Source organism: Dehalococcoidia bacterium, from assembly GCA_025054935.1.
Classification (GTDB): domain Bacteria; phylum Chloroflexota; class Dehalococcoidia; order SpSt-223; family SpSt-223; genus JANWZD01.
In genome coordinates this window covers 114,871-157,512 of sequence record JANWZD010000007.1, presented here as the reverse complement: position 1 = coordinate 157,512, position 42,642 = coordinate 114,871, and the positions used below count along the sequence as shown (strand labels likewise).

Below are 42,642 nucleotides of genomic sequence, written 5' to 3'. Positions count from 1 at the left end.
TCCACATCCCCCATCCCGAGCGTCTCGAAATATTCCACCGACGCCTTCTGGCACTATGAGACAGACCTTGCGCGGGCGAAGCAGCTGCTGGCGGCGAGCGCGTATCCGGCGGGATTTGAGACGCCGCTGTACATCCAGCCGAGCGGGGAGTCGCTGCGGTTTGGGGAGATTGTGCGGGAGGCGCTGAAGGAGCTGGGGATCGTGGTGGAGGTGCGGCTGCAGACGAGCCTGCCGTTTGGGCGGAAGGTGCCGATGTGGTTCAAGGAGGAGTGCGGGCACGCGCTGTATGAGCCGATGTACGACCTTGCTCACGACTATGACCCGCCGCCCGGGATGTGGGGCGGGAAGAATATTGTCCACCCGATGTGGACGGAGCGCTTGGCGGAGATCCGCAACGCTCCATCCGACCAGCAGCCGGGGCTGTACTTGGCGATCCAGCGGGACATTCTGGAGTTTGCGCCGTGTGCGCACATTGCGGAGATAGAGACGGGGTGGGTGGTGCGGGAACCGGTGGAGGAGTGGGCGCTGGGGCCGCACTTTTTGGGGGCGCAGACGACCGTCTGGTCGGCACACCGCCAGATCTTTGGATGGTGGTGATGCAGGCCTGCCGGGTTGCGGCGCGCTTTCTTCTGGGGAGAGAGAGATGACCGCTCCGCGCGATCCTGCCGCCGAGCGGGCATCTCGGCTTGCTGGGATGCTGCTTGTGCTCGGCCTCGCCGCAATCGTCAGCTGCGCCTTGCTCGCCTTTGGGCTCGCGCTCGCGCGCCCAGACGCGCTGGCGTGGCTTCGCCCTCGGCATGAGGAGCGCGTGCTCGAATTGCCGGTGGGACCGGGGCTTTCCCCGGGTGCGACCCCCGTTCCTCCCCAGTCGCCGACAGCAGTTCCGGCAGCGCCAACGGCCTCTCCTCCGGCGCTGCCGACCGCAACGCCGACGCCGTCGCAGTATTACATCACCTGTCAGGATGGCCGGCTCATCATCGGAACGGCGATCGAAGGCGCCTGCGCCGGGAACGGCGGCATTCTCTCCATCTCGCTCACGCCGCCGAACGCGCCGCCGCGCCCAGCCTCGAATGCTCCGCTCTCTTTCCTCGTTGTTCAAAGCGCTGCGCCGGGAGGGCAAGCCGCCGTGACCGTTCAAACCGTGCCCGGCGCCTCCTGTGCCATCACCGTCATCTTGCCGAACGGCGAGGAGAGCCCAGCCGCGGGCCTGAACAACCAAGCGGCCGATCGGCTCGGACGGGCAAGTTGGCGCTGGACAATCCCGCCGTCGTCGCCAACGGGGGTGGGGAAAGTGCGGGTGACCTGCGGCGCCTCGAGTGCCGAGGCCGACCTCCCAGTCGGCCGCTGAGCATCCTCAGCCGACCGACGCACGCGTTCCCGCTCGTCGGTGCCCAAAAGAGGAGAGGAAAGGGCCGCGCATCGCGATCCCGCCGTTGGGGTGCCGCTCGAGGTCGGCGGCATCGGCGCGGTTAAGAGCAGACCCACTCTCCCGACGCCTGCTGGCGACCGCCTCGAGCCGTCTGCCGCGAGGCGGTGCCCTGACCGTGCGGCGCAGGCACGCTCCGACGCGCAGGAGGGCGAGGGGGCAGCACACTCGTCGCATGACGCCGACGCCCCTGCTCCGCGTCCGCGCAGTTCTGCAGCGGGCGAGTGGATGACGAGGGAAGGTCTCCTCTGCCTCGGCAGGCGCGCGCTGGTGATCGCGACGATGTATGCTGACCGCGAGCGAGACACCAGCATGTGGGGGGGCAATGGCCACACTCCTGAAGCACTATGCCCACGCAGGCGAGCGGCGGGTTCACTATCGGCGCGCGGGCGACGGCCCGCCCTTGGTGATGATCCATGCCTCGCCGGGGAGCTCTTGGTCGCTGGAGCCGTTAATTGCTCGTTTGAGCGAGCGCTACACCGTCATCGCTCCCGACACCCCCGGCTACGGAGAGTCGTCGCCGCTCGAAGCAGAGGAGCCGACGATCGGCGATTTCGCCGAAGCGCTCGCCGAAACGCTCGACGCCCTCGGCGTGAGCCGCTGTAACCTGTTTGGCTCGCATACGGGAACGAAGATCGCCTTAGAGTTCGCGATCCGCTATCCCCATCGCGTGCGCCGGCTCGTCCTCGACGGCGTCGGCGCCTACCCGCCCGAGACGGTCCAATGGCTGCTCGACAATTACACGCCATTCTTCATTCCTGTTTCGGATGGCAGCCACCTCGTGCAGCAGTGGACGATGCGGCGGGATATGACGCTCTTCTGGCCGTGGTTTAACCGAACGCCGGAGGGGCGGCTGCTGCGCGGCGTGCCCTCGGATGAGGTGCTGCACGACCACTTCGTCGATATGCTGCGGGCGGGAAATCACTACCGGAAAGGGTATCGCGCAGCGTTCCGATACGATGCGGTCGCTGCTCTTCAGAAAGTGACGGTTCCGACGGCGCTGTTTACGCGCGCTCACGACCCGTTGCGGAGGTATCTCGATCGCGTTGGCAGGCTGCCGGACACCGTGTTGAACGAGATTGTCGACGACGGCGAGGACGGCGCGTTCGCGGCCAAGATCGTCGAGTTCCTTGGCGGGGAGGAGACGCTGCCGCCGCCCCCGCCGCCGCCGCCCGTGCCGTTCCTCGTGAGCGAGGTGCGCCGCGACTATGCGCTGACCTCGGTCGGCCAAGTGCTGATGCGCAAAAGCGGCGAGGGCCCGGAACGCCCCCTTGTCATCCTCCATGCTTCGCCCGGCTCAAGCCTAAGCATGGAGCCGCTGCTGCTCCGCTTTGGCCTGGACCGCCCGGTGGTCACGTTTGACAACCCCTGCAATGGCGACTCGGCGCCGCTCCCCGGCACGCCGGAGATCGGCGACCTTGCCGACGTGCTTCTAGAAGCCATCGATCAGCTTGGCTGGCCGGAGTATGACCTCCTTGGTTCCCATACAGGCGCCATGATCGCCATCGACATCGCCATCAAGCGGCCTGCTCAGGTCAAGCATCTGATCTTGGACGGCATCACGCTCTACGACCCAGAGAAAACGAAGTGGCTGATCGAGAACTATCCGATCCCGCTCCGGCTCAGTTCCTACGGCGATCATCTCATCTGGGCATGGAACCAGCTGCGCGACATGCAGCTCTTCTACCCTTACTTTGACCGGACAGCGGCGAGCGCGCGGCGGGCCGGGCTGGCAGACCCCGAGGCGATGCACCGGAGCTTCGTCGAGTTCATCAAGGGCGGGAAAACGTACCATAAATCCTACCGGGCGGCATTCGCCTACCCTACCCGGGAGCGGTTGCCGCTGATCCAGGCGCCGACTATGCATTGCGCAAGCCCGACCGACCCGCTGCGGGTTTTCCTCGAAGAGGGGAAACGCCTGACGCCGAACGCCGTCGCGTATGTAACCCATCCTCGCTCGACGCCGGAGGGCTTTTCCCATGCGGTCTCTCTCTGGCGCACCTTCCTTGCGGACTTGCCGCTCCCGGAGGAAGGACGCGTAGCATGAGCGCGGTGCGTCGGCTGTATATCGACGGTCGCTATGGGCAGCTTCATCTGCGGATCGCCCGGCCGCCCGCGGGCGTCACTCCCAAGCGCCCTCTTGTCTGTTTTCATCTCTCGCCCGGGTCAGGACGGATGTACACCGCCTTTCTCGAAGAGATGGGAAACGACCGGATTGCGGTCGCTCCCGATACGCCCGGCTTCGGCGAGTCGGACCCCCCTCCTGCGCCGCCAACAATTCATGACTATGCGCTCGCCATGATCGAGGTGATAGACGCGCTCGGCCTCGAGCAGGTTGACCTGATGGGCTATCACACCGGCTCGAAGATCGCGGTCGAAACAGCGTTGACGGCGCCGGAACGCGTTGCCCATCTGGTGCTCGTTTCAGCGCCGATCTATACCGACGAGGAGCTCGCCCGCCAGCGGCAGACGATGGGCAAGCCGGAGCCGCTGGCGGAGGATGGGTCGCATCTCGTCCGGCGCTGGAAGGCGATTTACGAGTGGCGCGGGCCGGGGATGACCCTGGAGATGGTGCAGCGCGAGGTCGCGGAGAGCTTGCGCGGCGGCGAACGGAGCTGGTGGGGGCATCGCGCCGCCTTCGACTATCACCACGCCGACAACCTGCCGAAGGTCGAGCAGCCGGTGCTCGTGCTCTGTCCGAATGATGACCTCGTCGAGCCGACCCGCCGTGCCGCAGCCTACATTCGGAACGGCCGGCTGCTCGAACTGCCGGAGATGGGGCATGGGATGCTCACCCTGCACGCTCCGGCGATCGCGGCGATCGTCCGCGACTTCCTCGACCAGGAGCGGTGAGGCGGCGCGTGAGCGCCCTGCTCGCCAGAGCGCGGGGACGGGACCCGGCGGTATTCCCCTCTCTTTGCAGCGTTGGCCACATGATGGCGCGCTCAGACGAGATGATAGGCGCAATCGAGCGGCTGGCTGCTTGAAATGCAGAAAGCCGCCCGCTTGGCTCAATTAATGACGCATTAGTGCCCAGCTGCCCGCATGTGCCTCTATTTCCGCACTCGGCATAGTGTGGATGGCTTGCAGCCCTCCTCTCCTCGCAGGGAATGCCCTCGTCTGTTTTCTTTGCAGGAAATCCGTTTGTGCGATCGCTGTGTCCTATAGTGCATCTTCGAGAGATCTCTAATGGAACGCTAATCTTGACCTCTTGACAGTCTGTTCGATCTGATATAGATAGGAATTGGCTGTCTGAAACGTACGGCCAATTCTACGAAAGGAGGTGGCGATGACGCTGGCATACTCGATCTTTAATGATCCCGCGTTTGTGACGCTGGATTATCTTGCCAAGCGCATGCTGTCGTCCTTTGGTGAGGGGGCGCGTGCGGAGATTCAGTCAGTTCCGGTAAATGTGTGGGAAGACCACGATAACTTCTATGTTCAGGCGCTGGTGCCGGGTCTGGCGCCGGAGCAGCTGAACTTGACCTGCCATAACTCGACGATCCGGATCAGCGGCGAGCTTGCCCCGTTCGAACGGGAGAATGCTCGTCCGGTCTGGTGCGAGTATGGGCCGAGCCGGTTCCAACGCGAGATCACGCTGAGCGCTGAGATCGATCCGAATGGGATCGAGGCGAGGCTGGAGAACGGCGTCCTCTGGATCACTGCGCCGAAGACAGCGGCGGCGCGGACGCGAGTGATCCCCCTGACGGTGGGGCAGCCGCAGAAGCAATTGGTCGCCGCATAGGGCGTCTCCCTCCCGCATCTGCCGGCCCCTCGGGGCCGGCTTTGCACATCCTGAAGATGGCAGTCGAGGAGGTGCTGCAGGGAGAGGGGGACGGTCTCTCGCCGATGAGAGGAGCTTAAGCGCGGCTTCCCTGCGCTCGAGCCGCGTCTTGCGGCAGGTCCAGAAGAGGAGGCGCGCTCGATTTTGCACGGCATTACGAACTGTGGCGTGATGGGGCGAGATGGGCGGCAGCGAGGGGAGTGTCGGCTGACGATCGACGACATCGCGATATCGAGCACGATCCGGCTGCTGCGGTGCGCCTCCGCCGGCTGACCGGCGGCGTCCTCAGCCATCCCGCCGTGGTGGGGGGCACGTCTTGGTCGAGCCGACCCTCGGTGCACTGCGCTGGGCACTTCAGCAGGCCGGCGGGAGATGAAGGTCGGCTACCGATGTGCTGAGACGCCGATTTGGCGGCAGAATGCGCGCACTGGGCAGGTTGTGCAGCGCGGTCGGGTGCCGGTGCAGAGATATTTCCCAAACGGAACAAGGAGGCGGTTGATGTCGGTCCAATACTCGGACGGCAGCACCGCCTCTAACTGTTTCAGCGTCCCTTCCGGTGTTTTCGCGGCGACGTAGCCCCACCGATTGGTGATCCGATGGACGTGGATATCCACCGCGATCCCAGGGATACCGCAGGCGATGCTTAGGGCAAGATTGGCGCACTTGGGACCGACCCCGTGCAGAGAGCTGATAATCGCCTTGTCGCAGGGAAGCGCTCCGCCGAACTGCTCGACGGTCAGACGAGCAATCGCTTGGATCTGCGCTGCCTTTTGCGCTGGAAACGCTGCCGGCTCGAGGAGAGCGGTAAGCGTCGCGAGCGGGAGGGCACTCATTGCGGCAGGGGTCGGCGCCGCCCTGAAAAGCCGCCGCACGACAAAGCCGGTTACCTCTTCTTTGGTCCGGGTCGAGATGATGCAGGCGACCACTTGCTCGAAAAGGCTGCGATACCCCTCGTCGGCGAGTTCGAAAAGCACCGCCTTCGGCAACGCCGAGACCGCCTCTTGCACTCGGCGCATCACGTCGTGAATGTCGAAGGGGAGGTGGTTCTCCGGCATGGTTGCGTTTTCAGCGGAGGAGCGCGAGCAGCTTCGGGAGAAAGAGCAGCACTCCAATCGCTACTGCCGTGATCGCCGCAGCGATAACTGCCGCCGCACCGACATCTTTCGCCGTCTTGGCGAGAGGATTGTAGTCAGTCGTGATCATGTCGACGATGGTCTCAAAGACGGTGTTGATCATCTCGGTCACGAGCACGAAGGCGATGACGAGGAAGAGGATTGCCCATTCCACGAGCGACAATCCCAACCAGAGCCCGAAAGCGATCGCGCCGAGGCCGATGAGGCTTTGAATGCGGATGTTCCGCTGCGACCCGAAAGCGTAGCGAAGCCCGGCGAAGGCGTAGCGGAAGCTTTCGGCAAGGCTGCCCGCGCGCTTCACGAGCGCAAGGACTCGACGATAGCGTCCTGACGCGCTTTCATCTTCGCCCAGGCCTCTTCTTCGTCGTCGTCATATCCCAGAAGATGAAGCATACCGTGAACGGTGAGGAGAAGCAGTTCCTCGGCTGGGGAGTGGCCGTGCCGGGCAGCGGACCGCTCGGTGTACGGATAGGCGATAACAATATCTCCGAGATGGCACAGCCCCTCGGGCGGGACGACAAAGTCGTGGTCGCTGTAACGGAAAGAGAGGACGTCTGTCGGCGCATCGATCCCGCGATAGGTGCGGTTCAGCGCTTGGACAGTCGCGTCGTCGGTGATGCGCAGGCTGACCTCGACCGGCGGTCGTACCGACTCGGCGGCGAGGGTCGCTTTTGCCGCTCCGAGAAGAGCACGCGCGTCGACCCGCTCACGGAACGGCGCGTCAATCTCAATCGCGATGGAATAGTGGTCGTCAGCCATTCCCTTCGAGGCGAGCCTACCACGTGCGCGAAGGCGGGCGCAACAGGGGGTGCGAACGGAACAAGCGAGCCCCGAAGGAGAAAAGCTGTGCTATAGTACCAGCGGCTGGTTGAGCGCCTGCTTGACTGCCTATCCCGACGTCTTTCGCAGCGATGCGAATTCGTCGTCGCGGCATCGGCCGCAGGGCTGGATGAGGTATATCGACGATGAATGTGCTGCTGATTAACCCGAACATCAACATGCCGATTGCGGTTCGGACGTCGCCGCCGCTTGGGATCGCGTATATCGCCGCGATCTCGGAGCAGCTTGGGCACCGGGTGCGGGTGTTCGATATGCAGGTCGAAGACACGCCCCTCGAACGCTTGGTGGAGGAATTTCCGCCGGATGTCGTTGGCCTGACGGCAAACACGCCCCAAGTGAAGGCAGCATGGGCAGTTGCCGAAAAGCTGAAGCGGCTGCATCCCTGCCCGATCATGATTGGCGGCCCGCATCCGACAGTGCTCCCTGAGGAGACGCTCCGGCGCTCGCCGATCGACGCGGTAGCGCGGGGCGAAGGCGAAGCGACGTGGGAAGAGTTCCTGAAGGTGGTCGCGCGGACGCCGCGGCATGACACGGCGGCGCTCGCTGAGAACCTCGTCGGCGTGAAGGGCGTCTCCTTCCGCGGGCCGAGCGGCGATTTTATCCACAATCCGGAGCGGCCGCCGATCCGCGACCTCGACTCGCTCCCGTTCCCGGCGTACCACCTCTTTCGGAAGGAAGGGTATACCTCGCTCCAGCCGACAATGGACGGCGGGAAGGCGCGGTCGTTTGCGGTGTGCACCTCCCGCGGCTGTCCCTATCGCTGCACCTACTGTTCGCAGTCGACCTTCCCCGAAAAGTGGCGCGCTCGCTCGGTAGAGAGCGTCATCGCGGAGTTTCGCCACCTGATCTACGACCTCGGCGCGACCGAGATCGGCATCGTCGATGACTCGTTCAATATCGACCGCAAGCGCGTGGCGGCAATCTGCGACGCGCTGATTGAGGAAGGGCTCAACACCGTTCCGTGGCTGCTCATCAACGGCATTCGCTCGAACTTGGCCGATCGCGAACTGCTCGCCAAGATGAAAGCCGCTGGCTGCAAGCGCGTCGCCTTTGCGCCGGAGACGGGCAACGAGTTCATTCTCCAGCGCATCAATAAGAAGCACACGATGAAGCAGGTGCGAGAGGCATTTGCGAACGCCAAAGCCGTTGGCCTAGAAACGATCGGGTTCTTCATGATCGGGCTTCCGGGGGATACGGAAGAGACGATTGAAGAGACGATCCGCTTTGCGATCGAACTGGACCCGGATGTCGCCAATTTCTCGATGACCACTCCCTTCCCTGGCACGATCCTGTACAACGAGGTGCTGGAGAAGGGGCGGCTGCTGATGGACGACTGGGACGATTACATCTTCTTGGAAGGCAAAGCCCGCTACGAGCTCGATCTGCCGGCAGAAGTGATGGAGCGGAAATGGCACGAGGCGCACCGGCGCTTCTATCTTCGGCCGCGGCGCATCCTAAAGACGCTAGCGCGCCGCTCAACATGGCAGCAACTGCCGCGGCTGGCGAGCATGGCGATCAAGATGGCGATGCCGTACCACTCGCCGCGCAAGGAGCCAGCTCCTGAGGCCGTCTGCTAGCGGCAGGATGGACGCGAGCGATGACGAGCGAACGGCTTCGGGTCTCGATCGGAGTGACGGCCTACAACGAGGAGGCGAACATCGGGCGTCTCCTTGAGGCGCTTCTCGCGCAGGAACTGGCGACAGTCGAGATCAGCGAGATCATCGTGGTCGCCAGCGGCTGCACCGATCGTACGCATGAGATCGTCGAGTCCTATGCGGCGAAGGATCCGCGTGTCCGCTTGCTCGTCCAGCCGCGGCGAGAAGGCAAGACGGCGGCGATTAACCTCTTTCTCTCCCAGGCGAAGGAGGACATCGTCGTCGTGCAGAGCGGCGATACGCTTGTCCGCCACGACACGATCGAGCACCTGATCAAGCCCTTCTTCGACCCGACAATCGGGATGACGGGCGCACAGAAGGTGCCGGTCAATGCGTCAGACCAGTTTATCGGCTACATGAGTCATCTTCGCCTCCAACTGGAGCACCAGCTCTGCCTTGAGGTGCCTCGCCTCGGCGAACTGATCGCGTTTCGCAAGCTGATCGACGCGATCCCGACCGATGTCGCGATGGACGAGGCGTTCATGGAGGCGTTCATCATTCAGCGCGGGCTGCGCGTTGTCTATGCGCCGAACGCAGTCGTCTATAACATGGGGCCTGAGTCGATTGCGGAATTCATTCGGCAGCGGCGGCGCAACCATGCGGGTCATCTGCACCTGAAGCACAAGTACGGCTACAAAGTGGCCAGCCTCAACTCCGCCGTGGTCGCCCGCCTTGCGGCGCAGGAGATCTATCGGCTCCTGCGGATGGTGGTGTTTATCTTCACGGCCGGCGCGCTCGAGCTGTTTGCGCGCATGCTCGGCGCGTACGACTACTACATTCGCGGCCGGAAGCATGTCATCTGGGAGATGGCATGGTCGACGAAGCGGGTCGACCTGGAGAAGGCGTCGCTTCCGCCAGCAGTCGCTCCGCGCCCACCCGGTCTTCGTGAGGCGAAGTGAGGCCGCTGCTCTCCTTCCTCCTCCGCCTGACGATCAGTCTGGCGCTGGTCGCGTGGCTTATCGCCCAGGATAACCCGGCACGGATTGCAGCGGAAGCGCGCGGAGCGGATGTGCGCATCATCCTGCTCGCTTTCGCGCTCTACCTCCTTGCGATTGCGATGAATGCCTACAAGTGGGGGGTCCTCCTACGGGCACAGCGGGTGGAGGTTCCCCTCCGCCAGCTGCTCCGCTCGACGTTCGTCGGCCTCTTCTTCGGGAATTTTCTCCCGAGCAATGTCGGGGGCGACGCTGTCCGGGCGTTCGATCTCTCCCGCTCGGCCGTGAACGGGACCGCGGCGGCGACGTCGGTAATCGTCGACCGCCTCGTCGGACTGCTGGTCTTCATCGCCTCGGCAGCGCTCTTCGGAACGGTCGCAGCGATGTGGACCGGCGCGACAGCGCTCTGGCATGTTGCTGTCCTCTCGCTTGCGCTTTTCGCTGCGACCCTGCTGCTGTTCCTCGGGCTGATCACGCGGTCGGTGACGCGCCAAGCAAGGTATCTTTTCGTGCTTCTGCCGCCGCTCAACCGGCTGCGCATGACAGGCCGAACGGTCGCCGACGCCTTTGCCGCCTACCGGCGCGCTCCCGGGGCGATTGCGTCCGCCGCGGCAATTTCTTTCGGCATCCAGACGGTTACGTCGGTCGTCAACTGGCTGTGCGGCGTGGCGATCGGCGCGGAGGCGCCGTTCGTCTACTTCTTCGTCTTTAACCCGATCATTGCCTTTGTCTTGCTCGTGCCGATCTCGATCAACGGGCTTGGCGTCCAGCAAGCGGTCTATGTCTTCTTCTACGCGTCGCTTGCAGGGGTGATGAGCGAGGCGCAAGCCTTGACGATGTCCTTACTGATGCAGGGAGTTATTGTCGGCGCGGGGCTCCTCGGCGGCGTCGCTTGGCTCTCCGCACTCCGGCGCCCGACTCCTGCGGCGCGCGATGCCTCGGGCGACGACGCCGCGAGCGACCCGCAGCGGTCGCCGTCGCCGATCCGGCTGTGACACGAGGGTGAACGCATGCGCGTGCTCTTGGTAAACCCGAAGTCGAAAATCTGGACCTCGCCTGAGCTGATCCATCTCGGCTTGGCCTACATTGGTGGCGCGCTTGAAGAGCTGGGCCACACCGTGCGGATTTACGACGGCGCGGCGGAAAGTCAGCCGTATGAGGAAGTCCTCGCCGAGGGGTGGGACGTTGTCGGCGTCACGGCCACGACGCCGCAAATTGTCGATGCCTGGCACGCTGTAGATGCCGCCAAAGCGGCCGGCGCCTTGACAATCATGGGCGGGCCCCATCCAACCATTCAGCCGCTGGAGCAGATCGAACGGCCGAGTGTCGATATGGTGGTGCGCGGCGAGGGCGAGCAGCCAGTGCGCGAGCTGTTCCCGATCCTCGCGGAACTGAATGGCCGCCCGCTCAGCGAAGCGGCGGAGCGGTTCCGGCAGATCCGGGGGCTGACGATCAAGCTCGAGACAGGCGAGGTGATCCACAACCCTGACCGTCCCTTTCAGAAGGATCTCTCGACCCTCCCGCGGCCGGCCTTCCACCTCTTCAACGTCGAGAAGTACAGCAACCTCCAGCCGATGACCGATGGCTGGCGGAAAGAACGGTCGTTCACCATTATGACCTCGCGAGGGTGCCCCCACGCCTGCACGTTCTGCTCGCGCAGCGTCGAAGGACGGACATGGCGCCCGCGCAAGATCAGTGAGGTGATCGCCGAGTGGCGCTGGCTGATCGAAGAGTGCAAAGCGACCGAGATCGGCGTTGCTGATGATGTCTGGAATCTCCACCTCGCTCGAGCCAAAGAACTGTGCCGGGCGCTCATCGACAACAACCTGACCCATGTCCCGTGGGTCACAATCCACGGGATGCGCGCTGATGCCACCGATGAAGAGCTGTTCTTTCTGATGAAGCGGGCGGGATGCCGCCGGGTCGGGTTCGGCGTTGAGAGCGGCAATCAGGCCGTCCTCGATCGGATGAAGAAGAAGCAAACGCTCGACCAAGTGCGAACGGCGATGCGGAACGCGAAGAAGGCCGGGCTGCAGACGATGGGCTTCTTCATTTTTGGGATGCCCGGCGATACTGAAGAGACAATGGAAGAGACGATCCGCTTCGCTATCGAGCTCGACCCGGATCTTGCCAACTTCATGATCGCGACACCTTATCCCGGCACAGAACTGTATGACATCATTGTCCGTGAAGGACAGTTTCATGTGAAGAGTTGGGAAGAGCTCGCTATTCACAGCGACCGTGCTCATTTCTCGATCGGAGAGACGACGCCCGAGATTGTGGAGAAGAAATGGCATGAAGCCTACCGCCGCTTCTACTTGCGACCGAGCCGCATTTGGCGGCGGATGACAATGCTTGACACCTGGCGAAATCTACCGCGCTATGCTGCTGCTGCTCGGCGGTTTTTCCTCAATACGGGACGGCCTGAGTATGTACAGAGCGCGTAACTGGGAGATCAGATGGCGAAGGTCGTCCTGATTTATCCAAAGCGCGATGGTCGCGTTTTCGGCAGGGTTCCGGGGTCGCCGTATACCCTCATGCGCCTTGCTTCTCTCGTTCCGGACTCGATCCCGGTCGAGATTTGGGACGAGAATCGCGAGCCGATCCCATATTCGAATATCCGTCCGGGCGATCTTGTCGGCATCACGAGTATGACCCATTCGATCGACCGGGCGCGGGATATTGCGCTGAAGGTGAAGGAACGGGGGGGAACGGTGGCGGTTGGCGGCGTTCACGCCACCCTCTCTCCCGAGGACGTCGCCAAGTGGGCGGATATTGTCAATGTCGGCGAGGCCTATCGCACCTGGCCGCAAATCGTCCAGGATCACTTTTCGGGCGGCGCAAAGCCGTACTACTGCGACGAGGAATGGAACAGCCTTGAAGGCGTTGCTCCGCTCACCGATCGCGTCATCAAAATGGTGGCGGAGAACCGGGAGTACTGGACGCCGTATCTCGAGATCACGCGTGGCTGCCCGCGGAACTGCTCGTTCTGCACGGCGATTCGCGTTTCTGGTCAGAAGATGCGGCTTCGGCCAATTCCTGAAGTGATCGAAGAGATCGAGCGGCGGAAAATCCGCCGGTTCTTTCTTACTGATGATAATTTCGGCTTGAATTTTCGCCTCAATCCCGAATATACGGAGCAGCTGCTGCGAGCCCTAGCGAAGCTGCCGTTGACTGGCTGGACCGCCCAAGCGGAGCAGATGGTCGGGAAATATCCCGAATTGCTTGACCTCGCGCGCGAAGCGCATCTCGACAAGCTGTTTATCGGCTTCGAGTCGATCAATCCGAAGAACAAGCGCAATCTTGGCGGCAAGTCGCGCGGAATCCAGGATGAATATCGTCAGGTGATCAAGACATGCCATGATCACGGAATAGGCGTGGTTGGCCTATTCGTCTTCGGCTTTGACGATGATACCCTCGAAACGTTCGAAGAGACGTGGAAGTTCATTCGCGAGAGCGAATTGGACTCGGTCTCGGTGACGGTGCTCACGCCGTATCCGGGAACGCCGCAACGCGCCCAGCTTGAGCGCGAAGGGCGGCTGCTTGATGTCCCTTGGAGCTATTATGACACTTCGCACGTCACATTTATTCCGAAGCAGATGACTGTCGACGAGCTGAGGGAAGCCTACGACTGGTTGTGCAAGAAAGTGTACAGCCCCTATCGTATTGCCCAGCGAGGCTTGCGGTCCCTCCGCCGCTACCCCATGGCGCGCCGTGCCAAGAAGCTGATGGCCTCATTCGGCACCGATGTCGGCTACTGGCGCACCTACCGCTTCCGCTACGTCTCCTGACGGGAGGGACGTGGCGCCGCGGGCCCGCCCTCCGTTGGTGTCCTCCTCGCTTGGCTGGAAGCTGGCTGCTCTTCTCTGGAGGCACGAGCGCTGCTCGTAACCCGCTTCGGCGTCGCTGCAGTGCTCGTAGGGCTGTCGGTCTTGCTCTCCTCCTGCCTCTTTTCTCCGCCGACGCGCATCATGCTCGGCGTCTGGCAGCCGGGCTCCCTTCGTGAACTGGCTGCGCTCGAGGCGGCGGTCGGGAAGGAATTTGCCATCGTCCACTGGTTTGTCGGCTGGGGCGCGCCCGATGCCGGCTTCGACGCGGAGCGGATACGCGCTGTCCTTGAGCTGGGCCGGACGCCGATGATCACGTGGGAGCCGTGGGATTATCGTCGCGGCTATGACCAGCCGCGCTATCGCCTCGCCGCCATCCTCCGCGGCGACTACGACCTCTACATTCGGAGCTGGGCGCGGGGGCTGCGCGATATCGGCGAACGTGTCCTCCTGCGGTGGGGACATGAGATGAACCTTGGAAGCTACCCCTGGGCGGTGGGGGTTGCGGGCAATACCGCCGCGGAGTATGTCGCGACGTGGCGGCGGCTCCATGCCATCTTTCAGCAGGAGGGCGCCGTCAATGTTGAGTGGGTCTGGTCGCCCGGGGTGATCTGGCGGCCGGAAGCTGCCTTTGAGCCGATGTTTCCGGGCGACGATACGGTGGACTGGGTTGCGCTCGACGTCTACAACGCGGAGCCGTGGGGAGGGTGGCGCCCATTTCCGGAGATCGCCGAAGAGTCGTACCGCCGGCTTCTAGCACTCAGTCGCCGCCCAGTGATGATCGCGGAGATCGGGGTTCACGACGACCCGCGGAAATCAGCGTGGATCGAGGCGACCCTGCGCGACCTCCCGCGGCGCTTCCCGCGCGTTCGCGCCCTCGTCTGGTTCAACGAAGCGACGCACGGCTTTGACTGGCGGATTGATGCGTCGCCGGAGGTGCTCGCCGCCTTCGCGCGTGCCGTCGCGCCCGACTGGTACCTCTCGCGCTGGGAAGACCCTTAGCCCACGCGCTTCCAGAGAACGTACTGCCCTTCGCCGAAGCGAGTGCGATAGGGAAGGCGAACGATCTCGGTATAGCGGCCGCTTCCCTGAATGACAGGCTCCAGCTCCCTAGCAAGGGCGTTACTTGGTCCGTAGCGAAACAGGATGAGGTCGAACCAGCCGTCTTCAATCGCTTCACGCATCGCCGTTCGCCCCGTCGCTCCGTCACGGCTTGCTGGGTAGGGCCACGCGTAGGAGGGACCGACCCACTCAGTACTCACCCAGTTTTTGTCTGGCAGCAGCCCATAGGCGGTGAGGCGCACGATCTCGACCTCCTCAGCCAAGACCTTACTTGAGGGGGTCAGTTCGCGTCGCATTATTTCGGCGGCGCTCTGCCCATCTGGCCACTCGCTGTAGAGAAGCCGTGCCCCGCTGACGCCGCTGAAGGCGAGCAGGCAGATCACGAGACCGCTGCTCACCCGTCGGATCCCCAGCCCGAGGTCGCCGCTGCTCCCCCACCAGCGGGCGAGAGCAGATCCGGCAAGGGGCGCTGCGAAGATCGCGCCGTACGCTACGTGCTTCTGCAGCGAGACCATCTCGCCGCGGACGGCGTGATAGAGGGGCGCAAGGAGGAAGCCGCCGGCCAGCACCGCCGCGAGTAGCGGCCGCTGGCGTGCGGTCAGGAGGGCGCCGGCGGCGCTCAGGAGGCAGAGGCCGGCGGTCAGTTCCACGAACCGCTCGCGGAGCAGACGTTCGACGTCGCTGGGGCTGATGCGGGTCACCGAAACGCTGAAGGTGACGCCGTTCCGAACATCTTGCGCGAGCGAGCCGGCGAGAAAGACGAAGCTGAGCGCGGCCACTCCTGCCCACACGGCGAGCATCGTCGCAACGAGGACCATCGCGCGCCGCGCCCCTGCTCTCCGCCACGCTTCGGCGCCGAGCAGCGCGACGATGACCGGCACAAACATGAGCGCCGAATACTTGACAAGAAAGGCGCCGGCGACGAGCAGGGCGGCACCTGCTGCAAGGTCGAGCCCACGGCCGCCGCGAGAGTGCGCGGCACCGACAGCCATCACCGCAGCGAACGTCAGGAGGAGCAAACAGCCCGAATCGTAGGTCGCAAGCCGGCTGATGAAGAGCACCGGCGCTTGGAAGGCAAAGACCGCCGCAGCGAACAGGGCGCTTCGCTCGTCGAAGAGAAGGCGCGTGAGGAGAAACACGCCGAGCGTAACCGCAAGGAGCATAGCAGTGGAGAGCGCGCGCGCCGCCTCGAGCCCGCCGACCATGGCGAGAGCGCCGAGCGCCAAAGGCTGGAGATAGGGGAGGCCCGCGAAGTAGCGTGCATACTCCTCGGTGACTGGGGGGCCCCCGGTGAGCGCCTCAACGTACTGCCGCCCCGCATAGATGAATGTGGCCTCATCCTGAAAAGGCCCGTTCCGAAGAGCCGCTCCCAAGAGGACCTGGGCGAAGAGAAGTGCTGCGAGGAGCAGCGGAGCGACGAGCGTTGAGGGGGTCACCCCTCCCCAAGGCACCGGGATTGCTTTGCTCTGCACCCGTTCACCCTCCCATCCCTTTCCCCGTCATTGAGACGAGAGCACTATCGGGTATCTTAACGGCAGGTTTTGAGACCGAGGAGAGGGGAGAGTGACGGAGCAGCCGCCGAGCGAGCTGCGGGCGAAGGCCCTGCGCGAGTGGGAGGCGCACGTCGCGCGGCTTCGGGAGACCGTTTCGCGGCTGAGCGAGGAGGAGCTGTCGGTCGGGGTAGCGGGCGAAGCGTGGACTGTCGCCCAGATCCTGTATCACGCCGCGGCCGGGTTGACCTATCCTCGCGACCTCCACCAGATCGCCCTAACCACGCGCGAAGCGACATCGGCCGACATGCGGATCTATGACCCGCCTGTCGACGAGCTTCCATCCCGGGAGGAACTGCTCGCGCTCATCGATCAGCGCGTGGCAGCAACGCGCGCCTACGTTGCGGCGCTCGCCGAAGACGCATTCTTTGCTGTCACGCCGGTGACCATGCCGAGCGGCCGGCAGGTCGACGTCTCTCTGCCCGCCGTGCTCCAAAGCTCTATCGACCACCTGCGCGAGCATCTGGAGCAAGTGCAGGAGTGGCTGGCGCGTGGCCGGCCGGTCGAACGCCGTCTCCTCACCTGAGAGGGCTCAGGCGGTCGGCGCTGACCCGCGGGCAAGCCAGTCGCGGATCTGGGCGACATGCTCCTGCAGATGCGTCACCTGCCGCCAGACGCCGAAGCGCGAACTCCAAGTCGTCTCGCGGCCGAACGGGTCGCGCATCGTGTAGACCCGCCCGTATTCCTCCTCGTCGAGCGAGGCGAGGTGCTGCCGGAAGGCGGCCACCCCTTCATCGAAGGCGGCGAGCAGGTCCTCTTTCGACGCGCCGGCGGCCGCTTCGACCTTCGCTCGGTTCTCGGCGAACACCTCCGGGCCCAGCGGAGGACCGCCCCGCATCACTGCTTCGACGGCGAGCGAGAAATGGAGCGCAGCCCCCATGTGGCTGACGATCGAGGCGACGTTCCACGGCTCGCCGTCGGGAACGACCCGCAGCGACTCGGGCGAGAGGGCGACGATCACCGCACGAGCCGCCGCGGCATTCTCTTCAAACCACGCCACTGCCTCGTCGAGCCGCGCCGGGCCGAGTTGTTCGGTCACCGTCTCCTCCCTCGCTGTTTTTGGGGAGTGTAGCGCGAGAATGTGTAGACACAAGAGCCAATATCGAGTTGGACCTTGCAGGAGGATGAGGGGCTGATATGCTTCCCGCATTGGGAGGAGGAGGACGCGATGGCACTCGAGCTTGCCCCTCATGAGCCGCAGCCGACCCCGATCACGCGCGAGACGATCTATCAGGAGATGACCCCGTTTGAGCGCTGGATGTTCGGGCTTGCCCACACCGACCCGAAGCGGGCAGTCGAGGTCCTTCGCGAATGGGTGGAGATGTGTCCCGCTTATGACGGTCCGGCCGACCTGAGCGACGTTCTGCCGCCCGGCGCACCGATCCCTGACTTCCCGGCCTATTGGTTCACGCCGGTGCATTTCCAGCCGGGAGCGCATACCAATCCGCGCATTCCGCGGCTTGTCTACTTGGCGCGGACGCGCTTCACGTTTACGCGCGAGGAGCAGATCCGCGAACACCTTGCCCGCATCCACGCAGGACGAGCGCTCCGGCGCGTCCTCGACATCGGCACGGGCACTGGCACGACCGCCTTCGCCTTCGCCGAGCTGTGGCCGGAGGCTGAAGTGATCGGCATCGACCTCTCAGCGCCGTATATTCGGTTCGCCCGCCAGTGGGCAGCCGACCGCGGCGTCCGCAACGTGCAGTTCTACCTTCAGAACGCCCAACGGACCGTCTTTCCCGACGCCAGCTTCGACGTCGTCCATTTCACGTACGTCCTCCACGAAATGCCGGCAGCGGATGCGCGCGCGATCCTCGCCGAGATGTTTCGGCTTATTCGCCCCGGCGGGGCGCTGAGCGCGATGGAAGTGCTGTACGACGACACCGAAGAAGCGCGCGCTGCCCGGGCGGCGCGCGGCGCAGCCGGCCCCGAGCCGTTCCTCCCCGAGTACATGGCGCTCGACCTCGAACGCGCCATCGCCGCAGCGGGGTTCCGCAACGTCACTCGTCACGCTGCCTATGAGGATGGGATGGTCATCACGGCCGAGCGGCCAGAGTGAGGGGTGGCGCGCCTCGTCCTTTCCCGCGCTGTCGCGCGCGACTCGCGCGAGTGGCAGCAGTGGTGCGCTCGCGCCGATGCTGCTGGGCGCGGGGGCGTCGCCGTCGCCGATACCGCGGGCGCTGACTGCTTTGTCGACGCGGCGCTTGCCGCCGCCGTCACCGAGCGGATTCCGGTGCGCGTCCTCATTGCTCTCCCTGTCCGCTCCCCGCTGCAGACGGCGACTGCAGCGGCCTCGCTGCTTACCGTAACCGGCCGCGGTCGATTTACGCTTGGCCTCGGCCCGGGCAGCGAGCCGGTGATCGAGGAAGGGCACGGCGGCGTGTTCGCGCCTCCCCTTGCGCGGCTGCGCGACTACGCTGCTGCAGTCGCGGCGCTGCTGCGCAGCCCGGCCGGCGAGCCCGTTCGCTACGTGGGCCGGTTCTTCCGGGCTGCCGGCGTCGGCTACGGCCTCTCCCCTCGCGACTTGCCGATCGTGCTCGCTGCCAGCGGCCCGCAGATGGTTCGCCTCGCCTGCGCCCATGGCGACGGGCTCGCCCTTCATCTCCTCACTGCCCGTTCGGTGCTGCAGCAGCGCGCTGCGCTCGCGCGCTCCCTCCGCCCGGAGGAGTTTCCGATCTCGGCGGGCATGCTGACCTCCGTCCATGACGACTTGGATGAAGCGATGCGGCGCGCGCGCCTCGAACTGACGGCAGGGCTGGCGATCCCCCGCTTCCTGCCCCGCCTCGCCGAACTGAGCGGGCAGCAGCTCGCCGCCGAGTTCTCTCGCGCCGTTCGCGAGGGACGGTATCGCGATGCCGCGCAGCTCCTCGATGACTCCATCGTTCGGCAGTTTGTCATCGTCTGTCGTCCGCGCGACCTTGCCGCGGCTGTCGAGTCGTTCGACTTCGTCGACACGCTTTCGCCCGTGCCGGTGGGGCAGTTTGCTCTCGCCGTCCCGGCGCTCGGGTTTGCGCCAGAAGAGTGGCGCGAAAGCCAAGCCCGGGTCGCTGCGGCGGTGGTCGGCAGCTAACGCCGGCCGCCGGGGGCGCGTGGGCGGGGAGCACCAGTAGGAACGCGTGCCCCGTGCGGGCAGAAAGGGCGCGCTGCAGATGGCCCGCTTGCGCGAACGTTCGGCCCGCCTCTGCTCGCCTCGGAGTGGCGGGTGACCTAACAGGGAACTGCCCGCAGTCCCCGCGCCGAAAGGATCACAGCCGCGGGAGCGCTTCTCTGCTCCTGCCCTCCAGCGCGGCTCGGGCGGCGTTCCCTCGGGAGGAGGGAGGACGCCAAGCCGTCTCGCCGTGAGCGCGTGACCGGCGCTCGGAGTACACTAGCGCCACGCGCCCTCGCAATCGAAGCACTGAGGAGGACATATGGTTTCTCCCCTAGCACAGAGCGGCAACCTTCTCGATCGGGTGGGGCGGGTGCTGCGGCTCGACCGGGCGGTATTCAACGAGGTTGAGGCTGATTCGACGGCCACCGGGCAGGCGTGGACTATCGTCCTTGTTGCGGCGGTCTCGATGGCGCTCGCCGGCTTTATTCAGGAGGTGCTGGGCGGCCTGCGCTTCGGCAATGCTGTCATCGCGCTGGTCAACGGCTTTCTCGCCGCTGTCATCGGCTTTGTGGTGTGGGCGGTCGTCGTCCAGTTCATCGGCACGCGGCTTTTTGGCGGAACGGCATCCCTCGGCGAAATGATCCGAACGCTCGGATTCGCCTACTCTCCGAACATCTTCTCCATTCTCTCCGGGATCCCGCTCCTCGGCATCGCGGTCAGCCTCGTCCTGTTCGTCTGGGTTGTGCTCACCGGCTTCTTCGCTGTCCGCGAGGGGCTGGACCTCGATACAACGAAGGCGATCCTAACCATCGTCATCAGCCTCATCATCGTGCTGGTGGTGACATTCCTGATCGCGTCTGTTTTCACGCTTTTCGCTCTCGTGCTGGGAGTTGGAGGAATGGGCTTCCGCTGGGGGATGGTGTGAACCATCAAGAAGAGCCAGTCACGGTGGAAGTTGCGCTCGAGCCGGGCGCCGCGCTGTCCCAGCGCGTCCTAACAGTCCGCGTAACGATCGCGCCCGGCTATCACCTCTATGCCGAACCAGTGCCCGAGGGCTTTGTTCCGCTCTCGGTGCACCTCGACCCGGCCAGCGCGGTCGTCGTCGGCCGCCCCGAGTGGCCGGTGGCAGAGCGGCTCGCGGTCGAGGATGTGCCCGACCAGTTTTGGGTCTACCACGGGCAGGTGGTCGGCCGGCTACCGATCGAGCCGAAAGCGGCGGTCGTTGAAGGCGAGGTCGCCTACCAGGTGTGCACGGAGACGACCTGTTTTCTGCCGGCGCGCGTTGCTTTTCGCCTTCCGTTGGAGCGCAGTTGAGCCACACTGTTGCGGAGGCTCGGATGCCAGTCATCGACGCGGATGCTCATATTGAAGAAGGGGTTGCCTGCTGGCAATTTTTGCCGGAGCGGCTCCGTCCTCGCCGCCCGATGCCCGTCACTTTTCCGTCCGACACCGTCTATGGCGGGGGCATGACGGTCTGGGTGATCGACAGGAAGGTCCGGCAGCATACGGTCCCATCCGCAGCGCGGGGGGCAGGCGGGTCGCCCAGCGCTCGGGCGCTGACAGATGTGCCGGCGCGGCTCGCCGAGCTGGACCGGATGGGCGTGACGGTGCAGGTGGTCTACCCCTCGCTGTTCCTCGGCAATGTCGCGGAGGATCTCGAGCTGGAGACGGCGCTCTGCGTCAGCTACAACAGTTTCCTCGCCGAAGCGTGCAGCCGCGCTGGTGGCCGCCTCTCCTATGCTGCGGTTGTCCCGTGGCGGGATCCTGCCGCTGCGGCGGGCGAGATCGACCGGGTCGCCCGTCTTGGCAATTGCGTTGCGGTGATGGCGCGCGGAGTGGAGTGGGATTATCCCCTCGATCATCCGCGCTTCGAGCCGATCTACGCCGCACTGGACCAGCATCGCCTCACCCTCGCGGTTCATGTCGGGTCCGGCAGCTCGGCGGCCGAGGCGCTCGACGGTGCGCCGTCCGATCAGCTCGGACTGCAGCGCGCCCACAGCACGCGCCAACTGGGCGAGTTGTTCTCAATGTACGCCTTCGACCGCCTGCTCTCCTCGACAATCCCCGACCGCTTCGAGCGAGTGCGTTTCCTCTGGCTGGAGCTCGGCTGCGACTGGCTGCCGAATGCGCTGCGGGCGCTGACGCCGGCCGGTCGCGAGCGTGCCGAGCGGCTGCTCGGGGGGCGGCTCTTCTTCTCCTGTGAACCGGCTGAAGACCTTGAGTACGTCATCGGCTGGGTCGGCGACCGGTGCCTTGTCGCCGGCAGCTCCTCGCGGCGCGATGGGTCCGGACAGCGCGGCGATTTCGCGACTGCCTTCCGCGAGCAGAGCGGCCTTGCCGAACAGAGTGCCGAGCGGATCCTCTGGGAGAACCCATCCCGCTGCTACAACGTTTGAGGACGCTACCGGATCCCGAACTCGTAGCCGATATGGTCGCGGTCTTTGACATAAAAGAAGAACGCTGACATCCGTTCGACATCTCCGTAAAGATGAGCAAGGTGGCGCGTTGGGGAGAGCGCGCCGGCAACGATGTCGTTCCAGATCCGCTGCGCCGGCTCCCAGAGAATGGGGCGGCCGTCAGGGCTGCCCCCAAGTTCCGCGGCCTGCACGACCCGGCCATCGAACGCGCGAAATGTAAGCACGCGCTGAATGAGCAGGCCGTCGACAGCGGGGGCATCCTCCGCCGCGGGCGCCGGCAGCGGGCGCGCGATGTCGGCCTTCAGCTGCTCCCACTCCGCCAGTCCGTAGCGGTGCGCGTTCGGCAGGTCGAGCAGAGGGTCGACCCGAAAGTAGAGGAGCGGGCCGTTGTAGAAGCGGAGCGGCGATTTGGAGAGAAGCAGGGCGGCGGAAAAGCGTTCAAGCGGGAGCTGCCCCGTCGCGACTTGGTGAAACGGATTGATCCGCTCGGCGAGCAAGTCGTTCCACACTCGTTCGGGGTCGGCAAAGACGACACTCGGCTCCCCAAAATCGCCGAGCTCGCGCGCGTCCACCGGCACTCCGCGCTCAAGCTGGACGACGATCAGTTTGGTCATCATCCAGCCGCGCGACGTTGGCGACCCGTGCTCGATTGCCGGCACGTCAAGCCGGACGGTCTCGGCGAGAAACTGCTCCCAGTATTCCATGGTAGCGCGGCCGGACAGCATCATCGCACCCCCAACCGTTGGAGCGGGCGAAGAAAGATGCCGAGATGCCCGACAGGCCCATGCTTGAGAACGCGGAACGTCGCCACAAGGTTCGGCCCGAAGCGGCCCCGCTCCACGTCGCGGAGCGGATTGAACTGGCCGCTGCCGAGATCGCGCCACACCTGCGCCGCCTCGCCGTACACCCGGTCGGGAAGCGCGCCGAAACCCATCTCCCGCACCTCGCGCAGTTCGCCGTCGACGAAGCGGAAGGCGAAATAGGTCTGGAGATAGCGGGCGCGTTGAAACTGCCCTTCCATCCCGTCGAAGCGCACGCTTCCCTCCCGCAGCAGATGAGCAACCCGTTCCCAGCGGCTCGGTTCTGCAGGGAGGACCGGTTTACCGGCGAACAGTTCCTCGGCGTCGTTCGCAAGATAGTTCACTTCGTAGGCGACGACGTCCGGCATCAGCCAGAACTGAAATTGGAAGGTCAGTTTGGGCGCGGTGATCCGTCCCGCGTCGACCGCCCGCGCGAGGTCTCCCGCCCCCGCTGCAATCCGCTCCCACGCTGGCGCGGGGTCGGCGAAGGGGCGAGGGGGAGCGCCCGTCGTGGTCGCGAACGTCTCGGTTGCGCTGACCAGCCGCCCATCTTGGAAGAGAAAGGCGAACGATCGGTCGATCAGTTCTCCTTCGTACCAGAAGCGGTCGCGCCGCTGAACGTTGAGCGGCTGCTCAACCCGATCGAGGAACGTCTCCCATTCGGCAAGGGTGAGGGCGGCGGTGCCGGTCATCTCAGCCATCGAGCGACGCCGCGACGCTCATCTCAACGTTGCCCTTCAGCGCACGCGAGATGGGGCAGCTGTCCTTCGCGGTTTCGGCGGCCTGCCGGAATGCCTCGAGAGTTGCGCCGGGCACGCTCCCGCGCACCGTGAGCTCGCTCTTGGTGACTGTCCACGCCTCGTTGACTCGGTCGAAGGTGACGGTTGCGCTCACCTCGAGCCGCGTCGGGGGCGTTCCGGCGCGGCCGAGCCCCGCTGAGAGCGCCATCGCGAAGCAGCTGGCGTGGGCGGCGGCCAGCAGCTCTTCGGGGCTGGTTCGTCCGCCCGGCTGCTCGATGCGCGCCGGCCAGCTGACGGGCAGATTGACGAATCGCTCGCTGCTCACCGCCGTGACCTCGCCGGAGCCGGAGGCCAAGTCGCCGTTCCAGACGGCGCGTGCCGTGCGTGTCGTTGCCAAAGGAGCACCTCAGATGGAAAATTTTGCGTGCCGACTCTACCACGCCGGCTGCCGAGCCGCTGAGAGGGGTGCGCATGGGGGATCGCGGTCGGATTGGGACACTGCTCGCAGCGACTGACCATGACGATGAAGCCTATCTTGACTTCGCCGAGGGGCTGCGCTCATTCACGCTGGGCGCGGTGGAGCCGGCCCTCCGCGCTCGCGCCCGTTCCGCCTTCGAGGCGTTCGCTGCCGCTGCGGGACACTGGCCTGCATCGTTGGAAGATGCCCATCGCGCCCTCGACTCGCTGCCGATCGTTGCCGCCCGCAACCGCCTCCACCGGTCAGCGCAGGAAATGATGTGGGACGGGGTGGTCGCGACCTATGAGAAACGGCGGGCGGAACTGGAAGCCGCCCTCGACGCCGCCGACCAGTGCGGGCCGGGCACGGTCGAGTACGACCCCGCATTCTCCTACCCTGCCTATTTCGAGCGGGTTGCCTTTCATCTCCAGCCCGGGAGCTATCATCGCGACCCGCTCGCCGGCTATTTCTACCACTACGGAACGAAGTATCTCTTCACCGGCGACAATGACGACGATGAGCTGCAGCAGGCGCTGGTCGACCGCGTGCGGCTGCCGGCAGATGGGGTGGTGCGCCGCGTCGTTGACCTCGGCTGCGCGATCGGGCAAAGCACGACGGCGCTCAAGAAGCGCTTTCCCGCCGCGGAAGTTTGGGGGATCGACCTTGCCGCGCCTATGGTCCGCTACGCCCACAAGCGCGCCGTTGAGCTCGGCATTCCAGTCCATTTCGCGCAGCGGCCCGCCGAGGAGACGCGCTTTCCGGGCGAGGCTTTCGACCTCGCCTTTGCGTACATCCTGTTTCACGAAATTCCGATCGAAGTCGCGCAGCGGGTCGTCCGCGAGGTGCATCGCATCCTCCGGCCGGGCGGCATCTTTGCGGTTGTCGACATGATGAGCGCGGCGCGCCACACGTCCATTCTGCAGGACTACAACCGCGAATACTTTGCCGCGCATAATGCCGAGCCCTATTCGCTCGCCTGGGTCCGGGCGGACTTCACCGGAATGCTCAAAGCCGCCGGCTTCCGCGCTGTCGAGGAGCGGCCGAGCGGTGTGACGATCTCGTGGCTGTGGGAAGCGACCCGCTGAGATCGATCACCCCCTCGCGCAGACTTGCCCCCACTCTGGAGGGACTGACTGCAGAAGGCGCATCCCAGATGGAGCGGGAGCGACAGAGGCCGCCGGTGCGGCTACACTTTGAGCGGTTCAGTCATCCATACCTGCAGGCACACTTATGCCATCGGTTCGTCTCTCTTCAGCGCCTGTCCTCCTGATAGTTCAGGATGGAGCCGAGAGCGACGCTGCCGCCTCGGCTCTGGCCGCTGCCTTCGCGGCGCAGACGTCGGAGAAGGCGTGGCTGACAAGCGCGGCAAAGGCGGCGGCGACTGTCCGCCAGATCGCTGGGGGAGGGAAGTATCGCCTCCGCGCCGTCTCGCTCTGCTTGACGGGGCCAGATGAGATGCCGGCGGCCCTCAAATCGCTCCGCGCGACAATGCCGACCGTGAGCATCCATTGGCTGGGACGGGCGCCGCTTGGCGAGGCGATTGTGGGGTCGCTGGCGGAGCAGCTTGCTCGCTCGCCGGCGGGAGCGGTGCTCCTTGCTGCAGAAGCCGGCGCGAGCAGCGAATGGCGGGCGGAAGTGGCTCGGCTTGCTCGGCTTCTTGCCGAGCGCGCTGACATTCGAGCGCTGAATTATGCCTTCATCGATGGGAGCTGGCCGCGCCTCGCCGACGCCGCCGAGCAACTGACTGCGCGGGGAGAGAAACGGCTGCTCGTCGCTCCTCTGCTGGTGGTGGGCGGGCCGCTGCTGGCGCGCCTCGATGAGCAGCTGGGGCAGCTGCAGGCGGCCGACCCGGCGCTAACGATCGAGCGACTGGCGCCAGCCGGCGGCCACCCTCAGATTGTTCAGGCGATCGTGCGGCATATCGCTGCGCAAGCCGAGGCGGCGGCGCGACAGCAAATGGCGGAAACGCACACGCACGGCGGTCTCAGCCATGCGCACCCGCTCGCTGCACTCGATGCCATCCTGCCGCCTCGCTACCGCGGCGGGGTATCCGTGAGCGCCGCGCCGATGAGCGCGGCAGACCTAGTCTACGATGAGCAGGGCCAAGTGGCGTGGGACCGCGTGTGGTCAGGGTTCTGTGAGCTTGCGCTGGCCGGCGGTCCGCCTCACCGGGGAACACTCCTCGAACCCGTGCCGCCGAGCGAAGTCGAGTCCGATCCGGAGGGGTACGCGCGCGTTATCGCGGAACTGACACGCGGGATCACGATGACCACCGGACTGCCGGTGGTGCTCAGTCAGTCGCCGGGCTGGATCGGCATCCGGTGTGACGATGAGGAGATGGCGATTTGGCTGCTGCGGGCGATCATCGTAGAGAATGTCTTCGCCCGCCGGGAAGGCACGGTCATCTATCTGCCGGCTGGTCCGCGCTTTCGGCTCGAACACGAGATCAAGAACGTGGTCACGGCGGTGGCAAAGACAACCCACTACTGGACAGAACACCGGGCGTCGCTTGGCGCAAAAAATGAAGCTTGACTGACGGTTCAGAGTTCTCTAGAGTCTCATTGCGAACGTTCGCAGCCCCACATCTTGGCGTATCGTGAGGAGACTCGCTCATGGCTGACATCGTTGAAACGGCGGTTGCTGCCGGATCCTTCTCCACCCTCGTTAAGGCAGTGCAGGCGGCTGGGCTCGTCGACACGCTCAAGGGAGCCGGCCCCTTCACCGTCTTTGCGCCGAACGACGACGCCTTCGCCAAGCTTCCTGCCGGCACGATCGAAGGGCTGCTGGCCGACAAGGATAAGCTTGTCAGCGTGCTGACCTACCATGTCGTCCCGGGCAAGGTGATGGCTGCTGACGTCGCCACCATGTCGAGCGCGAAGACCGTCCAAGGACAAGAGGTCCGCTTCGACACGTCGGACGGCGTAAAAGTGAATGATGCCCGCGTGGTTCAGGCTGATATTGTCGCCGACAACGGCGTCATCCACGTGATCGACAGCGTCATCCTGCCGAGCTAACGGCGCTCCGCCACTCCGCGCCGTCCTCTCCCGAGCGATGGGGCGGCGCGGGGCTCCTCTCCCTCCGCGCTGCTGACGGTTCCCCGGCTCAGCGGCAGCCGTCGCCCTCCTCCGGCGCAGTTGACGGCCTTGCGGCAGACATGCTACCAAGCGCCGACACTGTCGCAAGGAGCGCCGATGGCGAACTTTCCGATCCGCTTTGGCATTCAGGTTGGCCCCCAGCATATTACGTGGCAAGAGCTGCTTGATGTCTTCCAGCTGGTTGATGACCTTGGCTTTGATACGGGGTGGACTTTTGACCATTTCATCCCGATCAGCCCCGGGGGCACCAAGGAGCCGTGGATCGAGGATGACTGCCTCGAAGGCTGGACTACCCTCACCGCGCTAGGCGCGCTCACCCGCCGCCTCCGGGTCGGCTGTCTTGTGACCGGCAATACCTATCGTCATCCGGCCGTCCTTGCCAATATGGCGGCGACGGTCGACCACATCACGGGCGGCCGGCTGTATGTGGGGATGGGGGCGGCGTGGTACGAACTCGAGCACACGATGTATGGCATCCCCTTTTACGACGTGCCGGAGCGGCTGCGGCGGCTGAACGAGGCGGTGCAGGTTCTGCGGCTGCTCTGGACGGAGCACCGGGCGAACTTTCACGGTCGGTACTACCAGCTGAAGGACGCCCTCTGCTATCCCAAACCGCTTCAGCCGCGCCTGCCCATTCTGATTGGCGGCGCCGGCGAGCGGGTGACCGCGCGGATTGTGGCGCGGCACGCCGACGCCTGGCAGACGTGGGGGGAGCCGGCGGTGTGGCGGCACAAAAAGCAGGTGCTCCAGCGCCACTGCGACGAAGTTGGCCGTGCGATCGACGAGATCGAGCTCGTGATGGGCGCCCCGTTGGTGCTCGCCGAGCGCGACGAGGAGGCTGACCGCCGCCTCGAAGCGCTCGCAGCGCGCCGCGGCTTTCCGGTCGAGCGCGCAAGGTCGCTCTATCTTGCAGGCGGTCCCGACCGCGTCGCGGCACGCATTCAAGAGTACCTTGAGATCGGCGTGACGCATTTTCTGTTCAACATGGTTGAGCGGGAGCACGAGATGCTGCGGCTGTTTGCCCGCGAGGTGATGCCCCGTTTCCGCTAGGGGGAGACGATGCCGAAAGGGATCGTGATCAACTTCTTGCCGCCCGCCGAGCAGGCCGAATGGGTCCGGCGTGCCGAGGCCGCCGGCTTCGATGAGGTATGGCACGAGGGCGGCCTGATCCATGCCGCGGCGGTCGTGCTCGCGAGTCAGCGCGCTGCGGTCGGCACGGGCGTCCTGACGGTCTACAACTACGAGCCAGCGATCGTGGCGAGCGCGGCGCGGCTGCTGCAGGGGCTCGCCGGCGGGCGATTCCGGCTCGGGATCGGGGCGACAACGCTCCCGGATGCTGCCCTGCAGTTCCCGCGCGAGCGTTCTCACGGCGCGGAACGGATGGCGGAGTGGATCGCGCTGATGCGCCGCTATTTTGCCGGTCCCCCGGGACCGTTCCGCGGTCGTTTCTTCTCGCTCGACATCCTTGGGAGCCAGCCGGCGATCGCGATCCCGATCTATGTCGGAGCGCTCACGCCGCGGATGATGCGGATGGCGGGGCGGGTCGCTGACGGGGTGGCGGGGCATCCCTTCTGGCCGGCGCACTGGGCCCGGGAGGTGATCCTCCCGGCAGTCGAGGCAGGGGCGCGCGAAGCGGGACGGCCGCGCCCGCCGGTCAGCGGCTGGATCTTCACCGCCATCGGGCCGGACCGGCAGACCTGCCGCGACGATGTCCGGCGGTACTACGCCCGCGCGATCCAAGGAGAGCCAGCCAAGCTCGATGCAATCGCCCGCCGGATGGGGTGGGAGCAGGCATTTGCTGCCGTCCGCGCCGCGCTCGCTGCGGGCACCACCGACGCCGCGCTTGCGGCGCTTCCCGACACGCTCCTCGATGCGCTCGCGATCACTGGACCTCCGGACGAGGCGCGCCGCCAGTTCGCCGAGCGGTGGGACGGGCTGTATGACGTCCCTGTCTTCTATACGCCGGGCGGCCCGCGAGTGAACGACTACCTTGCCGCGGTCATCGAAACCTTCGGCCGCTGAGCTCCCTACCAGCCCGCCGTGCCCGGCCCGCCCTTGAAGGGGCCGACGATGGCGCTGGTGATCCAGCCGCCGTAGAAATCGCCCGGCTGGGCTTGGACGCGCTCGTCGTCGACGTAGCACGCATCCATCCGCGAGGGATAGAAGGCAACGTAGTTGGCGATCGCGCGGTATGCCGGTGTCGGGTCCCGGTATGTCCAAGCAGCAGCGGCAGCGGTCCGCTCTCCGACGCACACGTCGTAGTAGCTTGCCGTTCCTTTGAATTCACAGAATGTTTGCCGCGGGTTCGGCGTCAGCACGCCCGGCAGGATGTCATCCGGGGGGAAGTAGTAGACCGGCGGGTGGCTGGTCTCCAGCACCCGATAGCCGCGGGTCGTCTCGGCGATGGTCGTGCCGTTGAAGACAACGCGGAGCCGCTTGCTGACCGGCTCGACCCGGGGCGGCCGCGGGTAATCCCACACCGATTCTTGGCCCGGACCGGGAGGGATCCGTTGCGGACGCTGCATAGGCTGCTCCTCCGAAGAAGGGGGCTGGCGGCCCCCGCCTTGTCGAATTGTCGCCCGTTCGATCAAGATGAGCGCCGCGCGTGAGCAGAAGCGCCGCCCGCCACACCTCGGTTAGGTGCCGGCGCTGTTGGCGTTTCGGCTCTGCCTCATGCGCTGACCTTCTCCCAGCGCGTCAGGTCGCGGCCATCGCAGCGAGCGAGGCCGATGCTTCCGCCGACGCCGCGGGCGGTTGGCCGCGGGCCAAAGCCGACGTAGTACATCAGCAGCCCCGCGCCGTCGGGCACAAGATACGGTGTGCCGATGGCGAGGGAATCCCAGGTGCCGGCCGGCCCGACATCAAGAACGCAGCCGAGGGTGAGCGGACCGCGCAGCCGCTCCCAGCGCAGGCCGTCCGGTGAGGTCGCGATGCCGATGCGGTAGGAGCCGCGAGACTCGGCGGGCAGCGCCTCGTAGGCCATCAGATACCCGCCTTGCCAAGGGATGACGTGGCGCGTCGAAATAGCGCGGCAGTCGAAATCGTCGGAGTTGCCCGTGGGAGCGAGGACGACGCCCCGTTTCTCCCAGTGGACGCCGTCCGCCGACTCGGCGATCCCCGCGGCGCGCGGATGGGTCGGGCCAGCGCCGTGGTAATACATGCGCCAGCCGCCTCCGGGCAGGGCGAGGATCCGCGGCCAGCCGACAAACCACTCGTCCCACTCGCCGGGCGCGCCGTTCGTCAGCACCGCGCCGGCGTAGGGGCCGTCCACGCGCTCAAAGTGGAGGCCGTCGGTGGAGCGGGCGAGCCCAATCCGGAGCGGGAAGCCCTTCCGCAGGTGCCCCTCGACCATCGTCGCGCCGTCCCACGCGCCCATGAAATAGAGGGAGTAGAGGTCCCCGACGCGGGTCACATCGGTGCCGCCGACCTGCCAGCTATCGAAACGTCCCGGAACACCGCTCGGGTCGAGCACGGCGCCGCGATGGCCGGGGCCGGCCACCCGCACGAAATGGATCCCGTCCGATGACTCGGCGAGCCCGGTCCGTCCCATCGGGATGCCGTCCCCTCCCCCTTCGATCGCGCCGCCAGGGAAATTCCGCTCGCGGCCGTAATACCACATCCGGAAGCGGCCGCCCTCGCGCAGCACAACCGGGCAGGAGACCACCTCCTCGTCCCAGCTCCCGCTTGGCCCTGGCTCGAAGATCCGGCCGGGCTCAGCCATGAGAAGCCTCTGTCGGCCGCAGCCGCGATCGGATATCTTCGCCCGCGAAGATCCCATACTGGCTCACCGGCCCCCAAACGCTCATCTTCTGATCGCGGGTCTGCACCTCGTAGATCTTGTCGTGGGCGGCCATCACCTCGGGCTTGGAGGAGACCGCGATCGCTTCTTCCTTGCTGCGCCAGCACGTCTGCACGAGATAGCGGAGCGGTTCCTTGCGGCTCTTTGAGCGAAGCAGCTGCGCGCCGAGGCAGGCCTCGTGCGCCATGAATGCTTCGAACACAGGACGATGCGCCTCTCGCACCTTCTCCTCGTCCTCAGTGTTGGCGATGAATTCAACCGTGATGATGTGCATAGGCCTCTCCTCTTCGCTGCTGCTGCTCGGCATAGCGTGCTGGAGATTGTACTTGCCGTCGTGTTCTCGGGTCGCTCGACGGTCGCCGCGGCTACGGGGCAGGCGGGAAAAGTGCAGGGAGAGAACTCTCTTCCCTCTTCCGCGAGCGTGTCGCGCTGAGCGGCCGTCGTCGCCGTCTGCTCTTTATTATCCCCACGCAGTCCACGCTCCAGTGAGCCCGACCCATGGGCAAGGAAGGAACGACGATGAGCGAGCCGTTTCGCGCTCTTGTTGTTGACCAGGCGGACGGAAACTACCGCGCGGAGTTTCGGAAGTTGTCTCTCGATGCGCTCCCCGAGGGGGATGTGCTCATCCGCGTCGTATATTCCAGCTTGAATTACAAAGACGGCCTCGCGATTACCAACCGAGGCCCCATTCTCCGCGCCTTTCCCTTTGTCCCGGGGATCGATGTCGCGGGCGTGGTGGTCGCCTCGGACTCTCCTCGCTTCCAGCCGGGTGACGAGGTGATTGCTACCGGCTGGGGGATCGGCGAGCGCCACTGGGGCGGGTTCGCGCAATACGCGCGGCTGAAGAGCGACTGGCTGATGCGTCTGCCGGCAGGGATGTCTCTCGAGACGGCGATGGCGTTCGGCACCGCCGGGCTGACGGCGGCACTCTGCGTGCTGGCGCTCGAGGCGCACGATGCGCCCGTCGAGGGACGGGAGACCGTCGTCACTGGCGCCGCAGGCGGGGTCGGTTCGATCGCGGTTGCGCTGTTGGCGCAACGGGGCGTTCGCGTGATGGCAGTGACAGGACGGACGCACGAAGCAGCGTACTTGCGCGCTCTCGGCGCGAGTGACATTCTCGACCGCGCCTCGCTCTCCACCCCCTCAAGCCGGCCGCTCGAGAGCGCTCGCTGGGGAGGAGCGGTTGACACGGTCGGCGGCGTCATCTTGGGCAATCTGCTCCGGCAGATGGCGTATGGCGCGAGTGTGGCCGCCTGCGGCAATGCGGCCGGCGCAGAGGTGCCGACAACGGTCTACCCGTTCATCCTGCGTGCGGTCAATTTGCTCGGCATCGACTCCGTGAACTGCCCGATGCCGCGCCGTGAGCGAGCCTTTGCCCTACTGGCGGCGGTGCCGGCCGACCTTGTGCGCTCGATAACTCGGGTCGCGCCGCTCTCAGAGCTGCCTCAGCTCGCGCACGAGATTGTCGAGGGGCGCGTGCGCGGGCGGATTGTTATCGATGTCAATGCCTGAGCGGGGCCGCGCTGCGATCGCGGAAAATGCGGTGCCGCAGCCAGCGGCCGTGGAGGAGTGATGAGCGCAGTTGCCCGGGAGGCGGCGATCGCCGCGATCCGCGCCTTCATCGGCGCGGAGCCCCAGCAAGGACGCAATGCCTTTTTCATCTCGCTCGACCGGCGGGGAAATCCTTCGATCCGCCAGGTCAGCACGTTCATTGAGGGGTGGACGGTCTGGACCGTTTCGCAGGCGCAGTCGCTCAAGCTGAAGCATCTTCGGCGCGACCCTCGTGGCCAGTATCTCTGGGTCGAGGATCAGCCGGCGCGGCGGCGCAAAAACGTCTGGATGCGCGGCACCGTCACCCTGATTGAGGATGAAGGCGCAGTTGCGGAGTTCATGGAGCGGCGCTCGCGCGCGCTTGGCTTTTCGGTCCCCCAGCGGGACTGGCAGCGCGTCGTGATGCGCTTCGAACCCGACTATCTGCGCGCGGAAGGGTTTCTCGGTGAGGAAGCGGGCAACACGCCTGTCATTATGCGGCGCGGGGAATTTGCCGCAATCCGCACCGGAGCGGAGGGCAGGAATGCGTGAGGAGGAGCGCGCCCTTGGCGGCCCTTGGACTGCGCTCGGTGCAGTGCCGGTCACGGGAGGAGTGATCGCCTACGCAGCGTGCGGCAACGGACCGCCGGTGGTGCTCCTCCACAAGCTGGGTGGGTGGCTGCAAGATTGGCGTGCCCTTGCCGCTGAGCTGGCCGACCGCTATCGGGTGGTCGCTTTGGATCTCCCGGGTCATGGGTCGTCGCTGTTCGAGGAGCCGGCGGGGTGGGAATTTCCGATCGAGAGCGGCGCGAGCGCTGTGGAGGAAGCGCTCGACTCTCTCGGCATCGCTCGCGCTGCCATTGTCGGCAATTCGCTCGGAGGCTGCGTCGCGGTTCAGGTGGCAGTTGACCGGCCGGACCTTGTCCGCAAGCTCGTCCTGATCAGCTGCGCGCTCGGGCCGGCAGCGAGCCGGGAAGCGATCGAAGCGGCAAGCCGCCAGAGCGGCTTCTACGATGCGGACGGCTTGCCCCTGCCGCGCGATGCTGCGCGCATCGCCCAGATCTCCGGCACGCACGATATCCGGATCGCGGAGGAGATGAACGCGAGCCGGGCTGTTGCCGGCCGCTGGGTGGCGAAGAGCGAGCGAGGAGTAGGTTTGGCCGATTTCCCGGCGCTGCTGCCGAGGGTCGGCGTCCCGACCTTGCTCGTATACGGCGAACGTGACACCCTCATCGACCGGTTTGAAGCGCCGTCTCTCGCTGCGCTGCGGCATGGGAGCAGTGTCCGCATTCCCGGGGCGGGCCGCTTCCCGCAGCAGGAGCAGCCGCGCCGCACGGCCGAGGCGATCGTGGCGTTTGTCGGCTGAGCGCCGCCGGCCTGCGCTCTGCGCGGTCGTGGCTGGCCGGGCGCGACCTCCGGTCAGGGGCAGCGCTGTCCACTGCGCTCTGCGCGGTCGTGGCTGGCCGCTTGGGGCATGGCGCGACGCGGGTCAGGCAGGAAAGCTGGGGTCGAGCGCAGAGCGCAGGGCGGGCGCAGCACTCTCGGGCAGGATATCGGTCACGAAGAGGCCGGCGCCGCTTTCTGAGCCGGCGAGGTATTTCAGCTTTTCCGGCGAACGCGCGAGGGGGTAGAGCTCCGTATGGAAGTGCGCCTCGGGCCACGCTCCGCCGTCGGTCGGCGCTTGGTGCATGACAAGCATGTAGGGCATCGGTCGGTTCCAAAGGCGGTCGTACGCGCGGAGCAGCGCGCCGAGCGCGGCAGCGAACTGGCGGCAGTCTTCCTCGTCGAAGGCAAGGAGGCTCGGCAGGTGCTGGAGCGGCGTCACGTGCGCCTCGTACGGGAACCGGGAGCCGAAGGGGCAGTAGACGACGAACCGCGCGTTCGCGAGGACAAGCCGCCGCCCGAAGCGCTGCTCAGCTGCGGCGAGGTCGCAGAGAAGGCAGCGGCCGGTGCGCGCGCGGTACTGGCGACCCGACTCCAGTTCGCGCGCGGGAATAGGCGGCACGAACGGCATCGCGTAGATCTGGCCGTGCGGATGGTGGAGGGTGACGCCGACGGCCTCTCCGCGGTTTTCGAAGATGTAGACATATGCGATCTCCGGCCGCTCGCCGAGCACGCGATAGCGGTCGCGCCAGACCCGCACCAGCCGTTCGAGGTGCTCTACGGGCAGCAGCGACAAGGCGGAGTCGTGAACCGGCGTATAGAGGACGACTTCGCAGACCCCCAAGCCGGGGCGAACGGGCCAGAGGTCGGTTCCTTCGACGCGTGGCGGGGGCGGCTCGGGCTGGAGCGCGGGGAAGCGATTTTGCAGAACTGCAATCTCATAGGGAGCGGGCGCTTCGGTCAGCGGCCCGCCCGCTGTTGTTGGGCAGAAGGGGCAGTGCTCGCGCGGCGGCAGGAAGGTCCGTTCTTGGCGCTCGGCCGCTGCTGCGATCCATTCGCCGCGAAGGGGGTCCCAGCGGAGCTCAGTCATGGTCAAACCGGTAGTCGACGAAGAAGCGGCCATCGGGAAGGCGGTAGGTGCGGGTCCGAACGCGGTCGCCTCTTTCCTCGAGAACGAGGGGACCTGCTCCCGCGGCTGGACGCACGACGAACACCGTCGCCGCGCGCCCAGTGGCGTGGCGGTAGGCGGATGTCACGTGCGCGCAGAACTGGTCGATAGGGACACCGCGCACGAGGGCGACGGCGGCGCCTCCAAAGCCGCCCCCGGTGATCCGGGCGCCGAGCGCGCCAGCAGCGCGCGCCGCTTCGACGAGCAGGTCGATTTCGGGGGTCGACACCTCGAAGTCGTCGCGGAGGCTCTGGTGCGACTGGTTCATCAGTTCGCCGAAGCGGATCAGGTCGCCGGCTTCGAGGGCGTCTGCGGCGGCGAAAACGCGGGCGTTCTCGCTGACGACGTGGCGAGCCCGCTTCTGGATGACCGGCGGCAGCGCGGCGGCTGCCGCAGTCAGCATCGGTTGGGTGACATCGCGCAGCGCGCGGACTTCAGGATGGCGCTGACGGAGCAGCGTGACCGCCTGCTCAGTCTCTGCTCGGCGCTGATGGTACGCTGAGGCGGCGAGGTGGTGCCGGACCCCCGACTCGAGGACAACAATGGCAGCATCCGCTGGGATCGGAACAGGGCGATGGGTCAGGTGGCGGCAGTCGATGAGCAGCGCATGCCCGGCGACCCCGAGCGCGCCGACGTATTGATCCATGATCCCGCACGGCACCCCGACAAACTCATTCTCGGCACGCCGGCAGAGCAGCGCATTGTTCTTTGGCGCAACGGTGAAGCCGCTTCCAAACTCCAGCGCCAGCGCGCTTGCCAGCTCCAGCGCCGCGGATGAACTGAGCCCGGCGCCGATCGGCAGCGTACTCTGGAAAAGAAGGTCGGCTCCGCTCAGAGCGTGGCCCTCGTGCTGGAGCGCCCAAGCGACGCCGGCGGGATAGCGGGCCCAGTGAGGAAGCGCCTCGGGCCGCAGATCGTCGAGCGGGACGCGCGCGCTCTCGCCGAGGTCGAGGCTGACGAACTGGAGAAGACGATCGCCCCGTCGCGTCGCCGCACACCAGATATCGCGGTCAATGGCGATAGGCAGGACGACACCATCTTGGTAATCGGTGTGGTCGCCGATCAGGTTGACCCGGCCCGGCGCCCGGTAGAGCCCGCCGGCCGCTCCAAAGCGCGCGACCGTCTCGGCGAGAAGCCAATCGAGCCGCTTTCTCTCCATCATTCTCTTCTCCCGTCCGATTCCATCGTACGCTGAAGTCGGGCGCCGCTGCGCGGTGGCGGCTTTGAGCAGTGCCAGAGCGGCGTGCGCGGCGCTCCTCCTCGCAGTTCAGCGTACTAAGCGCCCATCGCGCAGTTCGTGGATGCACGTGGCCACGTCGAGCAGCGTGCGGTCATGGGTCGCGACGATAACCGCGACCTCGCCCCGGTCGACGATCGAGCGCAGGAGCGTGAAGATAGCGCGCGCATTGGCGGAGTCGAGTTCGGCGGTCGGCTCGTCGGCGAGGATGACCGCAGGGCGGGCGGCAAGCGCTCTCGCAATGGCAACGCGCTGCTGCTCGCCGCCGGACAGTTCGTCTGGGCGGTGACGGGCGCGCGCCGACAGCCCCACCTCTGCGAGCGCGGCGGCGGTCCGCTGCGCGCGTTCGGCGGCGGGCACGCCGGCGATCCGCAAGGGGAGGCTGACGTTCTCTTCGGCGGAGAGGGTCGGCAGCAGGCCGAACGACTGGAACACGTAGCCGATGGTGCCGCGCCGCAGCCGGGTCAGCCCGGCATCATCGAGCGTATCGATCCGCTGGCCGTTAATCCAGACGGCGCCGGAATCGGGATGGTCGAGCCCGCCGAGCAGATTAAGCAGGGTCGTTTTGCCCGAGCCGGAACGGCCGGTGATTGCAACCAACTCTCCGCTCTGAACGGTAAGGCTGACGCCGTCAATCGCCCGCACTATCCGTCCGCCGGAGCGATAGGTTCGCTGCAGTTCTTCGGCGCGGATGACCGTCATGCCGGGTGCACCGGCCAGATGCCCACGTGATCTCCCGCAGCGGCGACGCGTGCCCGGCCGACAAGGCGATACTGGTCGCGCAGCGCGGCGGGCAGCTGGAGCCGCCCGGCGGAGTCGATCACGACGAATTCGTCAGCCGCACCCGCCACCGCCTCGCTGCTGACGCGGCCGTCGCGGATTCGGACAACTCGGTCGACGAGCGCTGCCACGTCGGGATCGTGGGTGACGAGCACAATGGTGACCCCCCGCTCGCGGCAGAGCGAGCGAAAGAGACGGAGCACGTCGGCCGCGGTCTCGCTATCCAGTTCGCCGGTCGGCTCGTCGGCAAGGAGGAGGGGCGGGTCGAGCGCGAGAGCGACGGCTGTCGCGACGCGCTGCTGCTCGCCGCCCGAAAGCTGGTCGGGCTTGTGGGAGGCTTTCTCTGCGAGGCCGACCGCGGCGAGGAGGGCGTCGCGCTGGCGGCGGCGCTCTGGAGCGCTCACCCCCGCGAGCCGCAGGGGGACTTCGACATTCTGGGCGGCGGTCAGGTACGGCAGCAAGTTGCGGCTCGGCTGTTGCCAGAGAAATCCCACTTCTTCGCGGCGGTAGCGCACGAGATCGCGCTCGGGCAGCTTGGTCAGATCTTTGCCGCCGACGAGGACACGGCCCGCGGAGGGGAGGTCGAGCCCGCCGAGGATATTCAGCAGCGTCGACTTTCCGCTCCCGCTCGCGCCCACGATCGCGACCAGTTCCCCGCGCTCGATCGTCAGGTCGAGCCCTTGGAGCGCGACGACCTCCAAGTCGGCCACTTGGTAAATCTTGAACAGCCCCTCGGCGACGATATATGGCGCCACGGAAGGAGTGTAGGCGGAGGCGAGGCAACCGGACAACGAACCCGAGAGCTCAATTTTGAAGCGGCGGCCAAACCTGCAATAATCGCTTGTCGCCGCGAAGAGAAGCGCAAGTGGAGCAGGCGCAAGGAGAGCGATGCGATTCAGCTTCTATCTCAATCCTCAGGTTCCCGGCCCAGAGCACGACACGCGCGTTCTGAACGAGGTGCTGGGGCAAGTGGATTTGGCCCAGCGGCTCGGTTTTAGCGATGTCTGGCTGACGGACCATCAATTTACCGGCTATAACGTTTTCTCCGACCCCCTCACCCTTGCCGCTGCACTCAGCCAGCGGAATCGAGGAATGCGGATCGGGTTCGCTGTCGCTGTAGTGCCGCTCCGCCATCCTATTTCCTTCGTCACCCAGTGCAACCTGATCGACCAGCTGACCGGGGGGAACTTTGTCGTTGGCGTCGGCGCCGGCAACTCCCCGGATGAGTACGCCGGCTACGGCCTAACAACGGATGTCCGCCACGAGCGGATGCGGGAATTTCTCGCGGTCTGTGAGAAGGCGTGGGCGCAGGACCCCGAAGGGTTTGAATACGAAGGGAAGTACTATTCCGGCCGTGTCCGGGGGCGGATCATTCCGCGGCCGGTCCAGCAGCCGCGACCGCACATTGCCTATGGAACCTCGACGCCCGAGACCCTCGAACGTGTCGGCCGGCAGGGATGGTCGCTCCTCCTCGGTCCGCAAGATGTCTCGATCCTCGCCTCGCGCCTCCACTATTTTGTCAAAGGGCAGCGGGAGGCCGGGCTGACAGAGCAGGAGCGCCGGAAGGCGTGGCACGACACCGGATTTCTCCGCCAGATCTATGTGGCCGCTCCTGGCGAAGATTGGCGCGACACAATCGGCGCCTCGATCGAAAACTATCTCCGCGCGAGCGCCAAAGCGAACACCGGCATTGATGACCTCTCGCGGGATGACCTCGAGAAGCGGAAAGAAGGCTATCTCAAGAACTGGCTGTTCGCCGGCACGGCCGAAGAGCTGATCGAGCGCATTCGGCCGTTTGTGGAGCTGGGCGTCGGCCACATGATGTGCTGGTTCACCTTCGGCTACACCCCTGACCATATCGTTCGTCAGTCGATGCTGCGTTTCGCTGCCGATGTCATGCCGGCGCTGCGGGAGATCACCCCGAATCCCGACCTGCTGGAGCGGATAGCGGCGTCGCCTGTTGGGGCAACGCGCCCCGACGAGCCGATCGCAAGTTGACGCCGCTTCTCTAGGGGCGCGCTCCTGCGGGCTGATGCGCCGTCCCGCCGGCGACGGCATTGGCTTCTCCCGCCAAAAGGCGATACCCTTTGCTCGCTCGGCTCATAGCGAGCGAGCAGCGGAGTTCTGATGAACGACTATTGGTCTCGGGCATGGGGCGACTACAACGGCCATCTTCGTGCCAGCGGACTGCGGCTGATCGAATGGGCTGACCGGGTTGGCTGGAGCTTGTATCCTGAGGAGCGTGACGCCCTCGAGCGCGGCGCCGACATCGAAATCTACCTCGACGCTCCGCTGGACGAGCTGGATGTGGTCGCCTTCGGCGCGGCCGTCCAACGGCTGTCGGAACTTGTGGAGGCGAAGCGCCGGCGCGCCGAGCGCCAACTGTGGGAGCGCGACCGCCTGCCCAGCGCAGAGAAAGGCAAAGCCGGCGGCAGGGAGCCGCGCCGCGACCGTTGGAGAGACGACCCGCGCGGCCGCCGTTGGCGCTGAGGCTCTCCCGCTCGCTGCGTGGGAGGCAGCTCCCCCGCCGGCCAGTTCGCGGCAGTGCCGCCGCAGCGCGAGGCGGACGTCCAGTGCGCCGACAGCTGCCCCCCGCAACGGCGCAGCAGGAGCGGCTCCTCTCCCCGCTGGTGGCTTGCTCGACTGCTTCCCTTGACAGAAGGAGGAGCGGCCGGTAGACTGAGCATGGCCGTGCTAGACGGGGAGCTAGCGGTGCCCTGAACCCGCAATCCGCTAAGCGGGGTCGAATTCCCGTTCGAGGTGCGCTCCCTGTGGGACTGGCGTCGTCAAGTGGCGTTGAAGGCCGGGACCCGCGCGGCGGAAGACCGCGAACCCCCCCAGGATCGGAAGATAGCAAGGGTAAGTGGCCCCTTCCGAGCGCCGCGGACGACCTAGCCGGAGCCGGCTGGCGGCGAGAAGCCGGAGGGACGTATCGACAGCGGGTGCACGGCCGCTTCTCCTCCGAATGCCGAGCGGGCGTGCCGCCGTCCGGTCACTCCTCGCGGCGGAGAGAACCTGCTCCCGCTTGGGCCGAGCCGGCCGGTCACGTCCGAACCGTCCTTCAGCACCATGGGATCGGCCTCTTGCCGATGCCTCCTGCCGCCGCTGTCGGGGTCGGCGTCCTTGGCGCGCTCGCGGTCATTGCCGGGGCGCTCCTGCACCAGACGGTCACGCTGGAGGCTGACGGCCAGACCCGGCGAATCACCACCCTCCATCGCCACCCGGTCGCGCTGCTGCGCGATGCAGGCGTTGCCCTTCGCCCAGGCGATCGCCTTGAGGAGGGGCCAGTGCTGCTCGTCCGGCGAGGCCAGCCGATCATTGTCGACGGCGATGGTCGCCGGGTCGCGCTTTGGGCGGCGGTTGACGATCCGCTCGAGGCGGCGCGAGCGGCCGGCTTTCACCTCGACCCGCACGACCGCGTCGTCCGGGTCGCGCCGCGGCCGACGCCGACATCGGCGCCGGGCCATGCCGATGACGAGGCGCCGCTCCGCGCGACCCCGCTCGGCGGTGCGCCGCTGGACAGCGTGCTTGCTGCCGGCGAGCGCTTTCAGGTGCAGCGCGCGGTGCCGATCACTGTTCACGATGGGGGGATGACCCAGGTGGTCTGGACAACGAGCGCAACAGTCGGCGAAGCGGTGGTGCAGGGCGGGATCGAACTGTGGGCGGGAGATCTCCTGCGCCCGGCGGCGGCGACCCCAGTGCAGGCCGGCCTCCATGTCTGGGTGCTGCGCGCGTTGCCCGTCCGTCTCGAAGTTGATGGCCGGCTCCTGCAGACGCGCAGCCGCGCTGCCACCGTCGGCGAACTGCTGCGGCAGGAGGGGATCGCGCTCGAGCCTAGCGACCGGGTTGAACCGGCCCTCGACTCGCCGCTTCCTGCCGGTCCGATCAGGGTGATCCGGGTCCGCAGTGAAACGCTCACCTTTCAGGAACCGATCGCTTTCGGCGTTGTCTATCGCGATGACCCTGACCTCCCCCTCGGACAGAGCCGCGTGATCGAGGAGGGCGCTCCGGGCATTCGACGGTGGACGAGCCGGATTGTCTATGAAAATGGCCGCGAGGTTGCACGAGAAGTTATCCGGAGCTGGATCGAAACGCCGCCGCAGCCGCGCGTGGTCGCTCGAGGCACGAAGCTGGTTTTCGCAGAGATCACCACCGACAGCGGCGAGGTGGCGACCGCTTGGGCCAAGATCCGGGTCTACGTGACGGCGTACAACGCGACGAGCGCCGGGAAGCCGAAAGGGTCGCCCGGCTTCGGCATCACGTCGACTGGGAAAAGAGCGGGACGGGGTATCATCGCGGTTGACCCTGCCTATATCCCGTACGGCACCCGCATCTATGTTCCTGGCTACGGCATCGGGGTGGCGGACGATACGGGAGGGGGGCTCCGCGGGCCGCATATCGACCTCTGCTTCGATGATGACGAGCCGATCACTTGGCGTTCTCGCTTTGTCGAGGTCTATCTGCTCACGCCAGCGCCGCCACTCGAACGGGTTCGTCACCTGCTGGCGCAGTAAGCGATGCCCCACCCTCGCGAGGTCGCGCGTCAACTCCTGCGCCGCTACGGGATCAGGGCGAAGAAAAGCCTCGGCCAGCACTTTCTGGTCGATCCGAATGTGCTCGATCGCATCCTCGAGGCGGCGGAGGTGACGCCGCGCGATACGGTGATCGAAGTCGGGCCCGGGCTCGGATTGCTGACGCAGGCCTTGGCTGCCCACGCCGGCCGCGTGATTGCCGTCGAACTCGATCGGCGGATGGTCGCTGTGCTCGGGGAGACCCTCGCGGGGCGGAGCAATGTCGAGATTGTCCCAGCGGATATTCTGCAGGTCGACCCGGCTCAGCTCGCCGGCGGGCCGTACCTCGTCGTTGCCAATCTGCCCTACTACATTACCTCGCCGATCCTCCGCCACTTTCTTGAGGCAGCGCGCCCCCCAACTCGGCTCGTCATCATGGTGCAGAAGGAGGTCGCAGACCGCATCGTTGCCAAGCCTGGCGCGCTCAGCCTTCTCGCGGTCTCGGTCCAGGTCTACGGCACTCCGCGAATTGTCGCCGTCGTTCCGCCGTCGGCATTTCTGCCGGCGCCGGATGTCGCGTCGGCGGTCCTCCGGATTGATGTCCATGCCGAGCCGTTGATTGCGCCGCAGGAACGGGAATGGTTTTTCAAAGTGGTGAGCGCCGGCTTCAGCCAGCCGCGCAAGCAGCTTCACAACGCGCTCGCGCAGGCGCTCTGGTTTCCGCCTGGCGGCGCGGCGGCAGCGCTCGAAGCGGCCGGGATCGACCCGACGCGGCGGGCACAGACCCTCAGCATTGCCGAATGGCAGCGGCTTGCCCGGGCGATCCCTCCGCGATGATCCGGCAGCACGCTCCCGCGAAGCTGAACCTGACGCTGAACGTTCTCGGCCGTCGCGCCGACGGCTACCACGAAGTGCGCACCGTGCTGCAGACGGTCTCGCTCTTCGATGAACTGACCTTCGCGCCGGCCGCAGACCTGCGCTTCACCTGCAGCGACCCGCGCCTAGCGGGACCGGACAACTTGGTTCTGCGCGCGGCGCGCCTGCTGCAGCAGCAGGCGGGGGTCGCTGCAGGTGCCGCAATCCATCTTCTGAAGCGCATCCCCGTTGCCTCGGGGCTCGGAGGGGGGTCGTCGGATGCGGCGGCGGCGCTCCTCGGCTTGAGCCGGCTGTGGGGACTGGAGTACTCGCGCGAGCAGCTGCAGCCGCTTGCGGCTCAGCTCGGGTCGGATGTGCCGTTCTTTCTCTGGGGTGGCACGGCGCTCGCCGAAGGGCGGGGCGAGCGGATTACGCCGCTCCGCCCGCTGCGCGAACTGTGGTTCGTTCTGCTGCCGGCCTCTGCGGCGGCGCCTGAGAAGACGAAACAGCTCTTTGCGGCGCTGACGCCGGAGGACTACTCCGCCGGCGACGCAACCGAGCGGCTGC

The 42,642-nt window shown here is 66.0% G+C and carries 45 protein-coding genes and 1 other RNA gene (1 of these 46 only partly in view); 31 read left to right on the top strand and 15 right to left on the bottom strand.

Annotated features, from left to right (window positions below; translation table 11 throughout):
- The 5 genes from NZ773_09690 to NZ773_09670 all read left to right on the top strand — a co-directional run.
- On the top strand, positions 1–597 hold a 597-nt coding region (locus tag NZ773_09690), incomplete at its 5' end, for a hypothetical protein (GenBank protein ID MCS6802194.1).
- A gap of 46 nt (positions 598–643) precedes the next feature.
- Positions 644–1,348: a hypothetical protein gene (locus tag NZ773_09685; protein MCS6802193.1), complete on the top strand. Its 705-nt coding sequence runs from the start codon at positions 644–646 to the stop codon at positions 1,346–1,348.
- Positions 1,349–1,751: 403 nt separating this feature from the next.
- Positions 1,752–3,473 (top strand): alpha/beta hydrolase, encoded by a 1,722-nt coding sequence (locus tag NZ773_09680; protein MCS6802192.1) that lies wholly within the window; start codon positions 1,752–1,754, stop codon positions 3,471–3,473.
- Complete coding sequence (locus tag NZ773_09675) at positions 3,470–4,279, top strand: alpha/beta hydrolase (GenBank protein ID MCS6802191.1); 810 nt, start codon at positions 3,470–3,472, stop codon at positions 4,277–4,279. Before NZ773_09680 ends, NZ773_09675 begins: the two co-directional genes overlap by 4 nt.
- A gap of 436 nt (positions 4,280–4,715) precedes the next feature.
- Positions 4,716–5,171, top strand: a complete 456-nt coding sequence (locus NZ773_09670) for an Hsp20/alpha crystallin family protein (GenBank protein ID MCS6802190.1) — start codon at positions 4,716–4,718, stop codon at positions 5,169–5,171.
- A 422-nt stretch (positions 5,172–5,593) separates the two neighbouring features.
- On the opposite strand, the gene NZ773_09665 is transcribed toward NZ773_09670, so the two are convergent.
- The 3 genes from NZ773_09665 to ybeY are packed head-to-tail and all read right to left on the bottom strand — an operon-like array spanning position 5,594 to position 7,102.
- Positions 5,594–6,265, bottom strand: coding sequence for an endonuclease III (locus NZ773_09665; protein ID MCS6802189.1), 672 nt, complete (start codon positions 6,263–6,265; stop codon positions 5,594–5,596).
- Between the two features lie 10 nt (positions 6,266–6,275).
- Positions 6,276–6,644 (bottom strand): diacylglycerol kinase family protein, encoded by a 369-nt coding sequence (locus NZ773_09660; protein MCS6802188.1) that lies wholly within the window; start codon positions 6,642–6,644, stop codon positions 6,276–6,278.
- Entirely contained in the window at positions 6,641–7,102 is a 462-nt protein-coding gene (ybeY, locus tag NZ773_09655; GenBank protein MCS6802187.1) for an rRNA maturation RNase YbeY, read from the bottom strand. The genes NZ773_09660 and ybeY overlap by 4 nt, the downstream gene beginning before the upstream one ends.
- A gap of 206 nt (positions 7,103–7,308) precedes the next feature.
- On the opposite strand from ybeY, the gene NZ773_09650 reads away from it, so the two are divergent.
- From NZ773_09650 to NZ773_09625, 6 genes are all read left to right on the top strand, one after another.
- A complete protein-coding gene (locus NZ773_09650) occupies positions 7,309–8,760 on the top strand; it encodes a B12-binding domain-containing radical SAM protein (GenBank protein MCS6802186.1) in 1,452 nt (483 codons plus the stop codon).
- 20 nt (positions 8,761–8,780) lie between these two features.
- Positions 8,781–9,737 (top strand): glycosyltransferase, encoded by a 957-nt coding sequence (locus tag NZ773_09645; protein ID MCS6802185.1) that lies wholly within the window; start codon positions 8,781–8,783, stop codon positions 9,735–9,737.
- Complete coding sequence (locus NZ773_09640) at positions 9,734–10,768, top strand: flippase-like domain-containing protein (GenBank protein ID MCS6802184.1); 1,035 nt, start codon at positions 9,734–9,736, stop codon at positions 10,766–10,768. Before NZ773_09645 ends, NZ773_09640 begins: the two co-directional genes overlap by 4 nt.
- 15 nt (positions 10,769–10,783) lie before the next feature.
- Positions 10,784–12,220, top strand: coding sequence for a B12-binding domain-containing radical SAM protein (locus NZ773_09635; protein ID MCS6802183.1), 1,437 nt, complete (start codon positions 10,784–10,786; stop codon positions 12,218–12,220).
- Positions 12,221–12,232: 12 nt separating this feature from the next.
- Entirely contained in the window at positions 12,233–13,564 is a 1,332-nt protein-coding gene (locus tag NZ773_09630; protein ID MCS6802182.1) for a B12-binding domain-containing radical SAM protein, read from the top strand.
- A gap of 120 nt (positions 13,565–13,684) precedes the next feature.
- Positions 13,685–14,602: a glycosyl hydrolase gene (locus tag NZ773_09625; GenBank protein MCS6802181.1), complete on the top strand. Its 918-nt coding sequence runs from the start codon at positions 13,685–13,687 to the stop codon at positions 14,600–14,602.
- Here NZ773_09625 and NZ773_09620 read toward each other — a convergent pair.
- Complete coding sequence (locus tag NZ773_09620) at positions 14,599–16,134, bottom strand: glycosyltransferase family 39 protein (GenBank protein ID MCS6802180.1); 1,536 nt, start codon at positions 16,132–16,134, stop codon at positions 14,599–14,601. The two genes, NZ773_09625 and NZ773_09620, sit on opposite strands and share 4 nt — an antisense overlap.
- A 91-nt stretch (positions 16,135–16,225) precedes the next feature.
- Here NZ773_09620 and NZ773_09615 point away from each other — a divergent pair, with 91 nt between their 5' ends.
- The gene (locus NZ773_09615) at positions 16,226–16,738 is read left to right on the top strand and encodes a DinB family protein (GenBank protein ID MCS6802179.1); all 513 of its coding nucleotides are present in this window, start codon (positions 16,226–16,228) and stop codon (positions 16,736–16,738) included.
- Positions 16,739–16,744: 6 nt separating this feature from the next.
- Here the strand turns inward: NZ773_09615 and NZ773_09610 are convergent, their stop codons facing one another.
- Positions 16,745–17,251, bottom strand: coding sequence for a DinB family protein (locus NZ773_09610; protein ID MCS6802178.1), 507 nt, complete (start codon positions 17,249–17,251; stop codon positions 16,745–16,747).
- A gap of 129 nt (positions 17,252–17,380) precedes the next feature.
- On the opposite strand from NZ773_09610, the gene NZ773_09605 reads away from it, so the two are divergent.
- From NZ773_09605 to NZ773_09585, 5 genes are all read left to right on the top strand, one after another.
- The gene (locus NZ773_09605; protein ID MCS6802177.1) at positions 17,381–18,271 is read left to right on the top strand and encodes a class I SAM-dependent methyltransferase; all 891 of its coding nucleotides are present in this window, start codon (positions 17,381–17,383) and stop codon (positions 18,269–18,271) included.
- A 3-nt stretch (positions 18,272–18,274) separates the two neighbouring features.
- Positions 18,275–19,282 carry an LLM class flavin-dependent oxidoreductase gene (locus NZ773_09600; GenBank protein MCS6802176.1) on the top strand — a complete coding sequence of 336 codons (1,008 nt, stop codon included), beginning with the start codon at positions 18,275–18,277 and terminating at the stop codon, positions 19,280–19,282.
- 340 nt (positions 19,283–19,622) lie between these two features.
- Positions 19,623–20,228: a YIP1 family protein gene (locus NZ773_09595; GenBank protein ID MCS6802175.1), complete on the top strand. Its 606-nt coding sequence runs from the start codon at positions 19,623–19,625 to the stop codon at positions 20,226–20,228.
- Entirely contained in the window at positions 20,225–20,617 is a 393-nt protein-coding gene (locus NZ773_09590) for a protein-disulfide reductase DsbD N-terminal domain-containing protein (protein MCS6802174.1), read from the top strand. The genes NZ773_09595 and NZ773_09590 overlap by 4 nt, the downstream gene beginning before the upstream one ends.
- Before the next feature lie 23 nt (positions 20,618–20,640).
- Positions 20,641–21,699 (top strand): amidohydrolase family protein, encoded by a 1,059-nt coding sequence (locus NZ773_09585; protein ID MCS6802173.1) that lies wholly within the window; start codon positions 20,641–20,643, stop codon positions 21,697–21,699.
- Positions 21,700–21,704: 5 nt separating this feature from the next.
- Here the strand turns inward: NZ773_09585 and NZ773_09580 are convergent, their stop codons facing one another.
- Genes NZ773_09580 through NZ773_09570 form a run of 3 tightly spaced genes read right to left on the bottom strand, consistent with a single transcriptional unit; the run spans position 21,705 to position 23,657 of the window.
- Complete coding sequence (locus tag NZ773_09580) at positions 21,705–22,448, bottom strand: hypothetical protein (protein ID MCS6802172.1); 744 nt, start codon at positions 22,446–22,448, stop codon at positions 21,705–21,707.
- Positions 22,445–23,221 (bottom strand): hypothetical protein, encoded by a 777-nt coding sequence (locus tag NZ773_09575; GenBank protein MCS6802171.1) that lies wholly within the window; start codon positions 23,219–23,221, stop codon positions 22,445–22,447. The genes NZ773_09580 and NZ773_09575 overlap by 4 nt, the downstream gene beginning before the upstream one ends.
- Complete coding sequence (locus NZ773_09570; GenBank protein MCS6802170.1) at positions 23,214–23,657, bottom strand: OsmC family peroxiredoxin; 444 nt, start codon at positions 23,655–23,657, stop codon at positions 23,214–23,216. The genes NZ773_09575 and NZ773_09570 overlap by 8 nt, the downstream gene beginning before the upstream one ends.
- A 74-nt stretch (positions 23,658–23,731) precedes the next feature.
- Here NZ773_09570 and NZ773_09565 point away from each other — a divergent pair, with 74 nt between their 5' ends.
- The 5 genes from NZ773_09565 to NZ773_09545 all read left to right on the top strand — a co-directional run bounded on the left by NZ773_09565 (position 23,732) and on the right by NZ773_09545 (position 28,834).
- Positions 23,732–24,802, top strand: a complete 1,071-nt coding sequence (locus NZ773_09565; GenBank protein ID MCS6802169.1) for a methyltransferase domain-containing protein — start codon at positions 23,732–23,734, stop codon at positions 24,800–24,802.
- Positions 24,803–24,947: 145 nt separating this feature from the next.
- Positions 24,948–26,249 (top strand): sirohydrochlorin chelatase, encoded by a 1,302-nt coding sequence (locus NZ773_09560; GenBank protein MCS6802168.1) that lies wholly within the window; start codon positions 24,948–24,950, stop codon positions 26,247–26,249.
- Between the two features lie 80 nt (positions 26,250–26,329).
- Entirely contained in the window at positions 26,330–26,731 is a 402-nt protein-coding gene (locus NZ773_09555) for a fasciclin domain-containing protein (GenBank protein MCS6802167.1), read from the top strand.
- Between the two features lie 177 nt (positions 26,732–26,908).
- A complete protein-coding gene (locus NZ773_09550; protein ID MCS6802166.1) occupies positions 26,909–27,862 on the top strand; it encodes a TIGR03560 family F420-dependent LLM class oxidoreductase in 954 nt (317 codons plus the stop codon).
- Between the two features lie 9 nt (positions 27,863–27,871).
- Entirely contained in the window at positions 27,872–28,834 is a 963-nt protein-coding gene (locus NZ773_09545; GenBank protein MCS6802165.1) for an LLM class flavin-dependent oxidoreductase, read from the top strand.
- Positions 28,835–28,839: 5 nt separating this feature from the next.
- Here the strand turns inward: NZ773_09545 and NZ773_09540 are convergent, their stop codons facing one another.
- The 3 genes from NZ773_09540 to NZ773_09530 form a co-directional block, all read right to left on the bottom strand.
- On the bottom strand, positions 28,840–29,337 hold the full coding sequence (locus NZ773_09540; protein MCS6802164.1) for a DUF427 domain-containing protein: 498 nt from the start codon (positions 29,335–29,337) through the stop codon (positions 28,840–28,842).
- Positions 29,338–29,483: 146 nt separating this feature from the next.
- Positions 29,484–30,533 carry a glycosyl hydrolase gene (locus tag NZ773_09535; protein MCS6802163.1) on the bottom strand — a complete coding sequence of 350 codons (1,050 nt, stop codon included), beginning with the start codon at positions 30,531–30,533 and terminating at the stop codon, positions 29,484–29,486.
- Positions 30,526–30,885, bottom strand: a complete 360-nt coding sequence (locus tag NZ773_09530) for an antibiotic biosynthesis monooxygenase (protein ID MCS6802162.1) — start codon at positions 30,883–30,885, stop codon at positions 30,526–30,528. Before NZ773_09530 ends, NZ773_09535 begins: the two co-directional genes overlap by 8 nt.
- 245 nt (positions 30,886–31,130) lie before the next feature.
- On the opposite strand from NZ773_09530, the gene NZ773_09525 reads away from it, so the two are divergent.
- From NZ773_09525 to NZ773_09515, 3 genes are read left to right on the top strand one after another with little or no spacing between them, the layout of a single operon-like run.
- The gene (locus NZ773_09525) at positions 31,131–32,123 is read left to right on the top strand and encodes an oxidoreductase (GenBank protein ID MCS6802161.1); all 993 of its coding nucleotides are present in this window, start codon (positions 31,131–31,133) and stop codon (positions 32,121–32,123) included.
- A gap of 60 nt (positions 32,124–32,183) precedes the next feature.
- A complete protein-coding gene (locus NZ773_09520; protein ID MCS6802160.1) occupies positions 32,184–32,693 on the top strand; it encodes a pyridoxamine 5'-phosphate oxidase family protein in 510 nt (169 codons plus the stop codon).
- Positions 32,686–33,507: an alpha/beta fold hydrolase gene (locus tag NZ773_09515; GenBank protein MCS6802159.1), complete on the top strand. Its 822-nt coding sequence runs from the start codon at positions 32,686–32,688 to the stop codon at positions 33,505–33,507. Before NZ773_09520 ends, NZ773_09515 begins: the two co-directional genes overlap by 8 nt.
- A 123-nt stretch (positions 33,508–33,630) precedes the next feature.
- On the opposite strand, the gene galT is transcribed toward NZ773_09515, so the two are convergent.
- The 4 genes from galT to NZ773_09495 all read right to left on the bottom strand — a co-directional run bounded on the left by galT (position 33,631) and on the right by NZ773_09495 (position 37,464).
- A complete protein-coding gene (galT, locus tag NZ773_09510) occupies positions 33,631–34,614 on the bottom strand; it encodes a galactose-1-phosphate uridylyltransferase (GenBank protein ID MCS6802158.1) in 984 nt (327 codons plus the stop codon).
- The gene (galK, locus tag NZ773_09505) at positions 34,607–35,854 is read right to left on the bottom strand and encodes a galactokinase (protein ID MCS6802157.1); all 1,248 of its coding nucleotides are present in this window, start codon (positions 35,852–35,854) and stop codon (positions 34,607–34,609) included. The genes galT and galK overlap by 8 nt, the downstream gene beginning before the upstream one ends.
- Before the next feature lie 105 nt (positions 35,855–35,959).
- Positions 35,960–36,631 (bottom strand): ABC transporter ATP-binding protein, encoded by a 672-nt coding sequence (locus NZ773_09500; GenBank protein ID MCS6802156.1) that lies wholly within the window; start codon positions 36,629–36,631, stop codon positions 35,960–35,962.
- Positions 36,628–37,464 (bottom strand): ATP-binding cassette domain-containing protein, encoded by an 837-nt coding sequence (locus NZ773_09495; protein MCS6802155.1) that lies wholly within the window; start codon positions 37,462–37,464, stop codon positions 36,628–36,630. The genes NZ773_09500 and NZ773_09495 overlap by 4 nt, the downstream gene beginning before the upstream one ends.
- Positions 37,465–37,597: 133 nt before the next feature.
- On the opposite strand from NZ773_09495, the gene NZ773_09490 reads away from it, so the two are divergent.
- From NZ773_09490 to NZ773_09465, 6 genes are all read left to right on the top strand, one after another.
- Positions 37,598–38,707: an LLM class flavin-dependent oxidoreductase gene (locus NZ773_09490; protein MCS6802154.1), complete on the top strand. Its 1,110-nt coding sequence runs from the start codon at positions 37,598–37,600 to the stop codon at positions 38,705–38,707.
- A 129-nt stretch (positions 38,708–38,836) separates the two neighbouring features.
- Positions 38,837–39,199, top strand: a complete 363-nt coding sequence (locus NZ773_09485; protein ID MCS6802153.1) for a hypothetical protein — start codon at positions 38,837–38,839, stop codon at positions 39,197–39,199.
- Positions 39,200–39,398: 199 nt separating this feature from the next.
- Positions 39,399–39,659: signal recognition particle sRNA large type (gene ffs / locus NZ773_09480), an RNA gene on the top strand.
- A gap of 139 nt (positions 39,660–39,798) precedes the next feature.
- Positions 39,799–41,223: a ubiquitin-like domain-containing protein gene (locus tag NZ773_09475; GenBank protein ID MCS6802152.1), complete on the top strand. Its 1,425-nt coding sequence runs from the start codon at positions 39,799–39,801 to the stop codon at positions 41,221–41,223.
- Between the two features lie 3 nt (positions 41,224–41,226).
- Positions 41,227–42,057 carry a 16S rRNA (adenine(1518)-N(6)/adenine(1519)-N(6))-dimethyltransferase RsmA gene (gene rsmA, locus NZ773_09470; protein MCS6802151.1) on the top strand — a complete coding sequence of 277 codons (831 nt, stop codon included), beginning with the start codon at positions 41,227–41,229 and terminating at the stop codon, positions 42,055–42,057.
- Positions 42,054–42,642: the 5' portion of a 4-(cytidine 5'-diphospho)-2-C-methyl-D-erythritol kinase gene (locus tag NZ773_09465; GenBank protein ID MCS6802150.1), read on the top strand. 260 nt of this gene lie beyond the right edge of the window; only the first 589 of its 849 coding nucleotides appear in the window; it begins with the start codon at positions 42,054–42,056; the stop codon falls past the right edge of the window. Before rsmA ends, NZ773_09465 begins: the two co-directional genes overlap by 4 nt.

Excerpts from the sequence above, each read along its gene's own strand:
- NZ773_09685 (MCS6802193.1), top strand. The coding sequence starts at position 644 with ATGACCGCTCCGCGCGATCCTGCCGCCGAGCGGGCATCTCGGCTTGCT.
- NZ773_09680 (MCS6802192.1), top strand. The coding sequence starts at position 1,752 with ATGGCCACACTCCTGAAGCACTATGCCCACGCAGGCGAGCGGCGGGTT.
- NZ773_09675 (MCS6802191.1), top strand. The coding sequence starts at position 3,470 with ATGAGCGCGGTGCGTCGGCTGTATATCGACGGTCGCTATGGGCAGCTT.
- NZ773_09670 (MCS6802190.1), top strand. The coding sequence starts at position 4,716 with ATGACGCTGGCATACTCGATCTTTAATGATCCCGCGTTTGTGACGCTG.
- NZ773_09665 (MCS6802189.1), bottom strand. The coding sequence starts at position 6,265 with ATGCCGGAGAACCACCTCCCCTTCGACATTCACGACGTGATGCGCCGA.
- ybeY (MCS6802187.1), bottom strand. The coding sequence starts at position 7,102 with ATGGCTGACGACCACTATTCCATCGCGATTGAGATTGACGCGCCGTTC.
- NZ773_09650 (MCS6802186.1), top strand. The coding sequence starts at position 7,309 with ATGAATGTGCTGCTGATTAACCCGAACATCAACATGCCGATTGCGGTT.
- NZ773_09645 (MCS6802185.1), top strand. The coding sequence starts at position 8,781 with ATGACGAGCGAACGGCTTCGGGTCTCGATCGGAGTGACGGCCTACAAC.
- NZ773_09635 (MCS6802183.1), top strand. The coding sequence starts at position 10,784 with ATGCGCGTGCTCTTGGTAAACCCGAAGTCGAAAATCTGGACCTCGCCT.
- NZ773_09630 (MCS6802182.1), top strand. The coding sequence starts at position 12,233 with ATGGCGAAGGTCGTCCTGATTTATCCAAAGCGCGATGGTCGCGTTTTC.
- NZ773_09605 (MCS6802177.1), top strand. The coding sequence starts at position 17,381 with ATGGCACTCGAGCTTGCCCCTCATGAGCCGCAGCCGACCCCGATCACG.
- NZ773_09595 (MCS6802175.1), top strand. The coding sequence starts at position 19,623 with ATGGTTTCTCCCCTAGCACAGAGCGGCAACCTTCTCGATCGGGTGGGG.
- NZ773_09585 (MCS6802173.1), top strand. The coding sequence starts at position 20,641 with ATGCCAGTCATCGACGCGGATGCTCATATTGAAGAAGGGGTTGCCTGC.
- NZ773_09580 (MCS6802172.1), bottom strand. The coding sequence starts at position 22,448 with ATGATGCTGTCCGGCCGCGCTACCATGGAATACTGGGAGCAGTTTCTC.
- NZ773_09575 (MCS6802171.1), bottom strand. The coding sequence starts at position 23,221 with ATGGCTGAGATGACCGGCACCGCCGCCCTCACCCTTGCCGAATGGGAG.
- NZ773_09565 (MCS6802169.1), top strand. The coding sequence starts at position 23,732 with ATGGGGGATCGCGGTCGGATTGGGACACTGCTCGCAGCGACTGACCAT.
- NZ773_09560 (MCS6802168.1), top strand. The coding sequence starts at position 24,948 with ATGCCATCGGTTCGTCTCTCTTCAGCGCCTGTCCTCCTGATAGTTCAG.
- NZ773_09555 (MCS6802167.1), top strand. The coding sequence starts at position 26,330 with ATGGCTGACATCGTTGAAACGGCGGTTGCTGCCGGATCCTTCTCCACC.
- NZ773_09550 (MCS6802166.1), top strand. The coding sequence starts at position 26,909 with ATGGCGAACTTTCCGATCCGCTTTGGCATTCAGGTTGGCCCCCAGCAT.
- NZ773_09545 (MCS6802165.1), top strand. The coding sequence starts at position 27,872 with ATGCCGAAAGGGATCGTGATCAACTTCTTGCCGCCCGCCGAGCAGGCC.
- NZ773_09540 (MCS6802164.1), bottom strand. The coding sequence starts at position 29,337 with ATGCAGCGTCCGCAACGGATCCCTCCCGGTCCGGGCCAAGAATCGGTG.
- NZ773_09535 (MCS6802163.1), bottom strand. The coding sequence starts at position 30,533 with ATGGCTGAGCCCGGCCGGATCTTCGAGCCAGGGCCAAGCGGGAGCTGG.
- NZ773_09530 (MCS6802162.1), bottom strand. The coding sequence starts at position 30,885 with ATGCACATCATCACGGTTGAATTCATCGCCAACACTGAGGACGAGGAG.
- NZ773_09525 (MCS6802161.1), top strand. The coding sequence starts at position 31,131 with ATGAGCGAGCCGTTTCGCGCTCTTGTTGTTGACCAGGCGGACGGAAAC.
- NZ773_09520 (MCS6802160.1), top strand. The coding sequence starts at position 32,184 with ATGAGCGCAGTTGCCCGGGAGGCGGCGATCGCCGCGATCCGCGCCTTC.
- NZ773_09515 (MCS6802159.1), top strand. The coding sequence starts at position 32,686 with ATGCGTGAGGAGGAGCGCGCCCTTGGCGGCCCTTGGACTGCGCTCGGT.
- galT (MCS6802158.1), bottom strand. The coding sequence starts at position 34,614 with ATGACTGAGCTCCGCTGGGACCCCCTTCGCGGCGAATGGATCGCAGCA.
- galK (MCS6802157.1), bottom strand. The coding sequence starts at position 35,854 with ATGATGGAGAGAAAGCGGCTCGATTGGCTTCTCGCCGAGACGGTCGCG.
- NZ773_09500 (MCS6802156.1), bottom strand. The coding sequence starts at position 36,631 with ATGACGGTCATCCGCGCCGAAGAACTGCAGCGAACCTATCGCTCCGGC.
- NZ773_09490 (MCS6802154.1), top strand. The coding sequence starts at position 37,598 with ATGCGATTCAGCTTCTATCTCAATCCTCAGGTTCCCGGCCCAGAGCAC.
- NZ773_09485 (MCS6802153.1), top strand. The coding sequence starts at position 38,837 with ATGAACGACTATTGGTCTCGGGCATGGGGCGACTACAACGGCCATCTT.
- NZ773_09475 (MCS6802152.1), top strand. The coding sequence starts at position 39,799 with ATGCCTCCTGCCGCCGCTGTCGGGGTCGGCGTCCTTGGCGCGCTCGCG.
- rsmA (MCS6802151.1), top strand. The coding sequence starts at position 41,227 with ATGCCCCACCCTCGCGAGGTCGCGCGTCAACTCCTGCGCCGCTACGGG.